The 57,671-nt window shown below is 61.0% G+C and carries 53 protein-coding genes and 1 tRNA gene (2 of these 54 running past the window's edge); 25 read left to right on the top strand and 29 right to left on the bottom strand.

The annotated features are described in order from the left end of the window. The 3 genes from SA339_00570 to gyrB form a co-directional block, all read right to left on the bottom strand. Positions 1 to 162: the start of an ATPase domain-containing protein gene (locus SA339_00570; GenBank protein MDW5561691.1), read on the bottom strand. It extends 567 nt beyond the left edge of the window; the window shows 162 of its 729 coding nt (coding positions 1-162); its start codon is at positions 160 to 162; its stop codon lies off the left edge, out of view. Positions 163 to 230: 68 nt separating this feature from the next. Next, the gene (gene gyrA, locus SA339_00565) at positions 231 to 2,783 is read right to left on the bottom strand and encodes a DNA gyrase subunit A (protein ID MDW5561690.1); all 2,553 of its coding nucleotides are present in this window, start codon (positions 2,781 to 2,783) and stop codon (positions 231 to 233) included. Positions 2,784 to 2,796: 13 nt separating this feature from the next. Beyond that, on the bottom strand, positions 2,797 to 6,003 hold the full coding sequence (gene gyrB, locus SA339_00560; protein MDW5561689.1) for a DNA topoisomerase (ATP-hydrolyzing) subunit B: 3,207 nt from the start codon (positions 6,001 to 6,003) through the stop codon (positions 2,797 to 2,799). A gap of 283 nt (positions 6,004 to 6,286) precedes the next feature. Between gyrB and thiC the strand changes: the two genes are divergently transcribed. Further along, positions 6,287 to 7,549, top strand: coding sequence for a phosphomethylpyrimidine synthase ThiC (gene thiC, locus SA339_00555; protein ID MDW5561688.1), 1,263 nt, complete (start codon positions 6,287 to 6,289; stop codon positions 7,547 to 7,549). Position 7,550: 1 nt separating this feature from the next. On the opposite strand, the gene SA339_00550 is transcribed toward thiC, so the two are convergent. Then, positions 7,551 to 7,653, bottom strand: a tRNA-Thr gene (locus SA339_00550). 99 nt (positions 7,654 to 7,752) lie between these two features. On the opposite strand from SA339_00550, the gene SA339_00545 reads away from it, so the two are divergent. Continuing rightward, positions 7,753 to 9,615, top strand: coding sequence for a DnaA/Hda family protein (locus SA339_00545; GenBank protein ID MDW5561687.1), 1,863 nt, complete (start codon positions 7,753 to 7,755; stop codon positions 9,613 to 9,615). Here SA339_00545 and SA339_00540 read toward each other — a convergent pair whose 3' ends face one another. Continuing rightward, positions 9,616 to 10,659, bottom strand: coding sequence for a zinc ribbon domain-containing protein (locus SA339_00540; GenBank protein ID MDW5561686.1), 1,044 nt, complete (start codon positions 10,657 to 10,659; stop codon positions 9,616 to 9,618). Between the two features lie 81 nt (positions 10,660 to 10,740). Beyond that, positions 10,741 to 11,541 (bottom strand): TIM barrel protein, encoded by an 801-nt coding sequence (locus SA339_00535; GenBank protein ID MDW5561685.1) that lies wholly within the window; start codon positions 11,539 to 11,541, stop codon positions 10,741 to 10,743. Between the two features lie 98 nt (positions 11,542 to 11,639). Between SA339_00535 and SA339_00530 the strand changes: the two genes are divergently transcribed. From SA339_00530 to SA339_00520, 3 genes are read left to right on the top strand one after another with little or no spacing between them, the layout of a single operon-like run. Beyond that, positions 11,640 to 12,122: an adenosine-specific kinase gene (locus SA339_00530; GenBank protein MDW5561684.1), complete on the top strand. Its 483-nt coding sequence runs from the start codon at positions 11,640 to 11,642 to the stop codon at positions 12,120 to 12,122. Further along, positions 12,067 to 12,891: a class I SAM-dependent methyltransferase gene (locus SA339_00525; GenBank protein MDW5561683.1), complete on the top strand. Its 825-nt coding sequence runs from the start codon at positions 12,067 to 12,069 to the stop codon at positions 12,889 to 12,891. Before SA339_00530 ends, SA339_00525 begins: the two co-directional genes overlap by 56 nt. Continuing rightward, entirely contained in the window at positions 12,888 to 13,733 is an 846-nt protein-coding gene (locus SA339_00520) for a DNA glycosylase (GenBank protein MDW5561682.1), read from the top strand. The genes SA339_00525 and SA339_00520 overlap by 4 nt, the downstream gene beginning before the upstream one ends. Here SA339_00520 and SA339_00515 read toward each other — a convergent pair. Together SA339_00515 and SA339_00510 are read right to left on the bottom strand one after the other, a co-directional pair. Then, the gene (locus SA339_00515) at positions 13,690 to 14,070 is read right to left on the bottom strand and encodes a helix-turn-helix domain-containing protein (GenBank protein MDW5561681.1); all 381 of its coding nucleotides are present in this window, start codon (positions 14,068 to 14,070) and stop codon (positions 13,690 to 13,692) included. The two genes, SA339_00520 and SA339_00515, sit on opposite strands and share 44 nt — an antisense overlap. A gap of 69 nt (positions 14,071 to 14,139) precedes the next feature. Then, complete coding sequence (locus tag SA339_00510) at positions 14,140 to 19,521, bottom strand: ATP-dependent helicase (protein MDW5561680.1); 5,382 nt, start codon at positions 19,519 to 19,521, stop codon at positions 14,140 to 14,142. A gap of 197 nt (positions 19,522 to 19,718) precedes the next feature. Here SA339_00510 and SA339_00505 point away from each other — a divergent pair, with 197 nt between their 5' ends. Then, complete coding sequence (locus SA339_00505) at positions 19,719 to 20,750, top strand: carboxypeptidase-like regulatory domain-containing protein (GenBank protein ID MDW5561679.1); 1,032 nt, start codon at positions 19,719 to 19,721, stop codon at positions 20,748 to 20,750. Here the strand turns inward: SA339_00505 and SA339_00500 are convergent. Together SA339_00500 and SA339_00495 are read right to left on the bottom strand one after the other, a co-directional pair. Beyond that, positions 20,739 to 21,329 carry a FumA C-terminus/TtdB family hydratase beta subunit gene (locus tag SA339_00500; GenBank protein MDW5561678.1) on the bottom strand — a complete coding sequence of 197 codons (591 nt, stop codon included), beginning with the start codon at positions 21,327 to 21,329 and terminating at the stop codon, positions 20,739 to 20,741. The two genes, SA339_00505 and SA339_00500, sit on opposite strands and share 12 nt — an antisense overlap. After that, positions 21,326 to 22,183 carry a fumarate hydratase gene (locus SA339_00495; protein MDW5561677.1) on the bottom strand — a complete coding sequence of 286 codons (858 nt, stop codon included), beginning with the start codon at positions 22,181 to 22,183 and terminating at the stop codon, positions 21,326 to 21,328. Before SA339_00495 ends, SA339_00500 begins: the two co-directional genes overlap by 4 nt. A gap of 142 nt (positions 22,184 to 22,325) precedes the next feature. Here SA339_00495 and SA339_00490 point away from each other — a divergent pair, with 142 nt between their 5' ends. From SA339_00490 to SA339_00470, 5 genes are all read left to right on the top strand, one after another. Beyond that, positions 22,326 to 23,261, top strand: a complete 936-nt coding sequence (locus tag SA339_00490) for an ABC transporter ATP-binding protein (GenBank protein MDW5561676.1) — start codon at positions 22,326 to 22,328, stop codon at positions 23,259 to 23,261. Positions 23,262 to 23,266: 5 nt separating this feature from the next. Continuing rightward, positions 23,267 to 24,124 carry an ABC transporter permease gene (locus SA339_00485; protein ID MDW5561675.1) on the top strand — a complete coding sequence of 286 codons (858 nt, stop codon included), beginning with the start codon at positions 23,267 to 23,269 and terminating at the stop codon, positions 24,122 to 24,124. Between the two features lie 68 nt (positions 24,125 to 24,192). Further along, entirely contained in the window at positions 24,193 to 25,140 is a 948-nt protein-coding gene (locus SA339_00480; GenBank protein MDW5561674.1) for an ABC transporter ATP-binding protein, read from the top strand. Then, positions 25,140 to 26,000 carry an ABC transporter permease gene (locus SA339_00475; GenBank protein MDW5561673.1) on the top strand — a complete coding sequence of 287 codons (861 nt, stop codon included), beginning with the start codon at positions 25,140 to 25,142 and terminating at the stop codon, positions 25,998 to 26,000. The genes SA339_00480 and SA339_00475 overlap by 1 nt, the downstream gene beginning before the upstream one ends. Then, a complete protein-coding gene (locus SA339_00470; GenBank protein MDW5561672.1) occupies positions 26,000 to 26,740 on the top strand; it encodes a molybdopterin-binding protein in 741 nt (246 codons plus the stop codon). The genes SA339_00475 and SA339_00470 overlap by 1 nt, the downstream gene beginning before the upstream one ends. On the opposite strand, the gene SA339_00465 is transcribed toward SA339_00470, so the two are convergent. The 4 genes from SA339_00465 to SA339_00450 form a co-directional block, all read right to left on the bottom strand. Further along, entirely contained in the window at positions 26,727 to 27,755 is a 1,029-nt protein-coding gene (locus SA339_00465) for an NMD3-related protein (GenBank protein ID MDW5561671.1), read from the bottom strand. The genes SA339_00470 and SA339_00465 overlap by 14 nt on opposite strands. Beyond that, positions 27,756 to 28,049, bottom strand: coding sequence for a DUF424 family protein (locus SA339_00460; GenBank protein ID MDW5561670.1), 294 nt, complete (start codon positions 28,047 to 28,049; stop codon positions 27,756 to 27,758). A 1-nt stretch (position 28,050) separates the two neighbouring features. Continuing rightward, complete coding sequence (locus SA339_00455; protein ID MDW5561669.1) at positions 28,051 to 32,325, bottom strand: LAGLIDADG family homing endonuclease; 4,275 nt, start codon at positions 32,323 to 32,325, stop codon at positions 28,051 to 28,053. A 161-nt stretch (positions 32,326 to 32,486) separates the two neighbouring features. Continuing rightward, positions 32,487 to 33,011 (bottom strand): DUF367 family protein, encoded by a 525-nt coding sequence (locus SA339_00450; GenBank protein MDW5561668.1) that lies wholly within the window; start codon positions 33,009 to 33,011, stop codon positions 32,487 to 32,489. A gap of 77 nt (positions 33,012 to 33,088) precedes the next feature. Between SA339_00450 and SA339_00445 the strand changes: the two genes are divergently transcribed. After that, entirely contained in the window at positions 33,089 to 34,327 is a 1,239-nt protein-coding gene (locus SA339_00445) for an SLC13 family permease (protein ID MDW5561667.1), read from the top strand. Here the strand turns inward: SA339_00445 and SA339_00440 are convergent. Further along, a complete protein-coding gene (locus SA339_00440; protein MDW5561666.1) occupies positions 34,298 to 34,786 on the bottom strand; it encodes an arsenate reductase ArsC in 489 nt (162 codons plus the stop codon). The genes SA339_00445 and SA339_00440 overlap by 30 nt on opposite strands. A 275-nt stretch (positions 34,787 to 35,061) precedes the next feature. Between SA339_00440 and SA339_00435 the strand changes: the two genes are divergently transcribed. Beyond that, on the top strand, positions 35,062 to 35,559 hold the full coding sequence (locus SA339_00435) for an RDD family protein (protein MDW5561665.1): 498 nt from the start codon (positions 35,062 to 35,064) through the stop codon (positions 35,557 to 35,559). A 1-nt stretch (position 35,560) separates the two neighbouring features. On the opposite strand, the gene SA339_00430 is transcribed toward SA339_00435, so the two are convergent. The 5 genes from SA339_00430 to SA339_00410 form a co-directional block, all read right to left on the bottom strand. After that, positions 35,561 to 36,349 (bottom strand): PHB depolymerase family esterase, encoded by a 789-nt coding sequence (locus SA339_00430; GenBank protein MDW5561664.1) that lies wholly within the window; start codon positions 36,347 to 36,349, stop codon positions 35,561 to 35,563. Positions 36,350 to 36,369: 20 nt separating this feature from the next. After that, positions 36,370 to 36,594, bottom strand: a complete 225-nt coding sequence (locus SA339_00425) for a hypothetical protein (protein ID MDW5561663.1) — start codon at positions 36,592 to 36,594, stop codon at positions 36,370 to 36,372. A 128-nt stretch (positions 36,595 to 36,722) separates the two neighbouring features. Continuing rightward, entirely contained in the window at positions 36,723 to 37,172 is a 450-nt protein-coding gene (locus SA339_00420; GenBank protein ID MDW5561662.1) for an archaellin/type IV pilin N-terminal domain-containing protein, read from the bottom strand. 141 nt (positions 37,173 to 37,313) lie between these two features. Further along, a complete protein-coding gene (locus tag SA339_00415) occupies positions 37,314 to 37,904 on the bottom strand; it encodes an ATPase domain-containing protein (protein ID MDW5561661.1) in 591 nt (196 codons plus the stop codon). Next, positions 37,901 to 38,686 (bottom strand): ATPase domain-containing protein, encoded by a 786-nt coding sequence (locus SA339_00410; protein MDW5561660.1) that lies wholly within the window; start codon positions 38,684 to 38,686, stop codon positions 37,901 to 37,903. The genes SA339_00415 and SA339_00410 overlap by 4 nt, the downstream gene beginning before the upstream one ends. An 80-nt stretch (positions 38,687 to 38,766) precedes the next feature. Between SA339_00410 and hxlA the strand changes: the two genes are divergently transcribed. Continuing rightward, the gene (gene hxlA / locus SA339_00405; protein MDW5561659.1) at positions 38,767 to 40,062 is read left to right on the top strand and encodes a 3-hexulose-6-phosphate synthase; all 1,296 of its coding nucleotides are present in this window, start codon (positions 38,767 to 38,769) and stop codon (positions 40,060 to 40,062) included. Further along, on the top strand, positions 40,044 to 40,727 hold the full coding sequence (locus SA339_00400) for a CpsB/CapC family capsule biosynthesis tyrosine phosphatase (protein MDW5561658.1): 684 nt from the start codon (positions 40,044 to 40,046) through the stop codon (positions 40,725 to 40,727). Before hxlA ends, SA339_00400 begins: the two co-directional genes overlap by 19 nt. Positions 40,728 to 40,740: 13 nt before the next feature. On the opposite strand, the gene SA339_00395 is transcribed toward SA339_00400, so the two are convergent. Continuing rightward, entirely contained in the window at positions 40,741 to 41,619 is an 879-nt protein-coding gene (locus SA339_00395; protein ID MDW5561657.1) for a zinc metalloprotease HtpX, read from the bottom strand. Positions 41,620 to 41,747: 128 nt separating this feature from the next. On the opposite strand from SA339_00395, the gene SA339_00390 reads away from it, so the two are divergent. Further along, on the top strand, positions 41,748 to 42,791 hold the full coding sequence (locus SA339_00390; protein ID MDW5561656.1) for a lysylphosphatidylglycerol synthase transmembrane domain-containing protein: 1,044 nt from the start codon (positions 41,748 to 41,750) through the stop codon (positions 42,789 to 42,791). Here SA339_00390 and SA339_00385 read toward each other — a convergent pair. Continuing rightward, positions 42,745 to 43,239 (bottom strand): hypothetical protein, encoded by a 495-nt coding sequence (locus SA339_00385; protein MDW5561655.1) that lies wholly within the window; start codon positions 43,237 to 43,239, stop codon positions 42,745 to 42,747. The genes SA339_00390 and SA339_00385 overlap by 47 nt on opposite strands. Before the next feature lie 85 nt (positions 43,240 to 43,324). Here SA339_00385 and SA339_00380 point away from each other — a divergent pair, with 85 nt between their 5' ends. Together SA339_00380 and SA339_00375 are read left to right on the top strand one after the other, a co-directional pair. Next, the gene (locus SA339_00380) at positions 43,325 to 44,542 is read left to right on the top strand and encodes a DNA primase small subunit PriS (protein MDW5561654.1); all 1,218 of its coding nucleotides are present in this window, start codon (positions 43,325 to 43,327) and stop codon (positions 44,540 to 44,542) included. 72 nt (positions 44,543 to 44,614) lie between these two features. After that, entirely contained in the window at positions 44,615 to 45,421 is an 807-nt protein-coding gene (locus SA339_00375) for a hypothetical protein (GenBank protein ID MDW5561653.1), read from the top strand. Here SA339_00375 and SA339_00370 read toward each other — a convergent pair. Beyond that, positions 45,412 to 46,236, bottom strand: a complete 825-nt coding sequence (locus SA339_00370; protein MDW5561652.1) for a radical SAM protein — start codon at positions 46,234 to 46,236, stop codon at positions 45,412 to 45,414. The two genes, SA339_00375 and SA339_00370, sit on opposite strands and share 10 nt — an antisense overlap. A 69-nt stretch (positions 46,237 to 46,305) precedes the next feature. On the opposite strand from SA339_00370, the gene rpl18a reads away from it, so the two are divergent. The 4 genes from rpl18a to SA339_00350 are packed head-to-tail and all read left to right on the top strand — an operon-like array spanning position 46,306 to position 48,648. Continuing rightward, on the top strand, positions 46,306 to 46,539 hold the full coding sequence (gene rpl18a, locus SA339_00365) for a 50S ribosomal protein L18Ae (protein MDW5561651.1): 234 nt from the start codon (positions 46,306 to 46,308) through the stop codon (positions 46,537 to 46,539). Further along, on the top strand, positions 46,536 to 46,958 hold the full coding sequence (gene pfdA / locus SA339_00360) for a prefoldin subunit alpha (GenBank protein ID MDW5561650.1): 423 nt from the start codon (positions 46,536 to 46,538) through the stop codon (positions 46,956 to 46,958). Before rpl18a ends, pfdA begins: the two co-directional genes overlap by 4 nt. Positions 46,959 to 46,970: 12 nt before the next feature. After that, positions 46,971 to 47,963, top strand: a complete 993-nt coding sequence (ftsY, locus tag SA339_00355) for a signal recognition particle-docking protein FtsY (GenBank protein MDW5561649.1) — start codon at positions 46,971 to 46,973, stop codon at positions 47,961 to 47,963. 40 nt (positions 47,964 to 48,003) lie between these two features. Continuing rightward, on the top strand, positions 48,004 to 48,648 hold the full coding sequence (locus SA339_00350; GenBank protein MDW5561648.1) for a dihydrofolate reductase family protein: 645 nt from the start codon (positions 48,004 to 48,006) through the stop codon (positions 48,646 to 48,648). Here the strand turns inward: SA339_00350 and SA339_00345 are convergent, their stop codons facing one another. From SA339_00345 to SA339_00330, 4 genes are all read right to left on the bottom strand, one after another. After that, the gene (locus SA339_00345; protein MDW5561647.1) at positions 48,649 to 49,905 is read right to left on the bottom strand and encodes a M20 family metallo-hydrolase; all 1,257 of its coding nucleotides are present in this window, start codon (positions 49,903 to 49,905) and stop codon (positions 48,649 to 48,651) included. 112 nt (positions 49,906 to 50,017) lie between these two features. Beyond that, on the bottom strand, positions 50,018 to 51,196 hold the full coding sequence (locus tag SA339_00340) for an acetyl-CoA C-acetyltransferase (protein MDW5561646.1): 1,179 nt from the start codon (positions 51,194 to 51,196) through the stop codon (positions 50,018 to 50,020). Between the two features lie 86 nt (positions 51,197 to 51,282). After that, complete coding sequence (locus SA339_00335; GenBank protein ID MDW5561645.1) at positions 51,283 to 52,590, bottom strand: tRNA(Ile)(2)-agmatinylcytidine synthase; 1,308 nt, start codon at positions 52,588 to 52,590, stop codon at positions 51,283 to 51,285. A 33-nt stretch (positions 52,591 to 52,623) separates the two neighbouring features. Beyond that, positions 52,624 to 53,019, bottom strand: a complete 396-nt coding sequence (locus SA339_00330) for a hypothetical protein (protein MDW5561644.1) — start codon at positions 53,017 to 53,019, stop codon at positions 52,624 to 52,626. Between the two features lie 53 nt (positions 53,020 to 53,072). On the opposite strand from SA339_00330, the gene SA339_00325 reads away from it, so the two are divergent. Further along, entirely contained in the window at positions 53,073 to 53,423 is a 351-nt protein-coding gene (locus SA339_00325; protein ID MDW5561643.1) for a DUF3198 domain-containing protein, read from the top strand. Positions 53,424 to 53,532: 109 nt separating this feature from the next. On the opposite strand, the gene hflX is transcribed toward SA339_00325, so the two are convergent. Beyond that, the gene (hflX, locus tag SA339_00320; protein MDW5561642.1) at positions 53,533 to 54,888 is read right to left on the bottom strand and encodes a GTPase HflX; all 1,356 of its coding nucleotides are present in this window, start codon (positions 54,886 to 54,888) and stop codon (positions 53,533 to 53,535) included. A gap of 352 nt (positions 54,889 to 55,240) precedes the next feature. Between hflX and SA339_00315 the strand changes: the two genes are divergently transcribed. Next, positions 55,241 to 56,476, top strand: a complete 1,236-nt coding sequence (locus SA339_00315) for an ORC1-type DNA replication protein (protein MDW5561641.1) — start codon at positions 55,241 to 55,243, stop codon at positions 56,474 to 56,476. A 19-nt stretch (positions 56,477 to 56,495) separates the two neighbouring features. On the opposite strand, the gene SA339_00310 is transcribed toward SA339_00315, so the two are convergent. Continuing rightward, entirely contained in the window at positions 56,496 to 57,374 is an 879-nt protein-coding gene (locus SA339_00310; GenBank protein MDW5561640.1) for a hypothetical protein, read from the bottom strand. A 112-nt stretch (positions 57,375 to 57,486) separates the two neighbouring features. On the opposite strand from SA339_00310, the gene SA339_00305 reads away from it, so the two are divergent. Continuing rightward, positions 57,487 to 57,671: the 5' end (the start) of a cytidine/deoxycytidylate deaminase family protein gene (locus SA339_00305; GenBank protein MDW5561639.1), read on the top strand. 289 nt of this gene lie beyond the right edge of the window; the window shows 185 of its 474 coding nt (coding positions 1-185); it begins with the start codon at positions 57,487 to 57,489; the stop codon falls past the right edge of the window.

Raw genomic sequence — 57,671 nt, 5'->3', positions numbered from 1 at the left:
CAGATAATTTGACATGACCGAATGACAGAAACTGGTCTTCATCGAACCGGGAGGGCCGGTGACCAGTATGACCTTGGGGGCATCGATGTCGGAACGGAATATCCGGTCGAGCCCCGGTATGGAATCCCTGAGCGTGGTTTTACCCCCGTCAAACAATTTCATTGTCGATTAAATAGTTATCTGCCTGAATAATAAAAATAATGACCGAGGCCCGTTAGGGCCAGCGGCCTCTATTGTTCGCCGTTCTCGCTGTTGTCGCCCGCAGGAAGTAGGTCGTCGCCCTCCTTGGCCTCAGTGTTGACGACGATCATCTCCTCCTTGGCCCCGACCAGACGGGCCACCGCAGTGATCTTGTCCCCGTTGGATAGGCCCATGATGGTCACGCCCTGGGTGGAGCGGCCCATGGTACGGATCTCCTCCGCCCGGGTGCGGATCACGTTCCCCTGGACGGTGGTGAGGATGATCTGGTCGTCGTCACTGATGGCGCTCACCGAGACCACGCCGCCGTTGCGATCGGTGGTCTTGATGGTAATGACCCCCTTCCCGCCGCGGTGGGTCTTGCGGTAGTCGGCCACCATCGATATCTTGCCGTAGCCGTTCTCGGTGATGCTGAGGAGCTTATCCTCCGGCCTCACCACGGCCATGGAGACCACCTCGTCGCCCTCGTCTGGCCGCATGCCGATGACCCCGATCGCCGGGCGACCCACCGAACGGACCTCCGAGGCGTCGAACCGGGCGGCCTGTCCGCTGCGGGTGGCGAGGACAACCTCATCGTCCGGCCGGACCATCTTGGTGTCGACGAGGGAATCGCCGTCCTGCAACCCGATGGCGATGATCCCGTTGGATCGAATGTTGCGGTACTCCCTGAGGGAGGTCCGCTTCACGATTCCGCTGCGGGTGGCGAAGATGAGGTCGAGGCCTTCGTCCACGCTGTCGATCGGCAGATTGTCCTCGACCCTCTCGTCTTCCTCCAGCTTGGGAAGCAGGTTGACGATCGGCTTCCCCTTGGAGTGCCGCCCGGCCACCGGGATGCGATAGGCCTTAAGCTGGAACACCCGGCCTTTGTTGGTGAAGAACATGATGTTGTTGTGGGTCATGGTAACAAAGAGATCGACCACCTGGTCGTCCTCCTTGGTCTCCATCCCCAGGAGGCCTTGCCCGCCGCGGTGCTGCTGCTTGTAGGTATCGAGCGGCAAGCGCTTGATGTAGTTGTCGTTGGAAATCATGACCACCATCTCTTCGTTAGGGATGAGGTCCTCGATGTCCAGTTCCCCGGTATCGATGACGATCTCAGTCTTGCGGTCGTCACTGTATGCTGCCCTGACCTCGGCCAGCTCATCCTTGATGATGGCCATGATCTTGGCTATGTCCGCGAGTATGCCCTGTAGCTCCTGGATGCGGGCCTCGATGGCCGCGTACTCGGCCTTGAGGTCCTCGATCTCCAGCCCGGTGAGGGCCCGCAGGCGCATCTCCAGGATGGCCTTGGCCTGGACGTCGTCCAGCTCGAAGCGGGCCATAAGCCCGTCGCGAGCTTCATCGGTCGTACGGGCCTCGCGGATGATGCGGATCGTCTCGTCGATGGCGTCCACCGCCCGTATCAGGCCCTGCAGGATGTGATCCCTGGCCTGGGCTTGCCTTAGTTCGTACTGCGTGCGTCGGGTGACGATCTCCTTGCGGTAGTCGATGTACGCCTGCAGCATCTCCCTGAGGGTCAGCACCTTGGGCTCGTTGTTGACCAAGGCGAGGTTTATGACACCGAAGGTCACCTCCATCTGGGTGTGAGCGAACAGCTGGTTGAGGACGATCTCTTCCATGGCGTCCTTGCGCAGCTCGATGACGATCCTCATGCCGTCCCGGTCGCTCTCGTCGCGGAGGTCGGTGATGCCTTCGATGCGCTTGTCCTTGACCAGTTCGGCGATGTTCTCCAGCAGGTTGGACTTGTTGACCTGGTAGGGGATCTGGGAGACGATGATGCGCCTCCGGCCCTCGTGTTCCTCCACGCTCGTCCGCGCCCTCACCTTGAGGCGCCCCTTGCCCGTCGAGTAGGCCTCGATGATGCCGTTCGTTCCGTAGATAATCCCGCCGGTGGGGAAGTCCGGCCCCTTGACGAAGGTCATGAGGTCCAGGCTGTCCGCCGACGGCTCGTCGATAAGATGGACCAGGGCATCGCACACCTCCCTGAGGTTGTGGGGAGGGATGTTGGTGGCCATGCCCACGGCGATGCCCGAGGAGCCGTTGACGATGAGGTTGGGGATCTTGGACGGCAGGACCTCCGGCTCCTTCAGCGAGCCGTCGAAATTATCCGTCCAGTTCACGGTCTCTTTCTCGAGATCTTGGAGCATCTCTTCGGCGATCTTCTCCAGGCGGCACTCGGTGTAACGCATGGCCGCCGCGCTGTCCCCGTCCACGCTGCCGAAGTTGCCGTGGCCGTCGACCAAGGTGTAGCGCAGTGAGAAGTCCTGAGCCATGCGGACCAGGGCATCGTAGACCGCGATGTCGCCGTGGGGGTGGTATTTACCCAGCGCGTCACCGACGATCCTGGCACACTTCTTGTGCGGTTTGTTGAAGGTGTTCCCCAAATCGTACATGGTGTACAATATCCGCCGATGTACCGGCTTGAGGCCATCGCGGACATCGGGTAGGGCGCGGCCCACGATCACGCTCATTGCGTAGTCGATGTACGACTTCTTCATCTCCTGCTCTATGGGCCGGTGGATCTCCCGTGGGTTTAGGGTGGGGTGCTCCTCCGGTCCGTTATTGGTTGTGTTGTTCTCGTCAGTCATCGTAAGCTCCCCCTCATATGTCCAGGTTCTCCACTTCCTTGGCGTGGGTGGTTATGAACTCCTTGCGGGGCTCCACCGCGTCGCCCATGAGTATGGTGAATAGCTCGTCCGCTCGGACGGCGTCCTCGATGGTGACCTTCTTCAGCAACCGGACCGAGGGGTCCATGGTCGTCTCCCATAGCTGGTGGGGGTTCATCTCTCCCAGGCCCTTGTACCTCTGGATGTTGGACCCCTTACCCAAGGTCTCAATGGCCGCGGCCCGCTCCCGCTCGTTGTAGGCGTAGATCTCCTTGTTCCCCCTGGCGACCTTGTACAGAGGGGGCATGGCCAGGTACACGTAGCCGTTGTCGATCAGCGGCCGCATGTAGCGGAAGAACAGCGTCAGCATGAGGGTCGAGATATGGGCGCCGTCGACATCGGCATCGGTCATGATGATGATCTTGTGGTAGCGCGTCTTGGCGATATCGAAGTCCTGTCCCACCCCGGCGCCGATGGCGGTGATCAGGTTCCTGATCTCCTGGTTCTTCAGGATCTTGTCCAAACGGGACTTCTCGACGTTCAGGATCTTACCCCTCAATGGCAGGATGGCCTGGAAAGCGCGGTTGCGGCCTTGTTTGGCACTGTTGTGCACGAAGACCCCCGATGCTAAAGCGAAGTTGTGCGTCCCGGGGACCTCAAGGTCGTAGACATCGACCATTTTTCCCTTCTTCTCGACTGACACGACCTTATGGTTAAAGTTGACGACCGCGCTGAGCATTTTCGGCTGATCCCCCTGGAAGTACCGTTCACAGAAACGATCGTATCTCAATAGCGTCCTGTCGTGGGCGTCCAATCTAAACTTACTATACGCTTCGACGTCTAGCTTGCCATCACTGCTTATGAACCTATTGAGGGCCGCCATAGTCTTCTGGTAGTATGTCTCATTGAGGGCATTCTTCCTCTTCTGCCTGAACTCTGGAGTCCATTGTGCCTTTGTAGTGTCACTCCGCCATGCCCTCAGGGATGGGTCGCTCCATTGATTTTGCGCCATGGCCGCGAGGATTTTTTTGGCATCTGGGTTATTGGAATAGTATGCCCTTGTTCTATTCGATTGCTTCGTTCTATTCTCCTCGACGGTCCAATATTCCTTCTGGGCCTTGGCAAGCCTCTCCGCATTTTGCACCCGGTAGTTCGAGTCGGATTCGAGGTATTTTCGCCATTGGGCAACCATATATGCCTTGTATGTCTCGTCACTCCACTGTGCCTTGGCGTGGGCGGACAATATCTGGCTTGTCTGAGGTTGCTTCATGCGGACGCTCATAAATGAGCGGAATTCGTCAGTCTGACGGACAGCTCTGCATTTGGCAATTGTCTCAGGCGTGTGGAGAGTCATACTCACATGAGCGCGATGTAACGCAAGATGCTCATCCTTCGTCAATCGAACTATGTTCGTAGGGTTGTTGTTCTTCTTGTCGAAATCGATATGATGACAGTGGGCCCCATCAGAGTCGGCATATGTCCCCTTCCACAGGTTGTACCAGTCTGAGACCATGTGGGTGAACAGCCAACCTTCCGAGCTTGGATCCCAGACCATTTCGTAGCCATCGATGGTGATCCCAGGCTCGTTCTTGTCAGACAATTTCCTGTACAGAGGCATCAGGGAGTCCCCACACCTCAGTTCGGAAGCTTGTCTGTAGCTTCCATCACGAAGCATGAAATGGTGATCGGGGGTACATTCGATACTCTCACCGTTATCAAGACTGACCTGGACCACCTCAGCATTTCTCTTAGTCACCCTTGCATTTATCGCCCGCTCAATCCCGATCTTGCCGTCCTTCCTGATGGTGTAACAGAAATGCTCTCTGCCCTTAGCCTGCTCGACCACCAGCTGCTCGAAACTTAGGTTCCGACCATCGGCCAAGGCGACCTTGGTGTCACCGGAGAAACATCCACCGGCCGAATCGCCCTCCACAATGAACAGTTCCGAACTTGCTGGATCCTTCTCCTGGCAATCGGCGAGCTTGCCGGGCAGTCCGCCGCCCTCGAGGAAGCCCTTGCGCCTGGTCAGCTCGCGCGCCTTCCTAGCCGCCTCCCGAGCTTGGTATGCGAGGATCGAGCGTCGGATGCACGCCTCGGCCACCTTGGGGTTCTCGTCGAGGAACTGGTTGAACTTTTCATAGACGCAGGAGTCGACGATGCCCTTGACCTCGCTGTTGCCCAGCTTGGTCTTGGTCTGCCCCTCGAACTGGGGCTCGGGAATCTTGACGCTGATGATAGCGGTCAATCCTTCGCGCACGTCGTCCCCGCTCAGGTTCTCGTCGCTGTCCTTGAGGAGCTTGTTCCGCTTGGCATAGTCGTTGATGCTCCTGGTCAAAGCAGAGCGGAAGCCCATGAGGTGCGTCCCGCCCTCGATGGTGTTGATGTTGTTGACGTAACTGAAAACGCTCTCGGAGAAGGCGTCGGTGTACTGCATGGCGACCTCGACCATGACGTCCTCGCGCTCGCAGGTCAGGTATATGGGCCGCTCATGCATGACCACCTTGTTCTTGTTCAGGTGGTCCACGAACTCGACGATGCCGCCCTCGGCGTGGAACACCTCCTCTCTCTCCTTGCCGGCCCGCAGGTCGCGGAAGGTTATACGCACCCCTTTGTTGAGGTAGGCGAGGTCCTGCAGGTGATGGGACAAGGTGTCGGCATCGAAGTTGAGGTCCTCGAATATCTCCCCGTCCGGCCGGAAGTGCTGCTGGGTGCCGGTCTCGGTGGTCTCTCCCACGACCTCCAGGGGATGGGTGAGCACCCCCCGCTCGCACCGCATCCTATGTATGTGTCCCTCCCTCATGACCGTGGTCTCGAGATACTGGGACAGGGCGTTGACGACCGAGAGCCCTACGCCGTGCAGGCCGCCCGACACCTTGTAGGACTTGCGGTCGAACTTGCCTCCGGCATGCAAGGTGGTCACGACCAGCTCCACCGCCGGGCGCCCGTACTTCTCGTGGATGCCGGTGGGTATGCCCCTCCCGTCATCGGACACGGTGACGCTACCATCGGCGTTGATGACGACGTCGATCTTCGTGCAGAAGCCGGCCATCACCTCGTCGATGCTGTTGTCCACTACCTCGTATACCAGATGATGAAGGCCCCGCGCGTCGGTGGAGCCGATGTACATGCCTGGGCGCTTCCTGACCGCCTGCAGTCCCTCAAGGACCTGGATCTTGTCCGCACCGTAGTTGCTATCTTCCATTGAATCGTCCCTCGAAGTTCGGTTATCAACGGTCAGCGGATGGGCTGAACCGGGTCGATTTTATAAGGTAGAATCTGTGCATCCCTTCCCCTATTTCGACACCTTTGGTAAAGGGCTCTATCTATTAATACCCTTCTAGGTGCATCTGGCTATATAAGTAAAACCCCCCTCTGCGAGCCCCTCCGAACAAGGGTTTTCGCGATGATTTTTTTAGACACGCCTAAACACTCCATCCCGAGGCAAGAGTCTTTTAGGAAGACGGTCTTAGTCGGTCGCGATCGAGATGGCCGTGGCTAGCGAACCGTACGGAGACAGGATCAGGGAGATTGCTCGCAAGGAAGGAGTCAGCGAGGACGTTCTGGTTAGAAGGTTCAGGGAGGGGAGGGTCGTGATACCCTGCAATCCCGTACACTCTCCACGGCCCTGCGGCATCGGGGAGGGGCTCTCGGTCAAGGTCAACGTGAACCTCGGCACCTCGAGGGACCGGGTCGAGGTCGAGGAGGAGATGGAGAAGCTGCGCATCTCCCTCGACTACGGCGCGGACGCGATCATGGACCTCAGCACTGGCGGGGACATCGACGCCATCCGCCGGCAGATCATCGCCTCTTCCCCCGTCCCCGTCGGCACCGTGCCCATCTACCAGACCGGGCTCAGGATGGCACGTAAGGGAGCACTGGTGGACATGGACGAGGACGATATCTTCAACGGCATCGTCCAGCATGCCAAGGACGGGGTGGACTTCATGACCGTTCACTGCGGCATCACCAAGGAGGCTGTGGAGCGCCTGAGGCGCAGCCCCCGGGTCACCGACGTGGTCTCCCGCGGCGGCTCCTTCCTGGTGGCGTGGATCCTGCACAACGGGAAGGAGAACCCCCTGTACGAGAACTTCGACTACCTGCTGGAGCTGGCGAGGGAGCACGAGTTCGTGCTGTCTCTGGGCGACGGTTTCCGCCCGGGATGCGTTAACGACGCCACTGACGGGCCCCAGGTGCAGGAGCTGCTCAATCTCGGCGAGCTCGTACGTCGGTCCCGCCAGGGCGGGGTGCAGGCGATGGTCGAGGGGCCCGGCCATGTCCCTCTGGACCAGGTGGAGGCGAACGTCCGCCTGCAGAAGAGCGTGTGCGAGGGTGCGCCGTTCTATGTGCTCGGCCCACTGGTTACCGACATCGCACCGGGGTACGACCACATCACCGCGGCCATAGGGGGCGCGCTGGCCGCCTACCACGGGGCGGACTTCCTGTGCTATGTGACCCCCGCCGAGCATCTTTCCCTGCCGACCCCCCAGGACGTCAAGGAAGGTCTCATCGCCTCCAAGATTGCAGCCCATGCCGCGGACATCGCCCGGGGACGAGGGAAGGATAGGGACCTGCGCATGTCCCAGGCCCGCAAGGCCCTGGATTGGGACGGCATGTACCGGGAGGCGATCGACGAGAGGAAGGCCCGGGAGTACCGGGCCAGAGGCATCACCGAGGGGAGCGAGGGATGCTCGATGTGCGGCGACGTGTGCGCCATCAAGATCGTGAAGGAGTATCTCAAGAAGGGGTGAATGGAGCCACTGAGGGGTTTCGAACCCCCGACCTACAGTTTACGAAACTGTCGCTCTTTCGCGGTCCCCGGACTGGCCGGGGACTGCCGCTGAGCTACAGTGGCATGATGATTTCCATCAAGCCATTCCCTGATTTAAGTGTTTTTGTCAGGCCTTCAGGCATCATTATGCTGGAACGGAGCCATGACATAAACGCTTTAAGCGTGCCGCGTGATGATGCGCTGGTCAGCGTGCTGCTCGAGCTCGGGGTCCCGCAGGGATTGGTCGTCTCCCGCTGGAAGGGAGGCGATAACGTCTTGGAAACAGCTGTGGAGAGCGCCCGCTTGGTCTCCTTGAACGGCTACATCAAGATCGTACTGGGATCGGACGGGGAGCGGTCGGAATCGCTCCTTTCGATCAGCGCAGGGGCACCGTCACTGTGCCTGTATGTTTTCCGTCCGGTGGGCTTGGACGAGCTGTGGTTCCTGGGGGAGAAGGCGGCGGAGTATCTGTGGTACGATGCCATCAACTCCGAGGCATCGATCTCCCTGCACTCGGAAGTGAATCTCAGAGATTTCGAGCAGTTGTTCCCGGGTGCCAAAGTGCGCCGGGTGGAAGCCCCCCGTCACGTGCTATCGCCGGAGAAGCTGAGAGCGGACAAGGTGCACCGGGCGGAGGCGGAGAACACTGGGGAGCACCTGCTGGGCATCGCCGGGCTGGGAAATCCAGCGGGCGACAAGAAGGTCGAGAGACAGGCCCAGGGCGTGTACGACCTCATCCTCCATTACCAGAAGATGCGCTCCGACACCGCGGGCCTCGGACTGTGTGAGGACTGTGGCGGCCCCATTGACCTGCTGGGCTACTGCCCCCGTTGCGCCACCCGCGAGGAGGAAGCTCCGTCCATACCGCGCATGGACCCCCGAGAGACCTTCGGCAACTTCGTCGGGGGACCGGGGTCCCGCTTCGCCGAGGCCGCCGCCCGGGCCGTAGCCGCTGAGCCAGGGCGGCGGTACAACCCCCTGGTCATCCACTCCCGCCCTGGCATGGGCAAGAGCCACCTGTTGCAGGCGGTGGGGCACGAGATCAAGAGGCTCCGGAGGGAGCTCAACATCACCTACCTGCCGCTGGATTCGGTGGACATCGGGTCGAGCGAGAGCGTGTGGACCTCCCTCCATCAGGAGCTGGAGATGGCCGATACGCTGCTGATCGACGACCTCCAGTTCTTATCTGGAAAGGACCGGTTTCAGGAGGAGATCATGCGCGCCATCAACCGGATGGTCACCGCGGGGAAGCAGGTGGTGGTCACCGCGGACCGCCTGCCCCGACGGGTCCCCCTGCTCATGGACCGCCTGGCCTCGCGGCTGGAGTCCGGGCTGGTGGTGGACATCGGGCCACTGGACCAGGCCACCCGGCTCGAGATCCTGCGGAGGGTGGCGTCGAGGGGGGGCTCAGTGGTGCCCGACGATGTCCTTCAGATGGTGGCGGAGTCCTGTCCGGACAGCGTCAGCCAGTTGGAGGGGGGGATGAACCGCGTGCTGGCCTTCGCCTCGCTGATGGGCTCGGAGGTCACCGCGGACCTGACCCGGGAGGTGCTGGGCCCCGGGGACCTTACTCCCATCGGGGAGATCGAGGTCCGGCTGAGCCGTTCCTACTTCGTCGAGGAGGCCCGCCCGGAGCGCGCCTACGATCTGGTCGGAAGGCAGGTCGACCGGGGAGCCCGGGCGCTGATCTTCAGCCGCAACAACCCGGGCACAGTGAGCGATCGTCTCGGCGGCCGGAAGGCGGAAATCTACTGGCTCACAGAGCACGAGTCTAGAGGGTCGCGGACGGTGACCCCCTCGCTGGAAAAGCTGATGATGCTGGCGGAGGATCACATCCATCGGGAGGGACAGTCGGTGGTGCTGCTGGACGACCTCCACTACCTGATAAGCAACGCCGGCTTTGAGGGAGTCATCCGCTTCATCCGCTCACTGGTGGATGAGGTATCGGAGCGCCAATCGGTCTTCATGGTCTCGGTGAGCCCGGAGAGCCTTAAGGTCCAGGAGCGATCCGTGCTGGAGAGGGAGATGGAGCCGATACGGCCGTGATCAGAGCTTTCTCTCCTCTTCCCGGAACTCGGTCAGGCGCTCCAGCGTTTCCTCGTACCGCGTCCTCTTCATCGCCACGCCGGCGTCCTTGAGGGTCTTGATTATCGAGCTTACATCCTTGCCCTTGGCCTTCAGTTCGAGCAGGGCCTGTTTCGCCTTCCGCAGCTCGACGTTGAGCATTTCCGGCAGGACCTTGTTCAGCTCCTCCCTTCCCTTTCGGGAGAGGATGCCCATGGTCGTCCAGTCGCCGTTCTCGCCAGCTTCCCTGGCCTCGTTCAGGAGCTTGCGCGGCTCCCTCACGTCCAAGTAGAAGACCTCGGCGTTGATGATGAGTTTCTCCAGCCCCTCGTACATCTCATGTGCTTCCACGTACTTCCCGGTCAGCTTCTCCGCGTTGCGCTTGGCCATTCGGATGCTTTCCAGCGCTCCGGGGAGGTCCCTGGCCGCCTGCCGCTCCTTGATGTCGGAGACGGCCTTCTCGATGGACTGGTGGTCCGAGCTCATCCTACGGGCGACGTCAGCGAGGTTCTCCAGGTACATTATGTCCCGCTCCAGACGGTCGGCGATGGAGCGTTCCAGCATCTCCCGGCACTCCCTCATGGTGCGGACCGCGGGGTCTATCTCCCGGCGCTTGCCCATGGCCACCGCCTTGTCGATGAGCCGGCGGGAAGCGGTGGTGTCGATAGAGTGTTCCTTAGCCAGGGCGATCATGGGGCCAACCTCGGAGACGAGAGCGGAGAATTCTTCCTTGAGCTTCTGGTCCAGGTCCTCCTGGTGCTTGTCCTCAGGAGCGGGTGGCTGTTCCTCGACCTCCGCGACGGGAGCCTCAGGGGCCATGGCCCCTCCACATAGCGGGCAGGTCCGGCTCTCAAGGGGGACCATTGCGTGGCATGACGGACATTCGGACTCGGTGACCTCTTCTATGACGAACTCCACGCCGCATTTCGGACAGCGGTCCACCTCGCCCTGGATATGAGTGCCGCATTCCGGGCAATCGAACTCAAAATCGGTTTCCTCGTTACTGCTGTCGGCGGCTTGTGCCACACCGGTCACCTCTGGGTCTATCGAATGAAAAATATATGTTCGGATATATACTTGTCGTCCTGGCATCGAAAGCTGAGAACATCACTGGTCCAGCATCTTCCTCATGACGGCGGCGTCCCCTGACGGGTCGGGGCTCTCGCAGATGATCGTAACGTCCCTTCCCGACCTCGGGAGGACCCTGCAGAGGAGCGCGAAATCAGGATCCTTCTTTTCCAGCAGAAGGTGCCGCTTCTCCCCCTTGGCAGTATACTCGATGCAGCTGAAGTGGCAGTGCAACCGTCCATCGAAGAGATCCATAGCACTGTCCAGCACAATGCGGAAGTCATCCTCGGTGCGCAGGCAGCCCTGGCCCCGGGCGTGGATGTGGGCGAAATCCAGAACAGGTTCGACCCCCTCCACCTCAGCCATGACCTCGCCGATCTCCTCGATGGTGCCCCAGCTCCCAACCTTTCCCATGGTCTCGAGGCCGATGATCGGGGACAACCCCTCGTCCTCGGCGACCTGGCGGACCCGGTTCAGGCCGTCCACTACCGCCCGGGTGGCGACGGAGGGTGGTCGGTCCATGTAGGAGGCGGCATGGACCACTACGATCCGCCCGCCCATAGCGTCCACGGATCGAAGGGAGGATAGCAGCCACTCCTCGCTCTTCTGACGGTTCGCCTCCTCGGAGTTGAAGTTGATGTAGTATGGAGCATGGGCACTCAGCGCGATCCCCAGCTCCCTGGCCCGGGGAGCGATCTCCCGCGCCTTCTCCACGCTGAGGTTGACGCTGCGGCCGAACTGAACCTCCAGGGCGTCCAGCCCCAGCTTGCGGACATTCTCCAGCGCCTGGAGGGCACCCTTGCTGCCTGGCGGATATCCGGCCGGACCTACGAACAACATGCCCAGAGCAAGGGCGTGCGGAGTAAAAAACGTTCCACCGTCGGACCATGATGGCAAGGCTATTTATCGCTGGAAAGGGCTCATTGTCCTGGGAGTGCATGAGGACGGAGGCAGTGGAGCTGAGGAAACCCGAGGACGCCAACATCATCGTCGGGCAGTCCCATTTCATCAAGACCGCCGAGGACGTCTACGAGGCGATGGTCAACGCCGTACCGGGCATCCGGTTCGGGGTGGCGTTCTGCGAGGCCTCGGGGGACCGGCTCATCAGGGTAGAGGGGAACGACGAGGCGCTCAAGGCTGCAGCGGTGGACAATGCCCAGCGCATCGGCGCCGGTCACTCCTTCGTCATCGTGCTCACCCAGGCCTACCCCATCAACGTCCTGAGAAGCATCAAGGAGGTGCCTGAGGTGTGCACTATCTTCTGCGCCACGGCCAATCCCGCGGAAGTGCTGGTGGTCGAGACGGACCGGGGACGGGGAATAGTCGGGGTGGTGGACGGACAGACCCCCAAGGGAGTGGAGACCGATGAGGACGCCAAGAAAAGGAAGGAACTCCTCCGACGCTTCGGATATAAGCGCTGACACGGAGAATCTGGACCTGTACGAGGGCTCGGCCCGGTACTACGATATCTGGCATGAGGACTATAAGGACGACATCCGCTTCTTCCTTGATCTCGCCGAGAGGACCGGCGGTCCGGTGCTGGAGTGCATGAGTGGGACCGGGCGGGTGCTTATCCCCTTCGCCGAGGCCGGTTATGACATCACCGGCGTCGACCGCAGCCCGGCCATGCTGGACGTCTGCGCCACCAAGGTTTCGTTCCTCGACCCCAAGGAGGAGGCGCGGGTGGCCATGGTGCAGGCGGACATCAGGGAGATGGCGCTGGGACGCAAGTTCAAGCTCATCGTCATCCCATACAGCTCGTTCCTGCACCTCCTGGACACCAAGGACCAGGAGAATGCCCTGCTCCGCATCCATGACCACCTCGACGAGGATGGCCTGTTCTCCTTCGCGGTCTTCTCGCCCCGCCTGGACCGGCCTGAGCAGGTCCTCCGGCATCGTGGGACGAAGCTGACCCATCAGGGAGAGGTCATCTCCTGGTTCGAGTCTCAGATCTTCGATCAGCCTAGCCAGAGGACCACGGTCACATACTTCTACGACATCTCGCGGCAGGATAAACCCCTGCGCCGGGTGACCTCGGTGTTCACACTCAGGTACCTGTTCCACCGCGAGGCGTTGGAGCTCATGGACCGCTGTGGTTTCCAGGTGACGGAGGTCTACGGCGACTACAACGGGGGGCCGTTCAAGGCCACCAGCGAGCTGATGGTGTTCGTGGCCCGGAAGAAACAATGAGGGTGCCGCTGTTCCACCTAGGGTACACCCTGGACAGCGGCCAGGTGTTCCGATGGTCCAGAGATGGGGAGTGGTGGCAGGGCGTCGTAGGAGACCGCTCCCTCCGCCTGCGTCAGAAAGGGAACGAGCTCCTGGCCGAGGGAGAATACGACGATACCTTCCTGCGCCGATACTTCCGGCTGGACGACGACCTCGAGATGATCTACGAGGACATTTCCAGGGACGAGTGCATCGCCGCGGTCATCGACCGCTTCCGAGGGATGAGACTGATCCGTCAGGACGTCTGGGAGTGCTCCGCCTCGTACCTCCTGGCCTCGTACGCCAACGTCCCGCGAATCAAGATGATGATCGAGTCGGTGTGCCGGACCCACGGTCGACGGCTCGCTGATGGCAGGTTCGCCTTCCCCACTCCTGAAGAGCTGGCGGAGGGTGGTGACATCACTGCCTGCCGCCTCGGCTACCGCGCCGAATGGTTGCGGTGCTATGCTGTCTCGGTGCGGGACGGGGAGTTCGACCTCGAGCGCCTGAGGTCTCTAGACTACGTTGAGGCGGTAAGGTACCTCAAGACGGTCAAGGGCATTGGGGACAAGGTAGCCGATTGCATTGCCCTGTTCTCCCTGGATCACCTGCAGGCCTGCCCGGTGGACGTCAGGATCGCCCGGGCCATGCGAGAACGCTACGGCGTGTCCGGTAGCTACAGGAAGGTGAGCGAGAACGCCCGCCGGCATTTCGGTCGCTTCGCCGGCTACGCCCAGGAGTATCTTTACATCGCTGAGGACCGGGCCAACAAGAAGACCGCTAATATTGACCGCAGTCCGGGCACACACACGCCGGCGCCTTGACCCCGGTGTGGGTCTCGTAAACCTTGACCAGCATCCCGCTGCGCTTGACCATCTCGCACACCCGGCAGGTCTCGGTGACGATATCCGACCCGTCGATGATGCGCTGCGCGGCCCTGCTGATCTCGGCCTTGAACTCGTCGTACCGACCGCTATTCTCCAACTCCTTGTTGGTGCCACGTTTGGACTTCAAGTACTGGGATATGGCGGCGTCAGTGACCCCGAAGCGACGGGCGACCTCGGCCTGAGTGAGCTTGTGCTTCTCCACCAGCTCTCTGGCCAGCTCTCGCCGTATCGATGGGAGAACGTACCACACGATAAGCTCGCAGGGGATCTTCATCAGCCCGAAAATGGTTTAACGATATTTAAATCTTAACGATGATTAGGCTGCCGGGAGAGTGGACCGGCCTCACACCTCTCCCGGATGGGTCTTCTCGTAGAACGCCTGAACCTCCCAATCGGGCACGGTGTCCTCGTCATCCTCGACCCTGATGGTCAGCCCGAGGGAGTGCAGATGACGGGTGAGGATGGCGCGGGCCTCGGAGCTGCCCTTGTACTCATGCAGGACGATGTCGGTGGCCTTCACCCTCCCACGGAACGAACCGATCATTCTCGGCCCATCCAGGATAACCGAGTAGTAGCTACCGCCCAGGTTCTGGCGGATCCACTCCGCGAGGTAGGTATGGAGCCCGTCCTCAGGGCCGAGTACGAACTGTTCGGTCGAGCGGACCTTGCCTATCCGGTCGAGGTCCTCCTTGAGCATCCAGTATACGCTCTCGTCACCGTCGACGAGGAAACCCTTGACGAGGAAACCTTCCCTCTCCAGCTCGGCCAAGGCGCTGCGCAGCTCCTTCATCGGCATCTCGTAACGAATATACCGGGCGAGGTTCTCCGCGGTGAACAGCCCGAAGTTGCGGAAGGAGTGACGGAGGATCTCCAGCATGGCGTCGTGAGGGGGCATGTCGATCTCCGGCACCAGACGCAGGCGCTTGTTCTGGTCGGTGTAGATGACCGTTCCGTTGACCAGCGCCTTGAGCGCGTCCTGCGTCTCCTTGCGTCCGAGCACCGAGTGGTCGAACAACTGATTGCGGGACATCGGTCTACCGTCCTCGATGGCGCGGACCAGCGACCGCATCTCCTCGGTGATCTCCCGGTTCTTGGCCCGGCGGCACAGGGAGGCGTGCTCCAGGCTGCAGTATGTGACGTAGTCGGGTATCGCCTGCACCTTGACCAGGAAGCCCATCTCGTACATCTTCTTCAGCGGTATGCGGTTCTTGCACCTCAGGGCTGCGGCGGCATCGGAGCGGAGGCCGCCGACGACCTTGATCGCCTCCACCACGTTGGGGAAGCGCCTCTTCTGATCAATGCGCTGCTTCCACAGCACGTATGACAGGGCGTCCCCCCGGGAGTGATGGTCGGGGACCATACGGCCCTTGACGAACATGTCCCCCATGCGGAGATAACCGTGCGCCGCGAGCACTTCGGCATGCTCTGCCGGTAAATTCTCGGGCGAGGCGCCCAGGACCTCCCGCAGGCGCACGATGTCGTAGCCCATCATCGAGTAGAACTCCATGAACCGCTCCATCGCCTCCAGGGCCCGGGGCAGCAGCGCGGGGTCCTCGAGGTCCAGTTCCCGGATCTCAATGCACCCGCTCATGTTCCACTTCTCCGCCCCCCCGACCAGGCGGCCGTCGGCCACGATGGGGAAGATCCAGCGATCGCCGTAGCGGGCGGCGATGGCCGCCCACATCGCCTGCACTCCGGGATCGTGGAGCGACACTATGCGCATCACCTGCTCGGAGCGCGGCGCGTTTCCCAGGGCCGGCAGCTCGTCCTTAAAGAGGTACATCTCCTCCCTGCCCTCGCCCACAGTAATAGTCTCCACTTCCATCTCCGAGAGCATGCCGGCAACCTGAGCGATTGGAAACTGGGTAGCGGTGGTAATGGTGTATATCGACACCGGGCCGTACGCCCGGACGAAGCGTTCCACGATCTCGCGGCGCGCGTCGCCCTGGTGCTCCGGGGCGTCATAGGCCTGGTAAATGTTCTCGGACGACCACTCCTCCCGCTCCTCGAATCGGCGGACAATCATCATGTTGCGGTCCAGGCGGTCGATGCTCTCCTTGATTTCATCCTTGGTGCGGCCGGCCAGGGCTGAGGTTATCTGGCGCATGGACATGCCGTCGTCGCTCGATCGAATGACGCCCAGCACCCTCTCGTCCAGTGGCTTGAGGGGGCCATTGCGGTACGCTGCCACATAGGCCGGGGCGTCCTGGGCCCGCACGTATCGCACACGCCCGCGTACGAATCGCCCGAGGAGCAGCCGGCCATCGCGGCGCATCTGCTCCCAATCCTTGAGCTTGAAGCCCTCCACGCGGTGGAAGGCGTCCAGGGGCATGCCTATGTCCCCGAAGTTGTCGAACAACTCGTCCAGCGAAACGAAGGAACGGTCCTGCTTGGAGCGGCGGTACCCCTCCACCGTGCGGTGATCATAGGCGTTGAGGTTGTTGGTCTTCAGCCTGAGGTAGTCGCGCTTGAGCATATACTGTTCATGCTCTGATACCAGGTAGCGACCGCGGGCGATCAGGCCTTCCTGCACCAGGTCGTCGAGGGCCCGGCGCACCTCATCGACGTCCAGGCCGAACACGAAGGCAGTCTCCTCGGCGGTCGACGGCGCATAGCATTCCAGATAGCGCACCAGGACCTCGTCCATGGCATCCTGACGCGGCCTGGCCTCCACCTCTCGGGCCTGGTACAACCATTTCCCGTCGCGATGGCCGACCCTGCCCACTCGTCCGATTGCCTCTAGCTTCCTCAGCGCCTGGTGGACCTTGTCCCCCGGTGTTTCCAGCGCGGCCGCCAGCTCCTGGGGGCTCTTCGCCTCGCCGGTCTCGGCCAGCACTTTCTCCTCCAGCTCTCCCAGCCGGCGGTCCTTGGCCAGGACCGCGTGGTATGCCGGGAGGTCCTCGGAGGCGACGAAGTAGGCGTCGTCGATGTACACGGAGGCGATTGCGCCCTCGTGGACCAGTTCCGCGGACCAGGAGTCCACCGATTCACGGGAGGCGATAGTGTAGGGATACACGCTCCTCCCCTTCTCCTTCAACACCCTGATGGGGCCGGCCCGGCGGATGAGCGCCAAGAGATCGTCCTTGGAGTTGACGAACCCGATGCGCTGCCTGAAGTACGGCAGCACGCGGTCCTCGGTGAACTCGAACTCCGAGAGATCGGAGCCCATGACCTTGGACAGCACCCTGCGGTGAAGCTCGCGGAGCAGCGCCCCGCGATCCTCCATGAGCACCATGTCCGATATGCCCGCCAGTATGGCGTTGTGGGCGAAGGGGGAGGGTGTGGAGGTGTAATCAATGGCGCGGACCTTGATCTCCCCGCTCTCGACGGACCGGAGGACCGCCTGGGCGTTCTTGATGTCCATTACATCCTCCATGATCTCGCGATAGGTCTCATCGATCACCGGCACGCCGTCCATGTTGCCGAGCGTCTCCAGCAGGTAGGTCGACCGCACCTGCTGCCGGCCCACCGAAACCTCACGGCCCTTATAGTTGCGGAGGATCATGAAACTCCTGGACGCGGTGTGACGGAACCTCTGCTTGAACAACTCGGAATCCTTGACCGCCCTCATGAGCACGTCCTCGAGGCTCGCGGAGCTGAGGATCCTCTCCAGGCCCCTGATCTCGATGGGCTTGGGCGACGATACCATGAAAGTGTCGTCGGTCACCGATACCGAGACGTTGCTCCCCAGGCGCTGGGTCATCATGAAGGCGTACGCGCGGGACAGTGCGTCGTTGACCCGACGTCCGAAGGGGAAGTGGAAGATGATGTTGTGGTTGCCGCTGAGGTCGATGTACCCCTCGATCGCCAGCTCGTGGTCGTTGGGGATGAAGTCACAGGCTGCCTTCTGCTCTCGGAAGTACGACAGGATCGACCTGGCGGAGCCTCGGTCGATGCCGAAAGAGCATAGCCAGGCGATGATGTCATCATCATTCTGATCCAGCCTCTCCATCAGTTCCCGGCGGAAGGTGGCGATGTTCATCGAGAGATCGAAGGAGCGCGGCAGCATCTCCCCGCTCCAGGTCGGCACGGTCGGCTTCCGACCGGAAGCTTCCCGAACGAAGGCCTTCATGCCCTTGGTCCTCACGTACTCGTAAGATTTACCGCCGAGAACGAAGACGTCGCGGGGCGACAGCCGCTCGACGAACTTCTCCGTAAGGTCGCCGATGAGCCCGCCCTTCTCGGTGAATACCTTATAGTTTGCCTCCTCGGGAATCGTTCCGAGGTTGAGGAAGTAGATCATCCGCGATCCGGCCCGCCGGCCGAAGCGGCGCTCCTCCTCGTCGTACCACAGCTTTGGATACACACCCTCGAAGGCGTCCTTGCTTCCTAGGTACTTCAGCACCTCGAGGAACTGCTTCTCCCCGAGGTTCCGGAAGCAGTACGAGCGGCGTACGACCTCGAGCGCCTTGCTGACGTCCCAGCGCTGTTCCAGAGACATGCCCACGAGGCTTTGCGAAAGCACGTCCAGGCAGTTCTCGGAGATGGACACGCGGTCAATGTGCTTGTGGTGCGCCGCACGGCACAGCACCGCGCATTCCACCAGGTCGTCCTTGTCGAACACCAGCATTCGGCCCTTGGAGGTCAGCCCATGGCCGTGGCCGCTCCGGCCGATCCTCTGCAGCCCTTTGGCCACCGATTTCGGGGACCCGATCTGCACCACTAGGTCCACGAACCCGATGTCGATGCCCAGTTCCAGGGAGGTCGAGGACACCACGCACTTCAGCTCTCCCTTTTTCAGCCGCTCCTCGACGTCCAGCCTGATCTCCTTGGCCAGCGAACCATGGTGGGCCTCGATGCTCTCCAGCCCACGCTCCTTGAGCTTGTAGACCACGTGCTCGGTACCCGACCGGGTGTTGGTGAACACGATGGTGGTGCGATGCTCCTGGATCATCTCGTACAGCTGATCATACATCTTGGAGTTGACGATCTCGTAGGGCAGGGCGGTCATATCGTCGGTCGGGCACTCTACCCGGATGTCGAGGTCCCGCTGGCGGATGATCTCCACCACGTTGACGTCCCTCGGCTTCCCGTCCTGGTACCCCACCAGGTACTCGGCGACGTCCTGTATGGGGGCCAGAGTGGCGGACAGGCCGACCCGCACGAACCGGCGGGGGCACATCTCCTGCAGCCTCTCAAGGGTCAGGGACAGGAACACCCCACGCTTGGAGTCGCATACCTCATGGATCTCATCCAGGATGACGTACTCGACCTGGGACAGCTTCTCTCGGAACTTGGGGGCGGCCAGGACCAGGGCCAGCGATTCTGGAGTAGTAATGAGAATGTGGGGCGGCTTCCGCAGCATCTTCTGCCTCTCGCTCTGGGAGGTATCCCCGGTGCGTACCCCGACCCGGATCTCGGGGAACACCTCGCCCTCCCGCTCGGCGACCTCCCTCATCTCCCGCAGCGGCTCCTCGAGGTTGCGGTTGATATCGTTGGCCAGCGCCTTGAGCGGGGAGATGTAGACAGCATACACGCGGTCCTCCAGCATCCCCTCCTTGGAGTACTTGAATAGCTCGTTGATGATGGAAGTGAATGCCGTCAGCGTCTTCCCCGACCCCGTGGGCGAGGACACCAGAACGCTCTGACGGTCGTGGATAAGGGGAATGGCATAGGACTGGGGCTCGGTGAAGTCCTTGAACTTCCCGTTGAACCACTTGGCGATGAGGGGATCCAGGAGAGACACGACCTCATCCTTCTTGTAACGTCTAGTTACCTTGTGCATCCGTTAGGCTCCCTTTGAAATCATGCTCGATTCCCCATACTCGTATTATATGGTTTCGGGAAGAGGTTCGAAAGTACCTTCCCCTGACAAGACACCCATGCGGAATCCGGTTTTAACCCCCGAACGACTGCCAGGCACTTCTCGATCCGCATCTCCAGCCGAAAAAAGTTATTAGCGAGGAGGGCGTTCGCGAAAATATGAGATGGCCCGCCCTGGTCCTAGCGTTCATGCTCGTGAGCATCGCGCTCCTGGCAGGGTCCGCACAGGCGGCGGACACCTTAACCATCTCCGGAAAGGTCACCAACATCAGCGGCGTCGCCCTGTCGGGGGTCACGATCACCATACGCAACCTCACCAGCGACGATACGCACATCGTGACCACCGACACCAGCGGCCGCTTCAGTCACTCTACCGCCCCTGGTAATTACTCGGTCACGGCCACCTACAACGGCTATCGGGCCAATGTCACCTACGCGGGCGTCGACCGGACGAGCGCCAACATCGACTTCACTATGTACGAGGTGCTGGGGACGGTCACTGGCCAGGTCACCGACGGCAACACCACTCTGGCGGGGGTGCTGGTCACCTTGACCGGGGTCAACGCCTCCTTCTCCACGGTGTCCTCCGCCCCCCTGGGTACTTACCGGATCGATAATGTCACCCCGGGCACCTACATGGTCTCCGCGTCCAAGGAAGGCTACAACACCTCGTACCACAGCGAGCTGGTGACGCTGGTCAAGGGAAGCGTGGAGGAGGTCTCCTTCACCCTGGCGGAGACGACGGTACAGTACGCCAAGCTTAGCGGGCGGGTGACCTTCAACGGTGACCCGCTGGAAGGGGTAAAGGTGGTCCTTACCCCGGAGGAGGGCGCGGACCTCGTGACGGTCACCGACGCGGGCGGCAATTACTCCTTCAGCCAGGTGTCTCCGGGCGACTACATAATGTACCTGAGCAAGGACGGATATGTCACTAGCGAGAAGAAGATCACCATGGAGCCGCTGAAGGGGCTGGCGGCGGACTTCTCGATGAAGCGCAACACCCTGCCCGGCAACTCCGGTTTCGTTCTGGACTACGACCTGTCGCACTCGATGATGATCTTGGGGCTGGGGCTGGCGCTCATGTTGACGCTGGCTTCGCTGATACTAAGGCAGCGCATCAAGTCCAACCCCGACCTTCTGGCGAAGGAAGAGGAGGAGAAGCCCGGAACCAAGGAGAAGTCAGAGCCCTAGGTCCCTCTTCTTTCGGGCCAGATTCCTCTCCGCCTCCTCATTGACGGAGTCGTATAGCGAGTTGCCGTGGGCGTCCATGGCCACCACCAGGGGCCCCAGGTCCCTCGTTTCTACCACCCATAGCGCCTCCGGCATGCCCAGATCCAGCCATTCCACGCGCTCCACCCGACGGATACCCCGGGCGGCGAGGACCGCTGCCCCACCAGTGAAGGCGAGGTAGACGCACCCGTGCTCCCGCATCGCCTCCAGGGTGGGCTTCGACATCCCCCCCTTGCCGATGATGGCCCGTACCCCGAACTCGTGAATGAACTGCGGCTCCAGAGAGTTCATACGGGCCGAGGTGGTGGGCCCGGCGGCGAGGATCTCCCAGCCATCGTCCTTTTTCCGGGCGATGGGGCCGCAGTGGTACAGAACCCCCCCGCTCATGTTGAATGGTATCACTTTCCCCTGCTCCCTCATCTCCAGGGCGCGGAGATGGACCTCGTCCCTGCCTATATGCACGGTGCCGTCGATCAGCACCTCCTGTCCCAGGTGGAGCGACCGTACATCGATCTCGGACAATGGCGTCCTCAGGTTCATGGCATCCTCTCCGTCCTGCCGTCCGGGAATACCCTCATCGACGTCCTCCGGGCGGCCCAGCACTGGAGGTTCACCGCCACCGGCAGCGAGGCGGTATGGCAGAAGGCCATCCCGCATCTCACCCCCAGCACGGTTGTGCGACCCCCCAGCCCCATCGGACCGACGCCCATATCGTTGAGCGCACCCGTGAGCTCTCGCTCCAGCGCATCGAGCTGCGCATCCTTGTTGGCGACATCCAACGGGCGGAGCAAAGCCTCCTTGGCCAGCTCGGCGGCCTGGTCCGCGGTGCCTCCAATGCCCACCCCCACGATGGTGGGGGGGCAGGGGCGACCACCGGCCCGGACCACGGTGTCCAGCACAAAGGCCTTGACCCCCTTGAGGCCCTGCGCCGGGGTGAGCATGGCGAGGGCGGACATGTTCTCCGACCCTGCACCCTTGGGCATGACCGTGATGTCGGTGTGCATGTCGCCAGTGGGATGATACACTATGCGCGGCGATCCGGAGCCGAGATTGTCACCAGGGTTCCGCCGGGTCAGGGGATGCACCGCGTTCGGCCTAAGCGGGATCTCCGCGGTCGCCCTGGCCAATCCTCGACGGATTCCATTCTCCAGGCCCGGGAACATCGCCCCGGAGACGAAGAACACCGGGACGCCGGTGTCCTGGCACAAGGGGACGGAGCGCTGCCTCGCCTCCTCGACGTTGTTCAGGATGGTCCGCAGCTGCACCCGGGCGATATCACTGGTCTCCTTCCTCTCGGCCGCGCGTAGCGCGGCCTCGACGTCCGCCGGGAGGGTGGTGACCGCCTCTCTCAGCATGCTCACCACCGCTCCTTCCACCACGCTCTCGAGGTCCATCAGGCGCCATATCCTCCGCCGGCTATATCACTTGTACGCCGGGAGCATTGAACGTCCTGGATATCCTCATTGTAAAAATATCTCCACGAATGATTAATATCCATGAAGGCCGGTGCACGACCTAGTTCCCGGATGGGATACAATGACCGAACCTATCGTCATCAACAAGCTGACCAAGGATTTCGGGGGCTTCATGGCCGTGGACGATCTAAGCCTGACCGTCCCCCGAAGGTCGTTCATGGGCTTCCTCGGCCCCAACGGGGCGGGGAAGACCACCAGCATAAAGATATTGACCAACATGCTGTCCGCCACTTCCGGTGAGGCGTACCTCAACGGCGTGGACGTGACCAAGGACCCCAAGACCGCCCTGGCCGGCGTCGGTGCGGTGGTGGAGACCCCGGAGTTCTACCCGTACCTGACCCCCCGGGAGACGCTCGCCTACCTGGGCGAGCTCCGAGGGATGAGCAAGGAGGAGATCGATCGGCGGAGCAAGGAGGTCCTGGAGACGGTCAAGATGACCGAGTGGGCGGACAAGCGCATCGGCAAGTTCTCCAAGGGCATGAAGCAGCGCATCGCCATCGCTCAAGCGATCCTGCACGAGCCGCCGGTGATCATCCTTGACGAGCCGACCTCCGGCCTGGACCCCCGGGGCATGGTCGAGGTCCGGGAGATCCTCATGGAGCTGAAGAAAGCCGACTACACGGTGTTCATGTCCTCGCACCTGCTCAACGAGGTGCAGGAGGTGTGCACCGACGTCGCGCTGATCAATCGTGGAAAGCTGCTCAGGTCCGGCTCGGTCGCCGATCTGGTCGGACAGACCACGGTCCGCAGGATCGAGGTGCACACGCTGCAGAAGGTCTCTGGAGAGCTGCTCAACAAGGTGTCCAAGCTTGATGGAATCGCCGAGATTAGGGCGGCTGGGGAGAACCAGTTCATGTTCTCGTTGAACGGCGGGAACGAGGCGCAGAGCAAGACCCTCACCGATCTGCAGGCGCTCGGTCTGAGCGTAGTATCGTACAAGGAATCGGGCCTGGCGCTGGAAACGCTATACATGTCCCTTATCAAGGAGTCGAGGTGAGCAAGATGGAAGCTAACGCCAATGCGACGAGGAACGGCTCGAGGGCCCTGCCCTCGGACCTCCAGCAGGTGGGGGTCGTAGCCAAGTACGATATCCTCAAGTACCTGCGCAGCCGCCGGTTGCTGGGTATCCTGATCATCGAGGTCCTGGTGCTGGCGATCATCACCGTCCTGATCGGCACAAGCGACCACAAGTATACCGTGGACGGGGTCATCAGTGAGTATGTTGGATTCGTCAGCATATTGATAATACTGGGGGCCACGTTATTCGGCGGGGATGCCATCGTCTCTGAATACCAGGGCCGTACCGGTTTCCTGCTGTTCCCTAACCCGGTGAAGAAGAGCAGCATCCTGGGCGGCAAGCTCGCCTCCTCGGTGGCAGCGATGAGCCTTCTGCTCGTCATCTACTACGTGGTCGCCATCGTGTGTGGCCTCGTGCTCGGCAGTGGAGGCATGTCTACAAGGGTCTTTGCATCGCTCGGTCTTGCGCTGCTATACGGAATTTCGGCGATAGCGGTAGCATTCCTGATCAGCTCGATCATGAAGGGGTCGACCGGCTCGCTGATCCTTACTTTCGCCCTCTTCTTCCTGATCTTCGACATCATCACCTCGTTGATCGGGACGCTGGGCGGAATCAAGCCGTGGTTCATGATCGACTTTGCCGGAAGCACCCTGAGCACTGTGATGAGCGATCCTTATCCGGTGGACACCATTAGTTCGATCCCCGTAGGGGATGGGACGACGTTCTCGATGCATGTATTCTACCCCGAGATCTACCTGTCCATAGCCGTGATGGTCGTCTACGCCGCGGCATCGATCGGCCTGGCGTACCTGTTCTTCCGCCGCCGGGAGATGGCGGCGTAAAACCCCTTCCACCCTCTTTTCTCATTTTCAGCAACATTCATAGCCCTAGCGCTCAAAAGAGTAGCGTCATGCCCCCTGGCGCGGCCCAGCCGATCGTCATCCGAGACTTAACCAAGCAATTTAGCGGGTTTTTGGCGGTCGATTCCCTGAGCCTGATGGTGGAGCGCAACACCTTCCTCGGCTTTCTTGGGCCGAACGGCGCGGGGAAGACAACGGCCATCAAGATCCTCACCAACCTCCTGGACGCGTCCTCCGGTGAGGCGTACCTCAACGGCGTGGACGTGACCAAGGACCCCAAGACCGCCCTGGCCGGCGTCGGTGCGGTGGTGGAGACCCCGGAGTTCTACCCGTACCTGACCCCGACGCAGACGCTCATGTACCTGGGGCGGCTGAGAGGCATGCCTCGGGAGAAGATCATCGAGCGCAGTGGGGAGCTGCTTCACCTGGTTCTGCTGACAGAGTGGGCGGACAAGCGCATCGGCAAGTTCTCCAAGGGCATGAAGCAGCGGTTGGCGCTAGCCCAGGCGCTGCTCCACCGCCCCCACGTCCTGATCCTTGACGAGCCGACTTCCGGCCTGGACCCCCGGGGCATGGTCGAGGTCCGTAACATACTGAAGGAGCTGAAGAAGGAAAACTACACGGTGTTCATGTCCTCGCACCTGCTCAACGAGGTGCAGGAGGTGTGCGACCATGTCGCCATCATCGACCACGGGAAGCTGTTGGCCAGCGGGGAGGTTTCCGAACTCCTGAGGGACGAGGGGTGCCGGATGCTGGAGGTTCGGTTCCCGCGGCCTGCGGATGACGCCGCACTGAGGCGAATCGGTCAGCTGAGCGGAGTGGTGGAGGTCGAGCGCCTCTCCCCGGAGGTGGTGATGGTCAAGCTCAAGGGCCGTGAGGAGGAACAGGCCGACCTGCTCGACGACATCCGGGAGCTAGGGCTGAAGGTATCGTCGTTCACCGAGTCCGGTAACCCACTGGAGGCATTGTACATGTCACTGATCAAGGAGTCGAGATGATGAACGAGGTGTTCGACCGCCCGCCCTCGGATGGCCAGCAGGTCATGACCGTGACCTACTACGAGCTGTATAAGTACGTGCGTAGCGCACGCATGGTGGGAATCCTCGCCCTGGCCGCACTTATCGTCGCCCTCATCCTTGTCATCCCTCCTGCGCTGGGTCAGGAGTACCCCAAGGACCCCGCCTACTTCGCACAACGGTTCTTCCTTTGGTCCAGCGTGCTAATTGTGGTCGGGGCCACCCTGTTCGCCGGTGACTCGCTGGCGTCAGAGTTCCAGAGCCGCACCGGCTACCTGATGTTTCCCAACCCGGTGAAGCGGTGGGTGTACTTTACCGGAAAGCTCCTGGCCTCGCTGATAACCATGTTCCTTGTCCTCTCGGTGTTTTACATCGTGGTCTCGCTCCTCACTATCGGGCATTCCCAGACCTTCTCCGACCTCACCTATAGGTCGTTCGGGCTTTCCCTGTTGTACATCGTGGCCGCGGTGGGAGTGGGGTACCTGGTCAGCGCCGTCATGAAGGGAGCGACGGGGGCCCTGGTGTTCACCTTCGCCATCCTCTTCCTGATCTTTCCCATCCTCGACGGGGTGCTGTCGTTCGCCGGGGCCAAGCCGGCTTTCTCGGTGACCTTCTCCGCCCAGGCCATCTCCTACATCATGCAGACCCCCTACCCCACAGATCAGCAGCTGACCTTGCCTACAGGGGGCGCCTTCGGCGGCGGGGGCGCCGCCGGAAGCACCGTCGAAGTGTGGAACTACTACCCGGACGTGGGCACCGCCGCCCTGGTCATGATCATCTACGCCGTCATCACCATCGCCGCGGCGCTAGTTATTTTCCAGAGAAGAGATATGGCGGCGTGATGAGGACCGGCATTCTGCACATCGGCGACGAGCTGTTGACCGGGGAGATCGACCCCTACCCCAGGGAGATGATCGAGATGATACGCCGCAAGGGCGCGAGGCTCAACCTACTGGAGGTGCTGGCCGACCGCGAGGACGATATCATCAAGGGGTTCGAGCACGCCCGCGAGCTGGGGGTGAACATCCTTGTGGTCACCGGCGGACTGGGACCGACGCTGGATGACATCACAAGGGAAGCCCTGGCCCGCTACCTGGGGGTCGAACTGGTGGTCGACGCGGGGGCGGAGAAGGCGTTGGCCGAGGGCCTGACCCTTATGCACTGCCGACCGATCATGATGAACGACGCCTTGCGCCGGATGGCCAGGGTGCCAACGGGAGCCAAGCCGCTGAAGAATATCACCGGACAGGCGTGCGGGGTAGAAGCGGTGAAGGGCGAGATGACCATCTTCCTGCTCCCCGGCTTCCCTGATGAGATGGTGCCCATGTTCCGCGAGCATATCCTGCCCCGTATCGAGGGCAACGGGGAGATCGACCTGGATGTCAAGGTGAGCCGGGGGGAGTCGCTCCTCGAGCCGCTGTTCGAGCTGATCGTGGCGGAGTTCCCGGTGCAACTCGCTTCGCTGCCCAGCAAGACGGACGGCACCCGGGTCATCATCAAGGGCCGGAGGAAGGACGCGGAGGCTGCCATGGCCCGCTTCCAGTCAATGGTGGCGGAGATGGACGAGGCTAGTTGCCGATGAAGTACAGCTCGCCCTCGTAGGGGAACACCTTCACCGTGTCGCCCTTGCGCTCGAAACCGCGGGGGTGCTTGATCTCCACCGTCTTGTAAGTGACGGGGTGCATGATCTGGTATTCCCGCTCGGTCTCGGTCAGCACCACGGCGTCCACCACGTCCTTGGAGGTGCCGACGACTCGCACCTCCCTCAGGTCCTGGTTCATGGCTGTCAGGAGCTCGTTGCTCTTGAGGTCGCGGAGCTTGGCGGACTGTGGACCGGTGCTGTGCACCATGTACAGGCGGCCGTTGATGAGCACGATGTCCCGCACCCGGTACGGCGGCAGGCGCACGAGGTAGGTGACGCGATAGATGTCATGGCCGTCCTTCTGCCCCTGCAGGCTGGACGATTCTTTGTACTCCGCTCCGTAGGTGGACACGAGATCTCGGGACAAGGCCTTGCCCAGGGCGATGGTGCTGGCGTAGATGTCATAGCCGCCATGGGCTTGAGTGACCTTGGCCACGAAGGCGTCCCGACTGTCCTTGGCCAAGCCCTCGACGAACGCCAGGGCGCGGTTGAGCACCGTTTCTCGCTCCTCGTCGGAGAATCGCTTGTCCGACGGCCGGATCTGCACAATGGACTCGAAGTAGTTACCCTGGATCTTGTTGCACTTGGGGCAGACGTTGCGACGGACGCGCACGGTGGTCTCCAGGCTCTCTTCGATCTCGAGGTCCTCGTGGCACAGGTGGGCGATCATCCTCACCTGATAGTGCTTGGCGTCCATCTTCTCCACCCCCATCTCCAGCTCGGCTATGCGGGCGTCCTGCCGGAGCACGATGTTGTCGGCGGCATAATCCTTCACCGCCTCCTCCTCCACATCGTAGTGCTTCCACTTTTTGTCAAGTAAATACTCCTCGCAGTGCGCGCAGATATTGAGATCCAGGAACTCCGGCACCGAGGTGAAATGGTTGGCCTGGAGGAAGCATTCGGGGCACAGGGCGCCGTAGGTTCGCCCTTCTCGGCCGCATTTGACGCAGAACATCTACATCTTCGCCAGCTGGGCATGGGGGACCCCAGCGATCCTTAGGATGCAGTCCTCGTGCACGTAACCGTGGCGGAGCGCCACGTTGATGGTTTCCTCTCCCACCAGGTTGGCGACGGTGCACATCGATAGGCGGTTCAGGAGCATTTCCTCGCTGGCATCCTCGCCCTCATAGAACTCCCGGCACACCTCCAGCTTGATGCCCTCCTCCCGGTACGTGTTTCCCAGGAGGTCCTTGTCTGCCGCGGCCAGGCAGAACTCCTTGCCGTGGCGGTGCATGTGTAGCGTGATCATTTCATCCCTCCGATGCCAGGCGGTAGTGGCCCGGCGACGGTGAATATATCTCTCCGTTCTGGGCCAGGCGCTTGAGCAGCGTCTTGGCCCGGTCTTCCGTGATGCCCTCGGCCATGGCCGACTTGTAGATCTCCTCGGCCGGCACGCCCTTCTTGAACTCCGCGTTCTTCGCCAGCCCGGACACGAGCTTCTTCAGGATGCCGATCTGCTCCCGCTGAGAGTGGGATGTTCCGGTGGCGATTATGTCGAAGTCCAGCTTGTCCCCTTCTCCGGCGATGCGGCGGAGGTAGTACTCGACGATGCGCACGGCGCGCTGGGCGTCATCCGCCTCCACCAGCGTGGATAGACGGGCCCGGGCGCTCGCCTCGGACAAGCGAACGAACGCTTCCAGCTGACGGGCGGTGATGGGCACCGAGGCGCCCTCTCCCTCGCCCTGCTTCCTGATCTTCAGGTAGTACTGTGAGATGATGGCCATGGCCTCATCGGATAAGATAGGATTTATCTTTTTAGAATACGCGACGTACTTGCGGAAGAAGTCGCGGTCCAGCGCTGGCAGCATGGCCGTCGTATCGCTCATGATCTTCTCCGCATCGACGCCTTGGACCGCGGCCGGGTCCTCATACTTGAGTATCTGACCCCTGCGGTGCGATCTCAGGATGTGCTGAGTGATGCTGGCATCACGGTCCGCGGATGGCTTGTCGGTCATGGCGAAGATGAGGTCAAACCTCGAGAGCAGCGCCGGGGGCATATTGATCTGCTCGGCGATATACTGATGCTCCTGGAACCGACCGTACTTGGGGTTCGCGGCCCCCAGAAGGGAGCATCGGCACTGTAAGGTCGCTGTGATGCCGGCCTTGGCCACCGAAACGGTGTTGCCGCACCACACGGGTTTGCCATTGCGACGGACGTAGAGAACATGGTTGGGGACCTCGACGCAGTATATCCTTCCAGAGTACTGGACCTTAAAAATATTCTTGCGGCTTGGTGAGGTGTTGATCATTGGCTCATTCATGTTTCGACGGTACCCGTCAATAAGCGACACCACATAGTGAGGGACAGCATATTCGATCTTTCGACCATTAAGCCTGCTTGAGTATCGTCCAGGCAGGACCACTTTAATATTGGCGGAAATTCCGATCTTGAGAGCTAGCTCTTGGACGCCATCTGCTAGCTTCTTCGATGATGTCCCATATTCGCGATGACCGGTGGTTTTTCGATGATAGCCGTCTCCAAGCATCAGGGCTTCGAACAGAATCAGCAATTGCCTGGAAGATAGCTGGAGGTACTCCCTTGGGATGTACTTTTCGTGGCACTTGCCCAGAGGTGCTAGATAATTGGCAAGCTGCTTGTCCGAGATAGCGAAGTTGTGGCCGTCATAGCTTGCCTTATAGCCAAGCCTCTCGATGCATTTGCCGATCTTCTCCACCTTGTTGGGGTCCTTGGTCTGTGTGATATGAACACGATGAGGAATGCCGTTGGCCTTCTGGACACTTCCTTCAGAAATGAAATAGCCAAGGAACTCCAACCAATCATCCATCTCGAATTGCTTGCTAGAGATGCGAGGAACCCTTGCTTGGTTCCCATACTTCTCAACCCGTGGTAGGTCAAACATCTCTTTCTCTTCGCCGTTCCATGTGGCATTCCTTCTGAACTTCATCTTCTTACCAATGGGAAGGCCGTCCATCCTCTGAAGCCTGAAAGGATGCCATTCATCGGCACGCTTGTTAATAGAGACATACATGTTATGATTGGGAGTGACGGCCAGATTGACCTGTCTCCCTTCAATATAGTACATCTCGCCCTCGTACTCAGCATCTACATACTGAGTAGGTTGAACAAAGACAAGCTCCCCCTCCGAGGAGAGTGAAGCTACCAGGTCATCCTTCTCGACATCCTTGAAATATTTCCATCCATTGCTTGTCAATATCTCTGTTTGTTCATCATAACATTGCGATTCCATAGCCTCATGCATGCTGGAGCGGTCCTGGTCGGTCATCTTGTCCATTTCGTCGACGCATGCAGCTCCTTTATCGGCGAGGACCAGCGCCCCGGCCTCCAGCGTCCACCGGCCCTCGCCGAAGTCGTCCTTGACCGCGGCGGCAGTGTTGTGCACCACGAACCCGTTGGCCACGAAGCTGTGCGTTCCGCTGACGGTGAGATCGTACACGTGCGAAGGGAGCGAGTCGGTGACTTCCCTGACCTCCTCGACGGTGCTCCATCGGAAATTGCCGGTGGAGGCATCACGAACCAGGACCTTCTCGCCTATTTCGACCTCAGAGGCTTCCCTCCACCCATCGTGGGAGGACTCTGGCATGCACCATAACTTAGTTTCCGGAGTCAGCGTCAGACGCCTTCCTGAGGATTCTCTAATCTCCACAAGAAATGGAGGGGTCTTTATGCGCCAAACCGTTTCCACCGTCTTGAGGACCTGGCGACGGTCGGACACGGTGGCGACGTTACTTACCTCGGTCACCGCATCGCGCCACTGCCCCGGTCGTGCCTCCACCGGGGCGCTCATTCTTTTCTCGACGAACTCACCGATGGGTACCTCGTCGCCGTCGACCTCTATGCACGTATCCGGAGCCACGCACAGGCCGGCCGCGGACGATGACTTGCCGGACGCATATATGCCACGCGGGGCCAGGCGGGACATGTATCGCAGCATCTGGCTATTATGCGACACGATGCCGTTGGCGATGTAGTTGTGGGAGTGCTCGACCTCCAGGTCGTACACCCATTCCTCTGGCGGAAAAATCTCCTCTTTGGAGGCGATGGGGTCGAGGTCGAACCCGCAGTCGAAGCCGAAGTTATCGGCATTCCACTGCTTGAACAGTCCCGTTGAGACGGCGATGGGGCGGCCGACGTTGAGGCAGCACGCTTCCACTGGCCGGATGCGGGGACCGTTCTGGACGAACAGCGGGTGGGTCGGCGTTACGATGAGGGTGCGGCCCTTCTCCGTGGTGATGCGCAGCATCTTCTCCGGAGCGGTTCGCTTCCACACCCGGACGCATCTCCCGCCCTCCATGCGGCCGCGCATCGAGAACGTTAGCACATCGAGGTCCGCGGCGGCGGTGACACCGTCGTCGATCTTCTCCGCCTCGCTCTTCGCAAGGATGTCTTCGACGACGTCCCGGATCTTCCGCGTCGAGCCGTCAGGCATGCCTATGTCGGTGTCCCCGACGCAGCACTTGGCGACACCGGGGTCACCAATCAGCAGGATATGGATATCCCCCCTGATGCGCGTCCCGTCGTCCAGCTTCTTCGGCACCCCTCCGAATAGCTGCAGGGCGAGCGATTCCTTCTCTACGTCATAGCCGTAGATGGTCGGCGATATCGAAGCCACGATCTTCTTGAACACGTCGGGGGAGTGGGCCACCTCGATGATCTGCTTCTCGTCCTCCTCGGATATCTGGATCTCCTCGTACTCGTGCCTCTGGGACTCCGCGGCGATGATGTCCAGGTTGATGTCGAACAATGTGGACTTGGCGGGCTGGCCCTTCTGAACCGACCGTAGAATGCCGTTCAGGGTGATGCGGTCCCCGGGGGCCACCGAGCCGGCGGCGTCGTCCTCCAGGTAGCCAGTAAGCCTCTCCGGCTGAGCGCCTCCCCGCAGGCCCTCCGGGCTCTCCTGGACCTCGACCTTCTGTGTGTCGACGAAGCGCGACTCCTCGGTGAGGAGCTTGAACTTTGTGCTTCCCGCCGATCGTCCGCACCCGTCCTGCTCCTTGTAGCACTCCATTGGCTCCTTGAAGAACAGGCCCTCCTGGGCCTCCCGGATCACGTGCCCGCAGCGCAGGCATTGAAACAGCGCGTCGGTGATCTTCGGTCGCACCTCGGTGGCCTTGCGGACCAGGCCTTCGACGGAGACAAGCTTTCCTACGTGCTTGGCCCTCAATTCCCTGATCTCCACCCGGGAATCCCGGGGCAGGGCGAGGATGCGCAGGTTCACGCCCGCCCGGCGCATGTCCTGATGCATGAGGTTCTTTATTGCCTGCTTCCCTGCCAGCAGGTACAGGTCAGGATGTTCCAGCAGGCCGGCGGCCAGGTCGGCATCGAAGCGATCCAGGTCGTCGTACTGGACGTTGACGCTGCGAACCTCTGGGTACAGGTCGGCGACCTCGCGGACCTTCTGCATGTACTCGGTACCCTGGAAGAACGCCTCCCACTTGGAGATCACGCTAACGTCCACTCCCGGGCGGAGCTTTTCGTCCCTGGGCTCCTCGCCGGTCGCGCCGTTCATCACTGTATCGTACCCTTCATCTTCCTGGCCCGCCAAACGCTCACCTGTCCCTTCCTCGCTGACGCAGGGGCCGTCTATCCCCCGGAGAATATATAGCCTTGTCCTTGACCCCGAGGAGCTCGCTGGCCTTGGTTCTGCGCACTACATGTGGCTGACGCCGACTTCGCTTATCAACGTATCCCCGGGCGGATCGGGCGTCACTCCCCGCGTTCCGGCGGCACGTATTCCATCTGGATACGCACGACCTCGCCACTGGTCTCCACCTCGGAGTACCGATCCAACGGTTCCTGGTTGAGCTTGATGAACTGCTCGCCCCAACTGAACTTGGACAGCGCCTCGAGCGCCTGGTCCTTGAACCCCATGATGTAAAGCGACGCGGCCAGCGCTTCAACGCTCGACAGCTTGCATGGTTTGCCCCAGTTGACAGGGTTGGCCGCCAGCATGTAGGGGAGCGAGCGTTGCCGCACATCGTTCCTCAGCTTGGGAAAGGTCTCTATCTGGTTCCAGGACATGTCCATGACCAGCAATCCATGCTTCTCCGCGGCCCCCCGGTCCTCCCTGGAGATCGCCTTCTGCGAATAGGGGGTGAGGGCCACCGCCCCATAGGGTATGCGCTTCAGGGAGGCGATCTCCTGCGCTAGGTGGAACCTCACCAGCTTCTTCCCGGTGCATTTCTTGGGATCGCACTGGTCCTCGTCATAGACATAGAGGCGCACGGCCATCGAACACCTCTAGGCGCTCGTAGGATATAGAACCCACCGGGGCACCTCTTTATGCCTCTCCGCGCTTCACCGTCGGGATGGAGCTCAGCATACCGGTCGTCGTCCTGTTCCTGGTGTTCGGCCTCATCGCCGTCAGGCAGGTAGGCCGGTTCCGCCTTAAGATATGGCAAATCATGTTCGGTGGGGCCCTCGTCGTCCTTCTGACGCTCCAGATCTCGCTGCCCGCTGCGCTGGAGGCGGTCGACCTCGACGTCATGCTCTTCCTGCTGGGCATGTTCATCGTGGGCGAGGCCCTGTACCGCAGCGGATACCTGTTCTTCCTGGGGCAGAGGATATTTCGCCATGCCCGAAGCGTGGACCACATGGTCCTCCTGCTGCTATTCTGCGTCGGCCTGCTATCGGCGTTCCTCATGAACGACACTCTGGCCATCATCGGCACCCCGCTGGTGCTGCACTATGCGAGCAAGCAGAGAGTCTCGCCGAAACTCCTCCTGCTGGCCCTGGCCTTCGCGGTGACCACCGGCAGCGCGATGAGCCCCATAGGCAATCCACAGAACCTGCTCATAGCGTTGAACGGTGGGATCACCGATCCGTTCGTGGCGTTCTTCTCCCGGCTGCTCCTTCCCACGATCATCAACCTCCTGTTGGCTTATGTCCTCCTGCGGCTGTTCTACCGCGAAGAGTTCCACCCCCGCACCCTGGAGTTCGACGGGGAGGTCATAAAGGACGTGAAGCTGGCGAACCTGTGTAAGGTGAGCCTGGTGATCGTCGCCATCCTGGTAGCGGTGAAGATCGCCCTCGTCGCCGTCCGGCCGGATATCGATTTTCGCCTCACCTACATCGCCTTGGCCGCGGCCGCTCCCATAGTCCTCGGCTCCTCGAGGCGGACAGAGATCGTAAAAGGCATCGATTGGCCCACGCTGGTCTTCTTCGCCTCGATGTTCGTGCTCATGGCCTCGGTATGGGAAACCGGCTTCTTCCAGGAACTCCTGGGCGGAGCTCATTCGCTGACCTCGTTGCCCATGGTCCTGGGGGTCAGCGTCGTTCTGAGCCAGTTCATCTCCAACGTGCCCTTCGTAGCGCTATACATGCCGCTGCTGGCCCAGGCCGGCGGGGGGCCGACAGAAATGGTCGCCCTGGCCGCGGGGAGCACAATCGCCGGGAACCTGCTCATCCTCGGGGCGGCCAGCAACGTCATCATCATCCAGAACGCGGAGAAGGAGGGCGAAACGCTGACCTTCTGGGAGTTCGCCCGGGTGGGCATCCCTCTGACGATCCTGAATTGCCTAACCTTCCTTCTCCTTCTCCAGTTCTAGCAGGGTCGTCCGAGGACCGAAGAACCGCACTACCCAGTCGACTATCTGATCCCGCACCCGGCGCATCGCGTCCAGCTGGTCCTCGCCCTCTGCGGGGTTATGGGGGTTGTCGAAGCGGGCGTGGACCTGCTCCGGAGCCGGAATGTATGGGCAGAACTGCCTTGCTTCATAACACGTGGTGACCACGTAGTCGAATTCCATGCGGTCGCGGATGAACTCGTCCACGCTCTTGGTCCGCTTCCCAGATATGTCCAGTCCTATCTCGTGCATCGCCTTAACGGCTAGAGGGTCCACCTGGGGCGACGGCTCGGTGCCGGCGGAGAACGCCTCGAACCGGGAGCCATAGCGCGCGTTCAGGATGGCCTCGGCCATCTGCGACCGGGCGGAGTTGTGGCAGCATACGAAGAGGACGCGCCTGAGCGGCCCCGGGGAATCCATGTCCTGTCCTACCATCTTCATCCTCTCCTCGACCTAGCGAGAACCGGTTATCTAAAGAAGGCGCCTAAATACCGAGCGATATGTTTATTCGTAAGAAGAATGTGGAAGTATCGCACCAATGACGAGCCTTTCGGACTGACCTGGTGATGAATGATGGGCGACCCGAGGTGCACATTTGTACATTATTCGATATGTCCGTTGATGTTCGGAGCCCGTGACCAGGGTTGAATATTATTTCGAAATTTTAAAGAAAAACCTTATTCTGTCCGATGTTCTATCCCTCGCCGGGATAAGGGATGCACACAGGTTTCGATATACTGGAAAGCAGCAGTGCTCTCCGGCGCCATTGGCTGCGCCGGTTCGTGGCCGGGTTCGTGGACATCACGCTGATCTTCGTGCCAATCTACTTCGCGCTCCATTACTGGAACGTGACCAACACGACCGTCGTCGCCGGGCTCAGCGCCGGCATGGGGTGGTTCCTGTACGCCGGGTTCATGGAGGGCCGCTTCGGCCGCACCGTCGGAAAGGCCTTGGTGCGCCAGAAGGTCGTCTCCATGGGCGAGCGGCGAACCTACCGGCAGACCTTCATTCGGTCGATACCGAAGCTGTTCTGGTACATCTTCCTCCCGTTCGACGTCGCGGTGGGGCTAGCTACCGAGGGAGACCCGCGCAAACGGTGGTCAGACACCCTCGCTCGAACGCTGGTCATCGCCTACTATCCGACGGTCCCCCGCAGCCGGAAGGTCCCCCAGGCCAGGCCTCGCATGCAGCGGAAGGACGATTTCGACCTCTGAGCTATCGCCGGAGGGCGCGGAAGAAGTTACAGATCATAGCTGACGCGTCCAGGGTGTGGGGATCCCGCTCGCCGTGCATGTGGACGCGGCCGCCAGGCCAGACGTGGCCGGCATCCTTGACCTTGCAGTAGATGACCTCGGCACCCAGCGAGCAGGGGGCGTATCTCGACACCTCGACCCCATCTCTGTCCTCTGTTATCGGCCCTTCACTGCATCCGTTATGACGGGCCCAGTATTCGACCGTCTGGGCGACCGGAATCAAGCGTCTGGACTCCCGGCCGTCCAGCGGCACGAGGCGGTCCTCGGTCCCGTGGATGATTAGGATCGGGAGCGGGCCCTTAGGCCTCATTTCCACGACCGAGCGCCCGAGAGTGGCGGCCACCGGAGCGATGGCGGCGATCTTGTCGGAGAGCTCGATCCCGACGAGATGCGCGAGCATGCCGCCGTTGGAGAAGCCGGTAACGAGGACGTCGCTCACACGGAAGCGATCGACCATGGTATCGATGAGCGAGGACAGAAAGCCGACGTCATCAGCGTTGGCGGCCAGGGCGTCCTTGCAGCAGAACCGGGCGTTCCAGGAGCGCATCCCATCCTCTGACACTTTGGTGCCCTCGGGATAGGCGACGATGGTCTCCCGCTCGGAGATGCCGGAGAAACCGGTCATGGCCTCCATCAGATTGGGGTTGCTGCCCAGGGGATGCAGGGCGATGATGAGCGGCCTTCCGACCGGGTTCGGGGGGAGGTGCAGGAGGTAGCTGCGTTCCGTCCCGTTGACGTCTAGCTTTTCCACGATTGGATGATGGCAAGGGGCTATTTTTCAACTTCTTCCTTGATCCACCACACCCAGCCCCCCCGCTCGGTGGATACTGCTCCCTTGATTAGGCCCTTGCGGCGCATGACGTTTAGGGTGCGGGCGAGGTCATCGGGACAGGCGGCACCCTCGCTTTTTAACAATGCTTCCAACTCGATAGTGGTGAGCCTGCGGCCATACAGTGTTTTAATGATCAGTTCGTGGCGCTTGGAACCAGTCTCCACAGCCTTACAACTATGAGGTCAGATAAAAACTTGGACTAGGAAATGTTGATAAAAACTGCATTAAATTGTATCTTTGACGCAGCATTCGATATGAAATTAAAAAAGATAAAAGGGATTGAGTAAGGTGTTTAAATCGCTAGGCTAGCGATAGACTGGGTAGTGTCACCGTTGACCCAGAGGAGGGTCAGAGTGCTCGAGGGGTTGTTCGCGCCCTTGGTAACAGTGAAGTAATCACTGGTTGTGGCCTTTCCATCCCCACCAAGATCGACGTACTTCACAGTTATCAGAGATGCCCCGGAACCAACGGTTGCATCGCTAGCGTTAAGGGTTACAGCAGTCCCATCTCCGACCTTGATCTTCAGGTTCGTGTATTCAGTTGCAGGGCTGATAGTCAGCACCACCTGGTTGCTGGAATTCTTGGTCAAGGACGCAGTCGGGGCGGTAGGAGTTCCGCTTCCTCCGAATCCCATGACCATTACGTACAAGACCGCAGCCAGAACCACGGTGATCGCGACCATGAGGATGGTAGCGATCACGGGGGATACACCAGAGCGGTTCTTCCACATCTTCTTCATCATTTTTAGTCCTCCATTGGTAGTAGGGTTAGCCTACTTAAGCCTTGAAGTTTTACCTCGGATTATAAAGATTTGTACGTCATTATTCTACTGGGATAACGACTTTCTAAATAGATAATAATCAAAATAATTAATCATATAATATTATGGTTCTCCCAAATTTATCACCCGGTCGCAGACCAAGGTGAGCATCTCGTGGACGTCCGGGCGAAGCTGTTCCTGCATCGAGAGGATGACGGGGTACGCCTCCTTGGCGCTCAGACAGGATATGAGGACGTGCAGGAACTCTGACAGCATCTTGGCGTCGTTGTGTATGGCGAGCGAGTTGATCGAATCCACGACCACCAGCTTGGGGCCCTCCTTGAGCTTGCGGTTCAGGTAGTCGACCTTGAGGACGACGTTTTCCAGCACGGTCGGGCTCTCCACGTAGATGATCGAAGTTGACCCGCGTTCCAAGGGCTCCATAATCATCTGCGATATGGTGTCGACGAAGGAGATGCCCGATGGGTCGATCTCCAGCGCTTCCAGCGTTCCCTGGATCGTCTTCGCCGGCACCGCCGAGGTGATGTAGATGCACTGCATCCCCTTCTCATGGGCGAAGTTGTCGACCAGGCCACGCAACACATCGAAATAGGAGCTCATGGGGAACTCCAGTGCTACCGCGACCGACGGCCCGACCTCGCCGATCTTCCTCGCTACATCGACGCAGATATCATCGCAGATGTCCTTGCTCATGCTCCACCCCTCAGCATCGGCGTGATGAGCACGCCACAGTCCGTAATGTCGATTACATATTTGGCACGGGAGTGGCTGGTCGCCTTCATCTTGAGAACCTGCAGCGTGCGCAGCAAATCGGAGCGCCGCTCGTAGTTGCCGAGGACGACCACGCCGTCGACGATGACACTCTCGATGCTAGTGCTCGGGTTAGCGTCGGTCACCAGGATGCCAGTGCAGTCGTTATCATACATCGCCTCGGAGATAGATAGCAGGAGATCCCTCGACGGGGTCTCGTCCTTGACGCCGTAGAAGATGGTATGGTAGGTATCGATGACCAGCCGGCGCACCTTGTTCTCGGCGATGTAGCTGGCGATGCTCTCCCCCAGCCTGGTGAGCTGTTCTCTTACCTCATGGCTGCCGTATGCAGGGCCGCCGCCCGAGAGCTCGCTTATCTCCTTGATCTCCAGCATGCCGCTTTTCACCAGCGAGGGATCGTAGAAATCAAACTCGGGTACCGAGGCCACCAGTTTGGCCGGCCGTTCCACGGTGGTGAGGATAAGGCTCTTCTCGCCCATGGCTGCGCCGCGGAACGCGAACTCCAGGGCCAGGGAGGTCTTACCCACACCGGGGACACCGGTCACCAGAACTAGGCTTCCCCGTGGGAAGCCACCCCCTAGAATGGAGTCTAATCCCTCGATGCCGGTGACGCACCTCTCCTTCAGCCCGGACGAGCTCATCGCCCCGCCAAAGCCCTCCCGGACTAAAGAACTTACCTGGTCGTTGGTACAGAGTGATATCATAGCCTGGACCGACATCCCGATTATCGGCCGGGAAAACGGAGCGCACAAGAGTTAAGTGGGTTTAACGCGTCCCCATGCCCATGAGACCGGTCTTGCAGGTCGCACTGGACCTTATGCACCTGAAGCGAGCCCTGGAGATCGCGAGCGAGGCCGTGAGCGGCGGTGCGGATTGGATCGAGGCGGGGACCCCGCTCATCAAGTCGGAGGGCTCGGACACCCTCCGCGAGCTCAAGAAAAATTTCCCTGGTCACATAATCGTCGCCGACATGAAGACCATGGACGTAGGCGGCTTCGAGGTCGAGATAGCGGCCAAGGCCGGTGCCGACGTGGTCAGTGTCATGGGCCTCGCCGATGACGGGACGATCCATGAGGCGGTGCTGTCCGCCCGGCAGTACGGGGCGGGGGTCATGGTCGACCTGATCGGCGTGGCGGACAAGGCCGATCGAGCCAGGCGGGCCGAGGAGCTGGGAGCTTCGTATGTCTGTCTCCACGTCGGCATCGACGAGCAGATGAAGGGCGGGGCCGCACCGGTGGAGACCGTCAGGGAGGTTGCCAGGAACGTTTCCATACCCATCGCCGTGGCCGGCGGGATTACCTCGGAGACCGCGCCGGACCTGATGGCGGCGGGAGCGTCCATAATCATCGTGGGCGGAGCCATCATCAAGGACCGCGACGTCACTGGGGCGACGCGGAGGATGAAGGAGGCTATGGCCTCGGGGCGGGCCATCGCCACCGAGATGTCCAAGAAGTACGGGGAGAACGAGCTGTTCGTCGCTCTCTCAAAGGCATCCACGTGCAACATCGCCGACGCCATGCACAAGGCCGGGGTGATGATCGGGATCCATCCGCGCATCGCACATGGCACCAAGATCGTAGGGCGGGCATTGACCGTCCAGACAGCCAAGGGCGACTGGTGCAAGCCGGTGGAGGCCATCGACCATGCCCAGGAGGGCGATGTCCTGGTCATCGACGTCGGGGGCAGTGAGATCGCGGTGTTCGGCGAGCTGGCGGCGTGGAGCTGCCGGATGAAAGGCGTCACCGGCGTGGTCATCGACGGGGCGATACGGGACATGGACGCCATCTACGAGATGGGGTTCCCGGCCTTCTCCAAACATGTCGCCCCCAATGCCGGAGAGCCCAAGGGGTTCGGAGGCATCGGCCTGGAGATCGTATGCGGACAGCAATTGGTACGGACCGGCGACTGGATCGTAGGGGATGAAAGCGGGGTCATTGTAATCCCTCAGGAGCGCGCAGTGGAGATTGCCAACCGCGCGGTGGACGTCGCCGAGCGGGAGAACCGGATCAGGGAGGAGATCAAGCGCGGCGGCACCCTCTCCAAGGTCCAGGAGCTGGAGAAATGGGAGCAAATTCGCTGATCAATCTGCATACGCACACCAAGTTCTCCGATGGAGACTTCACCCCGGAGCAGATCATCCTTACCGCGGAAGCTAACCACCTGACGCACATCGGCATCAGCGACCATCTGATGACCAAGAAATGCAACTCCCTGTATGCCAACCAGTTGGAGAACTACATCGAGGTCATCCGCGAACTGCAGAGCGACTACCCCAAGGTCGCGGTGCTGGTGGGGGTGGAGATCGACACCGCTCCCCAGCGTTGCGATCTGGAATCCCTGCCGATCGACCTCCTCAACCAGCTCGACTACGTGCTCTTCGAATATGTGGAAATGGAGGAAGGGACCGAGCTGGACGATCTAGAGCCTCTGCTCTCCCAGATCAACGTTCCCTGCGGTCTCGCCCACAACGACATCGAGCGCAACTTCGGCCCCTGGCCCCCCGATTCTGTGGCCGAGCATATAGCCTCTCACGGAGTGTTCGTAGAGATCAATACCGCCTGGCCCTACAAGCGGGACGGGATGATGTATTGGGAGAGGGCTGAGAGGTACTATCGGGAGTTCCACGACAAGGTGCTGGTGTCGGTGGGCACCGACGTGCACCACTCCCTAGCCGAGGTCTACAACCTGGACAAGGCCTACCAGTTCCTGAGGAGGACGAACCTCCTGGGCGATTTGGTCGTATAAAAAGGAAGAGGTTTTACCGGCGGATGCCGCTGGCAAGGTCCTCGAGGCGCTTTATGCGCTCCTCGATGGGCGGGTGGGTGGAGAACAGCTTCACCAGGCCGCTGGCGGAGAATGGGTTCACTATGAACAGCGACGAGGAGGTCGGGCTACCCATGTTCATCGGTCTGGCCTTATTGCCCGTCTCCAGCTTGCGAAGCGCGTTGGCCAAAGCCATGGGTCGGCCGATCATCATGGCCCCCTCGTAGTCCGCCAGATATTCCCGGCTGCGGGACACCGCCAGCTGGACGAGCATGGCGGCGATGGGCGCGGTGATGGCCACGATCAAGGCGATGATGAAGTTGCCGTTGTCGCGGTCCCCTCCGCCGAACATGCTGCCCCACAGGAAGGAGCGGGCGGCGAAGGAGATGGCGCCAGCCAGGGTGGCCGCGACGGTCATGACCAGCATGTCCCGGTCCTTGACGTGGGCCATCTCGTGGGCCAGCACCCCGGTTAGCTCGTCGTCGTTGAGCAGCTGAAGGATACCCTCGGTAGCGGCCACGGTGGCGTGCTGCGGGTTGCGGCCGGTGGCGAAGGCGTTGGGATTCATGGTCGGCACGATGGCCACCTGGGGCATCGGCAGCCCGGCGGTGGAGGATACCTGCCTGACGATGCGGTACAGCCGGGGAGCTTCCGCCTCGTTGACGATCCTTGCCCGGTAGGACGCCAGGACGATCTTCGAGGAGAAGAAGTATGAAATAAAGTTCATGAGCCCGGCGATGACCAGGAATACAATCGCTCCGGCGACCCAGTTGCCGAAGAAGTAGATCCCCACCACCCAGCCGATGGCCACGAAAATAGCCGTCAGAACACTGAACATCATGAGGACCCGAAGGTTAGCTGATACAGCTCCCATCTATGTCACCTATTGAATCTTCACCATTTGTATAGCTCTATTTAGGCTTGTCGAAGCGGTTCGCAACCCCTTCTGGCGCCGCCACGGCATGACTGGCCTTATGACCTAGTGGTTTCCAAGCACCTACCATGAGGTGGAAACGCGGACCGGGAAGTGGGTACGCCATCGTCCTCATCTTCAGCGGGGCGCTGATCGCCGGCCTGGTGGTGCAGGCGGGGCCATGGCAGCTCGCCGACCGCCTGGCCGGCGCCGACCTCGTCCTGGTGACCGCAGCCGTACTGCTCTACCTCCTATCTATCGCGGTGAGGGCGCTGCGATGGCATGTGCTGCTGAGGAGCGCCCGGCACCGGGTCAGGGGAAGAGTGGTGCTGTCCCAATACGCCGTGGGGCAGGCGATCAACGATCTTACGCCTATCAAGGTGGCGGGGGAGGGCGCCCGCATCTGGGGAGTGCACCGCGCTGAGGGGGTGCCCATCGGAACCGGCCTGGCCACGGTGGTGGCGGAGAAGGTGATGGACCTCGTCCTGGTTACCGCGGTGCTGGTGGCCTCAGTGGCAGTGCTGTACCTCTCCACCCCCACCGGATCATGGTGGCCTCTGGCGGCGGTCTGCGGACTGGTGGCGGGGGCCAATCTCGCCGTCATCGTGGTCCTTCGCCGACCGGACATCGTGGAGTGGGGCGGGAGGATCAGCAACCGAGTGGCCCGACGGTTCAGGGGGGGCCGCTACGCCGACGAGGTCGGGGAGAAGGTGGAGCGGACCATCGACTCGTTCGATCAGGCTCGGCGGGGCGGGAGAGGCTCCGATCGCCGATGGATGTTCCTGGCCGCGGCTCTCACCATCCCGGTTTGGGCGCTGGAGTTCTCCCGCCTTGCCCTCATCATGGCCGCCCTGGGGGTCCTGGCATCCCTGCCTGCGGTGGTGGTCGCCTCCTCTCTGGCCATGACCTTTCAGGTCTTCCTGCCAGGCGGTAGCGGCAACATCACGGTGATCGCCGACATCTTCGCCAGGACGGGGGTCACCCTGACCACAGCCACCGCGGCCGGCCTTCTGTCGGTCGCTACCTCCATCTGGATCTCGGTGCCCATCGCCCTGGTGGCGCTGGCGGTGGCCAGCCGCCGGAGGCTCAACGAGCCAGCGAGCGGAGCATCGGGCCCGCGAGACGGTAGTTGATCCCATCATCGGTCCGGTGGACGGTGATCAGGCCGGCGCCGACCAGCTCTCGCAGCACCATCTCCAGCTCGTCCTCGCCGAGGTCGAGGGCGTCCAGCAGGTCATCGAACCCCATGTCCTTCCGGCGCAGCAGGTGTATCGCCTCGTCGGCCTTGGCCTCGAGGAGGACGCCCTCGAGCACGACCCCCCGCGGTTCCGGTTCGAGGGCGACCTCCGTTTCCTCAGCCGCTTCCCCCCGGGACCGCCCGGCGGCGATGGTGTAGCGGACGCCACTGCCCCGCAACGCCTCGTGAAGCCGGTCGATTTTCCGGTTCAGCTCCTCCTCGGTGGCCGCCTCCAGAACGAGGTACGCCCCGTCCCGGGAAAGCCCCATGCCCTGGATCCTCCGGTCCACGGTGGAAGGCGGGGGACCGTCCGAGGAATACTCCAGTAAAATGTGGGCTATCATGCTGGACATCTCTCTAGCGTATGGTATTAGAGCTTTGCTAGGGAGGCTGGCAATTACAAATAGCTTTACGACCTTCCTTACGCCGATGGGCCCGGACCAGGAGTTCATGAGGGGGTGGTTCCAGAGGTACTACTCAAGCCGGCCCCCGCGGCCCCCGGAAAGGATGGATCGCCGGGAGTTCGGCTTCATGTTCTTTGACCGGGACTTCGTCCAGCGCCACCTCGGGTTCGAGGGGGCGGGGGAGCTGCACTCCTTCCTGCAGGGCCAGGTCCCGTCCCACGCCTACTACTCGTCCGCATACTACCAGTTTCCTGGGGCGCCCACCATGGAAGAGAAGAAGTGGATGGGCGCGGACCTCATCTTCGACCTGGACGCCGACCACGTCAAGGGGGCCGAGAGCATGACCTACCGAGACATGCTGGCCCGCATCAAGGTGGAGCTTCTCCGCCTCATCGACGATTTCCTCATGGGGGACCTCGGGTTCGACGCCTCCCACCTCCGCATCGTGTTCTCCGGCGGCCGCGGGTATCACATCCATGTCATGGACGCCAGGCTGACCGGACTGCGCAGCCACGAGCGCCGGGAGATCGTGGACTACATCGCAGGCACCGACCTCAACCTTGAGTGGGTGTTCCCTGAGCGGACCACCGCCTCCCGGGAGATCCGGGGCATCGTGCAGGAGAGCAAGGTACGGTCCATGCCCCCGCCCTCCTCCGGAGGATGGCGGCGGAGAATGCGCCATGGGATGCAGTGGCTGGTGGAGGAGATGCGCTCCCGTGACCTTCCCGACCTTCGGGCCCGCCTTCCGGTCCTGTCCGGGGCCTCGGACGCCATCATAGAAGGGATGCTGAAGGATCTGTATACTAAGAGCGGGGCGAGGGACGGGGCGGACCGCATGCTCTCCGGGAACGCCCTTTCCAGCTTCTCCGATCGCCGCCACCTTGACCTTTTCCTCAAGCTCATGAACGAGGAGGTAAGGCCTCGCTTCAGCGCGGAGATCGACGAGCCGGTCACCAGCGACATCAAGCGTCTGATCCGGCTGCCGTGGTCGCTACACGGGAAGACCGGGCTCAGGGTCACCCCGATGGACCGCGAGGAGCTGGACCAGTTCGACCCGCTGCGGGACGCGGTGCCCTCGCTGTACCCCGACCGGCCGGTAGAGGTTTTCGTGCGCAAGCCCACGGTGGTAGAGATCAGAGACCAGCGGTTCGAGGTGGAGGGCCTCTGCGAGGTCCCCACCTACGCCGCGATTTTCATGATCGGCCGTCGCATAGCCACCCTGGACATCCCGCCGGACGGCTGAGCGTGGATATCCAGATGGAGCATCGAGGTGCAAAGATATTTATCTGCAAAGAAAAATTTCAATCCGGTTCCTATGGACTTGAGCAATGCATTGGAGAACGGGGTACGCCTGGCCCAGGTTCGCAACGCCAAGAGGAACCTCATGATCGTACAGGTGGTCATCGTGCTGGCCGCCGTCATCGTCCTCACTTACATGGGCGGTGACATTCAGCTTAAGCCGTTCTACTTCAACATCGGTTCGATCCTGTACTTCATGATCCTCATCGCCCTGGTCATCGGGGTGGAGGGCTTCTTCTTCACCTACCTCGAGCAGTGGTACACCAAGAGCTTCAGCGCCAAGTCCTACATGCTCAAGCGGTCCATCCGCCGGAGCCTGATAGTCATCGCTATCGCTGCAGTGGCGATGTTTCTCGTCCTCACCCCGTTCATCGCCAACGGCATCGCCAACGCCACCAGCGAGTCCGGGAAGACCATGACCGTGGCCACCTTCGACAACCGCGACGAGCTGGGCCTGACCGCCGTGGACACCATACACGTGGTCAGCGGCTCCCCGGCCGAGGTCATCGTGGTCTCCGCCGCCAACTACGAGCAGTACGCCGGCAGCATGGAGGCACTTCGCCAGCATGCCGTCCTCACCGCCGACGACACCTCGCCCGGTCTGGATCTGACCTTCCCCGATTCGCCGTTCGGGATGTACTATATCGTGGTGAACAGCGACCAGTCGGTGGAGGTGTCCTACACCGTGCACCGCACCTTATCCCCCACCTTCGTGGCCTTCATCTCCATGTTCAGCCTTCTGTTCATCGGGATCTACGCTGCCTGGGTCCTAATGGCGATGAAGATCCGGAGCCGGTTCACCAAGAGCTCGGTCTACCGGTGAAGGGCACAGCAGGCCTGGACCTCTGCCGCCTCCACGCCGGCCGCACGGGCCCATGCCACGGTGGCGGACGCGGGGTTGACCACGCCGGCCGCCCCAGCCTTTATGATCTCGATCTCCGCGTCCGCCCGGCCGCGGGGGCGCATGCAGCCCAGGAGCACCGGCGCGTCGATCCTTCTCACCGCCTGCCGAACGAAGCGGAGCAGGCGGTCGGTGGGGACGGCGCTACCGTCGCTGAACCCCGGCGGAGCCATCAGGCCCAGCACCACCAGGGCCTCGATGCGCACCGATGATAGGAGGTCCAGAGTATCCTCCTCCCCCCGCTCCGACTGTAGGCCGACGCATACATGGGGCACCACGGTGCCCGGGGATAGGAGCTCCAGCGTTCGGCGGTAGTCCTGCGGAGAGGCGTCCAGGTGCAATCGGCCGGCGATGACCTGGCGGTCCTGCAGGACGTCCACCGAGAACGCGTCCGCCCCCGATGCCAGCAGCGCCCGGGCTGCCTCGGCGTCCACCAGCCCAGGATGGAGGTTGACCGTAAGGGAGGTCCCCTCCTTGATTTGACGGACCGCTCCCAGGAAGGGGCCGAGGGGCACCCGGCCCCGGGCATCGCATCCCCCGCTCAACAGGAACCCGGTGCCTCCGGAGGCCTCTAGGGACGAGACCTCGTGCAGCAGCTGCTCGGAGGTGAGGACCGCCCTCATCCCCGAGAGATAGCGGCCCCGGCAATGCTCACACTGCAGTTCGCACCGCCCCCCGGTTACCGAAAAGGCGGGGTACTTTTTTCCTGGACGGTAGAAACGCAGCGGAACGACCACGCTACTGCTACGCCCTCCGACACCAAAAGGTTTATTGGAGGGAGTACATTCCAAGGGGCGAGGATTTATATGAAGGCCTATCGCGCTACTGGTGAGTTCAAGACCGGCAAGTTCAGCTGGCAGAAATTCAGCATCGAGGTCGCCGCTGAGAACGAGGCCGGCGTCACCGAGCAGATCTACTCCAACTTGGGAAGCCGCCACCGGCTCAACCGCTCCCAGATCAAGATCAATGAGATAAAGGGCATCCAGGGCGAGGAAATCGTCAACCACGCGGTGAAGTACCTCGCTGAGGGGCATCAATGAACGAGGCGGAGCTGCGCCAGGCGATGTCCACCCTGGAGATCTTCCGCGCCCAGCTCGAGAGCATCAACCAGAACCAGCAGATGGTCCAGATCTCCTTGGAGGAACTGGGGCGGGCCAAGGAAACGCTCGTCCAGTACCAGAAGGCCAAGGAGGGGGACGAGGTCTTGGTGCCCATCGGAGGTAACTCCTTCGTGTTCGCCAAGGTCGCCACCAACGCCAAAGCCATCGTGGGAGTGGGAACCGGGGTGTCCGTGGAGAAGTCCATGGACGACGCCATTAAGACCATGGACGAACGGGCCACCGAGCTGATGGACTCGATGAAGAAGCTGGCCGACCGCCGGATGGTCATCGAGGAGCAGGCCGCCACTCTTTCCCAGGCGGTCGATCAGGAACTCCAGGCGTTGCAGCGCGGTCCTTAGGCGGGTGAGCGGTTGTTCGAGTCGCTGAAGAAGAAGCTCTCCGCCCTGCGGGGCAAAGCGACCGAGGAACCACAACAGGAGCCTCAACCGCAAGCTCCAGCCGTAGCCAAGGAGCAACCGCAGACGCCGCGGGCCGCCGCGGCCGCGGTCGGGGACTCCGGCCGTAAGATCGACGAGAAGGAGGTCGATGAGCTGCTGTGGGAGCTGGAGCTCGGGCTACTGGAATCGGATGTCGCCCTCCCGGTCATCGAGGAGATCAAGAACGGCGTCCGCGAGGGACTGGTCGGTAAGCGCGTCGACCGCAAGTTCACCCTGGACCAGGTGGTAGAGGCCGCCCTCAAGAACGCCATCGAGTCGGTCCTGAAGAAGAGCGAGTTCGACTTCGACGGCTACGTGCGGTCGCACGAGAAGCCGGTCGTCATCATGTTCGTGGGCATCAATGGCACCGGTAAGACCACCGCCATCGCCAAACTGTCCAATCGCCTTCAGAAGATGGGGCTTACCACCGTTCTCTCGGCCTCCGACACCTTCCGGGCGGGGGCTATCGAGCAACTCAACGTCCACGCAGAGCGGCTTGGTACCAAGATCATCAAGCACCAGTCCGGCGGGGACCCCGCAGCGGTGGCTTACGACGCCGTCGATCACGCCAAGGCCAAGCGCCGGGACGTGGTGCTAGTGGACACCGCTGGACGGATGCAGACCAACGCCAACCTGATGGACGAGATGAAGAAGATCAAGCGGGTCGTACGCCCCCATCTGATGATCTTCGTCGGCGATTCCCTGGCCGGGAATGACGCCATCGAGCAGGCCATAGCCTTCGATAAGGCGGTGGGGATCGATGCCGTCATCCTGACCAAGATCGACACCGACGCCAAGGGCGGCGCCGCGCTCTCGATCGCCAACGCCATCGGCAAGCCCATCGCCTTCCTTTCGACCGGACAGGAGTACGAGGACATCATCAAGTTTGACAGCAAGTGGATGCTGGACCGCCTTTTCTCTGACTGATCTCTTTTTATTTTCCCTTTGGTTCTTCTCAGGGAAGAACATGCTGCCTTACTTGGTCATTCACAACGCCGTCAGCGTGGACGGCCGGATGGATCGTTTGGATGTCGACATGGAGCTCTACTATTCGCTGATCTCCACATGGAAGGAGGACCTCACGCTGTGCGGCTCGGAGACCATGATGCGATCCGGAATCGAAATGTGGGAACATGACGGGTCCACCGACCCGTCACGGCCCCTCCTGGCAGTGGTCGACTCCCGCGGCCGTTTCCGAAGCTGGGGCAGGGCTGTTCCGTCGATGTACTGGCGGGCGGGGGTGGCGCTATGCTCGGAGCTCACGCCCCGAGAACACCTCGAGTACCTGAGGAAGGAGGGGGTGGAGGTGATGGTCGCCGGGAGGGACAAGGTGGACCTCCGGGCGGCGCTGGAGATGCTGTCCGAGAAGCACGCGGTCAAGGTGATCAGAGTGGACAGCGGAGGCACTCTTAACGGGGTCCTGCTCCAGGCGGGGCTGGTGAGCGAGGTGAGCGTCATGGTCCAGCCGCAACTGATTGGAGGCGCCTCCCCCAGCTCCCTGTTCCAAGTACCCGACCTACCTCCGGGGGAGAGGGGCCTGAAGGCCGAGCTCATCTCCTCCCGCGAGCTCAAGGGGGGCGCGGTGTGGCTGCGCTACCGGGTGCTGAGGTGATCAGTACTCGATGTGCGTTTCCTTGAACTGCCCGGGATAGCACAGGTTGGCCAGCAGCACCGAGAAGACCTTGGCATCATTAACCAGATTGTCGACCCGGGTGTACTCGTCGACCTGGTGGGCCATCTCGTCCAGCGTTTCCCAGACATAGGCGTCCAAACCTTCCTGGCGGAACCAGTTGGCGCAGGTCTGACCGCCGATCCCGATCGTCCTGGGCTGGACGCCCAGCACGTGGCGCACCGCCTTACTCAGGGCCCTGGCCCCCTCGCCGTCGACGCGCGAGGCCTTGCCGGCAGGATCGACCCGGATTGCCTCGACCTCGATCGCCGCCCCGGTCCTCCGCTCGAACACCCTGCCGATCTCCTTGGCCGCCCGGATGCACTCGTCAGGGTCGTACTGCGGCAGAAGACGGATGTCGAAGAAGGTGATGTCCTCGCCCGGTACGGTGTTGATGTTCTCCACATTGGCAAGCTTCTTGGTGGGCTCGAAAGTGGAGCCCGAGGGATTGAACAGACGGTCCTCGGCCGGAAAGTGGCCGGCCAGCTGGTCCGCAAGGAACAGGATCAACTCAGAGCCGACCCTCAGGGCGTTAAGGCCCTTTTTGGGAGTGGACGCGTGTACCTGCTTGCCCTTGACCGTGATCTTGAGCCAGATGATCGACTTCTCCGCCACCTCGATCACCGAGCCGTCCGCCTCCCCGGCGTCGGGCACGTAGAACAGGTCGTCCTTTCCGAAGAGGCCCTGGCGTATTAGGTACTTGATGCCGAAGTCCGAACCGGCCTCCTCGTCGGCGACGACCGCGATTCCCAGGGTGCACTCCGGCTGAAGGCCGGAATTTAGTAGGGCGCGGGCCGCGAAGAGCGAAGAGATTACTGCCTGACCGTTGTCCTCCGACCCCCGGCCGAACAACTTGCCGTCCACCACCGTGCCGTCGAAGGGGGGATAGGTCCACGCCTTCTCATCTCCCGGGGACACGGTGTCCATGTGGGAGACGATCCATACCGTGCGGTCCGTCTTTCCCTTCTTCTTGGCGAGGACGCTTGGACGCACCCCCGGCGCCACCCGGGGGTCCGGCGCATTGTAGGTCTCGACGTCCTCGAACCCAATGTGATGCAGCAGGTCGTGAATGAAGCGGGCACGTTCGACCTCCCCCTGCCCCCCGTTCTCCGGTCCCATGGCTGGGATCCTGAGCATTTCGGTCATCTGCCTGATCATGTCGTCGCGGTCGTTGTCCACCGATCTCAGCAGCTCGTCCATCGTAGGCAGGGTCTCACCGAATGGGAATGGACGATGCCACATAAAGTCTATCGCCGAACCGGTCAGCGGGAGAAAAAGTAAACCCCCGCTAAGGCGGGGGAAGGGATTGTGATCATTCCCGGCGGATAATCATCGACACCGCGTTCCCGCCACCCAGGCACAGGGTTGCCAGGCCGGTGCGGGCACCGCGGTCGTGCATCGCGTAGATCAGAGTGGTCAGCACCCTGGTGCCGGAGCAACCGATGGGATGGCCGAGAGCAACCGCGCCGCCGTTCACGTTGAAGCGATCGTCAGGCACCTTGAGGGCCCGCTTGACCGCAACCGAGGCGGTGGCGAAAGCCTCGTTGTGCTCGAACAGATCGATGTCCTCGATGCCCATTTTGTTGCGCTCCAGCAGGGTGCGGGTGGCGGAGATCGGCGCCTCCATGATCCACTCCGGCCTGGTGCCCCCGGTGCAGTAGTCGACGATGGTGGCGAGCGGTTTTATTCCCCGAGCCTCGGCGTACTCCCTGGAGGTCACCACCACGGCGGCCGCGCCGTCGCTGATCTGCGATGCGTTGCCGGCGGTGACGACGCCGCCCTCCTTGAACGCCGGCTTGAGCTTCGCCAGGGCGTCTATGGATATGTCCGGGCGGACCCCCTCGTCCTGGCGGAACTCGATCTCCTCCTTCTTGACCTTCATCTTGATCGGCACGATCTCCTTGTCGAAGCGGCCCGCTTTCTGGGCAGCAGTGGCCTTGACGTGACTCTGGTAGGACAGTTCATCGGCCTCCTGCCTCGTGACGTTGTGGCGCTCTGCCACCAGCTCGGCGGTATTGCCCATGTGCTGGTCGGTGGGGGCGTCCCACAGGCCATCACGAACCAGGTGGTCGACGATCTTGTTATCCCCGAGCCGATAGCCGAAGCGGCCCTCCATGAGAAGGTAGGGGGCGGCGCTCATGTTCTCCATACCTCCGGCCACGACCACGTCGTTCTCCCCGGCCCGTACGGAGGAAGCGGCCAGCATGACCGTCTTCAGCCCCGAGCCGCATATCTTGTTGATGTTCAGGGAGCCTATCTCCACCGGCAGTCCGGCCTTCAATGCCGCCTGTCGGGCGGGGTTCTGGCCGACCCCGGCTGAGAGAACAATGCCCATCATGCACTCCTGCACGTCCTTGGGCTCCAGCGTGGCCCTCTTGACCGCCTCGGCAATGGCCACGGCCCCCAGCTGGGGGACTGGAAAGTTCTTCAACGAGCCTCCAAACTTGCCGACCGCGGTACGGGCGGCACTGATGATGACCGCTTCCTTCAAATGATCATGCTCCTGCTGTATCCTGGGAGCTGCACTCCCATCCGTAGCGGCCAGGGAATTGGCGTATAAAAAAACTGCCGGTCATTCTATACGACGATGGTCGATTGCACGCCCATACGCTTCAGCGGCTTCGACAAATGGCGACGGGTGCACACCGGCGGCTCGTACCATCCCGGGCCGATCTGACGCACCTCTTCCTGCATAGTCGCTTCCAGCCCCTTCGTGCCGCACTCCCGGCAGCGGTAACCCTGCCCCTGCCCCGCCGACTTGGTCCGGCGGCCGCACGCCGGGCAGGGGGGGTTTGAGAGCTTCACCATCGACCGCGCCAACGATAGGACGTTGAGCTTCTCGATGTTGAGAGTACGGGGAGCTTCGCGCAGCTCTCCCATGACCTGGACCCGGTCCCCCGGTCGCAGCTGGCGCACGATGGCCCGGAAGCCCTTGGAGGGTTCGTAGGCGGCGCAGTCGACGTCGCCGTCCCGGGTGCTAAGAGCGAAAATCACATGGCCGCCAGGTATGGTGGCCGGCATTGTTGCCACATTCCCCTCCACCAGGTACGAGGAGTTTGGCACCAAGCGGTCCCACGCGGTGATTATGTGGTCGTCGGTCCCCTGGTTGGTTATGAACATCAGCCACCGGTCCACCGGCTCGGAGGCTACCGAGGACGCCGCCTTGACGAGGTCGAGGGGAGAGTCGCCCCGGATGCCGTAGAGGACGGGACAGGTGGTGTGGGGCACGATGGCCGGACGGCCAGCGACATGCTCGTAATTGTTGAAGGTAGAGGGGAACCGCCGGTCCAGGAGGGCGATGTCCTCCGGGGAGACCTCCCGAGGACGCCCCCACCGTTCCCTCTCCCGATACGCCAGTACCTCGTAGGTACGGTCCATCGGCCTCCACGCCGCGGCCGCCGCGGCGCCTATCAGCCCGCGACCGGAGTTGATCTCGAAGGTTCGCGCCCCCACCCCTCGCAGCGCGGCTAGCGCCTCCTCTTTGTCGATGATCCGCCGCACCGCATGCCGATATAGCTCCCCCTCGGGGGCCTCGGCGGTGACAACCAGGCCGGGATCGGAGTCGTCCCTCTGCGACCATCTCTCCACCACCGGCCAGCATCTGGCCATTATTTCATCGGGATCAGGGTCCTCCTGGGAACGGGCGTAGCAGAGAACGTCCTTGCCATCCATATGACCGCACAGCCGCGGCTGCCCGATCCCCCGGCCCACCCTGATGCATATGGCCCCGTTCCCCCTGGTCTTCCAGGGGACCGCTGGGTTGAGCCGGACCAGTCTCGGCAGCCCGATGAGATCGTGGTCGGAAAGGGCCCGTACCAGTTCCGTGGCGAGGAACGTGGTGCACATCCAGGTGGACGAGTCAGTGTCGTCGGCGGCGATGAACATGGGCCTTCAGGCCACCGAAGGGGCGGGGGGATATCAATCCTTTCCGGTCGGAGGCAGCGAGATCTCCTGAACAAAGAGGAAAGAGGGGTCATCGGAGGAGCGCATCACCGTGATCGTCACCGTCGACCCGCGGTCCAGGGGAGTGGACAATAGATGAGCTGGGCAGAAGGCCCTTGCCTCGCCGCCCACCCCATCGGCGAGCTCGAGGAGGTACCCTCCGGTACATATCCGGCATTCCAAGACCACCAACGTCATGGTCGCAGCGTCCGCGTCCAGGTCTCGGAGCTGGGGCATCTCGACAGGATTGAAGTCGGAGAGGGCCATGAGCGCGGCAATGGAAACAGAGGCCACCATAAGCAGGACGAGGGGGCTAGCGTGGGGAGCGCGCACGCTCGGACCAACGAACTGGAAGGTCTCGAAGATTTTCATTGCATCTAAGTTATGAGGATAATCTTGAATAGGCCATCGCAGATTTGGCCTCCATGTCTAAGCCATACACCGTGCAGCATGCCCGGGCCATCTCCCTGGCCATCCTCGGGGCGGGCGCGGTCTTGATGATCGTGGGATTGCTTGATCTCCTGGGCGATTATTTCCGCGATATCGGTGCCTGGGGCTACTGGCTCATCGGGATCGGGGCGGTCATGACGCTCGTCGGCGTCATCTGGTTCGTGACCTATCGCTTAAATGTGCGCAAGTTCAACAAGCTCATCGATGAGAAGAGCAAAGCCGTCTTCGTGAAGCAGCTCGACGACGTTGAATACCTTGCGTGGAAGCTTCCTGTGAATTATGAGGAGCGCCTCGCGGTCAAGAAGAAAAATTTTGGGGTCAAATAAGGGGGCAAGAGGGGGACCCCTCTATTTCCACTGGAACTAATCGAGCGGTACCGGGTCTGTTATCAGGTCTGCTCACTCAGGCCGCCGATGTTCCTTTCCAGTGAATGTCTCAGACCGACTGGCCACCAAGTGAGACGATTTTATTGACTATGTTGGCGTGGTCCTTCTCCTGACAGAAAAGGTGCACTTCCACTTCTTGATCATATTTCACTTGCACTACTTCGGTGCGCGAGTGCAGCCACGAGAGGAAGGGCTCCACCCCCTCCCCATGTGGAAGCCGGAAGCGCATCTCTACCGGGTACTGGAAGGTGGAAGAGATGACGTCGTGCAGGATCTTGATCCCGTTCCCGGTACGGACTGAGGTTGCCAGTATGTCTCTGGCCGGTAATATTTCCGCGGCTAGGGCCCTCTTCTTGGGAAGCTCGTCAGCGCAATCCAGCTTATTGAGAACAATGATGATCGAAGATGCGTCCACCTCCGGGAAAAGTATGTCCCGGGAGGTCTCGATCTTCCGTCTGACCTCGTCCACTGAATCGGACGCGTCTATCACCAGGATGACCAAATCGGCAAAATAGACCTCGTCGATGGTACTCTTGAAGGATTCGATGAGGAAATGAGGGAGGTTTCCCAGGAAGCCTATGGTGTCAGTGATGAGGATTGGTTTGTTCTCTCCTTCGAGACGTCCGGTGGTCGTGGCCAGTGTCGAGAACAGACGATCCTCTACCAGGACCTTCTCTGAGGTCAGGGCATTGAGAAGGGATGATTTGCCGGCGTTAGTGTAACCGGCAATGGCGACGGTGCTGAACCCTCTCTTGCGTCGCTGCTGCCTCCTGAGACTGTGGTTGACGTCGAGCTTCTGAAGCTCACCGTCAATGCGGCTGAGCTGGCGCCTGATAAGCTCATAATACGCATCGGTCTCGTAAGCGCCGCCGCCGAGGAAGCCAGGGTGCTCGCCGGCCTTGGCATTGTGGATCCATTCACGGAGGAGGGGTATCTCGTAGATCAGCTTGGCTCTCAGAACCTGGAGCTGGGACTCCCTGGATGATGCTCTGGTGGAGAATATATTGAGTACGAGACGGATGCGGTCGACGCATTCCACTCCCAGTTCACTCTCCAGTAAGTAATGTTGGGAAGGTTTGAGCTCCCCATTGAACAATAGAACGGGAACGGAACGCTTAGCGAGGGTTTCTTTGACCTCTTCCAATTTTCCTTTCCCCACGAATGTCTTGCTATTGGGATGGTTTCGTTTTTGAATTATCTCGAAGAGCACATCGTATCCGGCAGAACGGGCAAGTTCCTCGAGCTCCGGTAGATCCTCGTCCAAGGTTACGATTCCAACCGGAATTTCATTCCCTCTAGAATCTTCTTTTTTCAACTTTTTTCCTTCCTTTTCTTTACTATATATAACGTAAGTATATTGTCCTTCTCTACTCTCTCTTTTTTTAAAATTTCCTTCGTCTCTCATTCTCTGTTTCATTTCCATTTTTCGTCCACGCCCATCGACACTTTTTTTTCTGCACCCGCACTTGCACCGGTCACCCTTCGACCATTCTCAACAAAAATCATCGCGCACGTCCAGTATGATTTTTAACCACCCCTTCCGATGGGACGGGTGCACTAATGTTATCTCCAATGGAAATGAAGGGGTGGGGGTCCTCTTGCCGCTCTGTCCAAAAATAGCCTGTTACGGGCTGGACGCATTCACTAGAAAAACTAAATTATACCCCTCCTATATTTGACCAATGATAAGGCCCCGACCGCTTTCCAATGGAAATTAAGGGGTCGGCCGGAACCTTTTTCAAAACGGGGGAAAACACCTGGACGAAAGCATATTCCAACCGTATCTAAACTCGAAGAAGATATTCCAGCGCAATCGTGAGATCCTCCGTCCATCCTACATTCCGGACGAGCTTCCCCATCGCAAGGAACAGATCAACCAGCTTGCTTCCATTTTGGTGACCGCGTTGCGGGGCGACCGCCCCTCCAATGTGCTCATATTTGGCAAGACCGGGACGGGAAAGACTGCCTCAGTGAAGTATCTCGGAAAGGAAATCCAGAAAGCCGATTCCCAGTTCAACCGGGTGACCTATCTCTACATGAACTGTGAGGTCGTGGATACCCAATATGGTGTCCTGCAGAACATCGGTAACATGTTCATCGGCGATTTCAACGAGCGAATCCCCTTCACCGGGTGGAGCACCGAACGGGTGTACAACATCCTGCGAGAGAAGATCGACGAGACCAACCGCGTAGTGATTTTAGTGCTCGATGAGATCGACAAGCTGGTATACAAATCCGGGGACGACGTGCTCTACCACTTGTCTAGGATCAATGACGATCTTCAGCGGGCCAAGGTATCGCTCATCGGCATCTCCAACGACCTGAAGTTCACCGAATTTTTGGACCCCAGGGTCAAGAGCCGCCTCGGTGAGGAAAAGATGGTCTTTCCTCCCTACAACGCCGAGCAGCTCCGGGACATTCTCAACCAACGCTCCGATTTGGCCTTCTTCAGCGGGGTCGTCGATCCTGGCGTGGCGCCGCTGTGCTCGGCCCTCGCGGCGCAGGAGCATGGGGATGCCAGACGCGCGCTTGACCTACTGCGGGTGGCGGCCGAGATCGCCGAACGCAACGGCGACGACAAGGTCACCGAGGCCCACGTCTACAAGGCCAAGAACAAGATCGAACTGGATTGTGTAACCGAAGCCATCCGTACGCTTCCTACCCAGTCAAAGCTGGTCCTCATGAGCATCCTCCTTAACGAGGAGCGGGGGGACGGCAGGCTTACCACCGGGGACGTCTACGAGACCTACCGGGAGCTTAGCCAGATGGTTGGGGTCACCGTCCTAACACAGCGCCGTGTCACCGACCTCATTTCTGAGCTGGACATGTTGGGGATCATACACGCCCGGGTCAAATCGTTCGGTCGGGGCGGGCGGACCAAGGAGATCGAGTCCTCGGTACCGAGGGTGGAGACTAAGAAGATCCTCGAGGACGATGAGATCCTGCAGGCCATCAAGAACTACCGGCCCAAGAACCAGACCACCCTGATCTAGGCGGGCCCGTCTTTCCCGGTCACTTCCCCCGCTTCGACCTTTTCTTCATCACCGCGGCGATCACGTCCACGGCGATGGGGATGGTGATGATGAGGGCCAGGGACATGATGAGGTTGACCTTACTGTTCTCCGGCGTATAGGAGGGCGCGGTGCCGGTGGCGTACAGCTTGAGGAGGCCGAACCACGGCAGCTCACCCCGGGCCTTACCTACGATCCAATCGTCCTTTATTGGCTCTTTCACCGCACTTATCCACTTCTGGTCGTACTTGCCGATGACTGTGCCATTGGGGCCGATGTAGAAGTTATTGTCGCCCATGGTGACGAGGCCGCCATGCACCTCTCCGGAATACCCGGGTGAGGTCATGTAGTCGAGCATTGCTCCCAGGTCGATGGTCACGGTGGCGTTGGCATACCCGATGCCGTACAATTCCACGGTGTCTTTGAGGTTCCACCACTCTTGAGCCTCCCCGGGCACCGACCACATCGAGGCCGGCACCTTGGCCAGATCGGGGATGTCGAACCCCCCACCGGTCGAGTTGTAGACGAGCTCGCAGATGGCCCGGTGGATGATGGGTTTGCTCATTCCCGCCTTGTAATAGATGACCACGTCACCTGGCTCACCGTAAGTGGAGTGGCCGGTGACCATTCCCTCGAGGTAGGTGACCACGTCATCTGTGGACCCAACGCTCTTGACCACCACGATGTCCCCGGTGTCAATCACCCCGATCGAGCTGGTATCGGCATGCTGCATGCTCTTCGACTCGATGACCACCATGGGGGGCCATACCCCGCTGTAGGCGAAGATGCCGCCCACGATAATGATGAAGACCACCGGGGCGATGATGAACGGCTTGAGCCTCGACCACCAATACCTAGGACCTCTCTGGGTGGATGGCACGAGGTCACACATGCAGAAGACACTATAATAGTCTTAGGAACCGGATCGCATCTGGCGTCCTTTGCGTTAGAGGAAGAGCAAGTTAGATATGTCAGGGTGGAAATGGCCGACCATGGACCGGCCGGACAATGACACCTATTTCATGCGAATGGCTGAACTGGTGGCCACCCGATCGACCTGCCTGAGACGCAAAGTCGGGGCAGTGGTGGTCAAGGAGAAGAGGGTCCTCACCACCGGTTACAACGGCGCGCCCAAGGGGCTAAGGCATTGTGCGGAGGTCGGATGTGTCCGGTTGCA

Origin of the sequence: Methanomassiliicoccus sp., from assembly GCA_033485155.1 — an archaeon.
In the GTDB taxonomy this organism is placed as follows: Archaea; Thermoplasmatota; Thermoplasmata; order Methanomassiliicoccales; family Methanomassiliicoccaceae; genus UBA6.
Note: the sequence above shows the minus strand (reverse complement) of the source record. Positions and strands in the feature narration are given on the sequence as shown.

Bases quoted from the DNA above. Each gene is read 5' to 3' on its own strand.
- gyrA (MDW5561690.1), bottom strand. From the start codon at position 2,783: ATGACTGACGAGAACAACACAACCAATAACGGACCGGAGGAGCACCCC.
- gyrB (MDW5561689.1), bottom strand. From the start codon at position 6,003: ATGGAAGATAGCAACTACGGTGCGGACAAGATCCAGGTCCTTGAGGGA.
- thiC (MDW5561688.1), top strand. From the start codon at position 6,287: ATGGCCGTGGCTAGCGAACCGTACGGAGACAGGATCAGGGAGATTGCT.
- SA339_00535 (MDW5561685.1), bottom strand. From the start codon at position 11,541: ATGTTGTTCGTAGGTCCGGCCGGATATCCGCCAGGCAGCAAGGGTGCC.
- SA339_00530 (MDW5561684.1), top strand. From the start codon at position 11,640: ATGAGGACGGAGGCAGTGGAGCTGAGGAAACCCGAGGACGCCAACATC.
- SA339_00525 (MDW5561683.1), top strand. From the start codon at position 12,067: ATGAGGACGCCAAGAAAAGGAAGGAACTCCTCCGACGCTTCGGATATA.
- SA339_00520 (MDW5561682.1), top strand. From the start codon at position 12,888: ATGAGGGTGCCGCTGTTCCACCTAGGGTACACCCTGGACAGCGGCCAG.
- SA339_00515 (MDW5561681.1), bottom strand. From the start codon at position 14,070: ATGAAGATCCCCTGCGAGCTTATCGTGTGGTACGTTCTCCCATCGATA.
- SA339_00510 (MDW5561680.1), bottom strand. From the start codon at position 19,521: ATGCACAAGGTAACTAGACGTTACAAGAAGGATGAGGTCGTGTCTCTC.
- SA339_00505 (MDW5561679.1), top strand. From the start codon at position 19,719: ATGAGATGGCCCGCCCTGGTCCTAGCGTTCATGCTCGTGAGCATCGCG.
- SA339_00500 (MDW5561678.1), bottom strand. From the start codon at position 21,329: ATGAACCTGAGGACGCCATTGTCCGAGATCGATGTACGGTCGCTCCAC.
- SA339_00495 (MDW5561677.1), bottom strand. From the start codon at position 22,183: ATGGACCTCGAGAGCGTGGTGGAAGGAGCGGTGGTGAGCATGCTGAGA.
- SA339_00490 (MDW5561676.1), top strand. From the start codon at position 22,326: ATGACCGAACCTATCGTCATCAACAAGCTGACCAAGGATTTCGGGGGC.
- SA339_00485 (MDW5561675.1), top strand. From the start codon at position 23,267: ATGGAAGCTAACGCCAATGCGACGAGGAACGGCTCGAGGGCCCTGCCC.
- SA339_00480 (MDW5561674.1), top strand. From the start codon at position 24,193: ATGCCCCCTGGCGCGGCCCAGCCGATCGTCATCCGAGACTTAACCAAG.
- SA339_00475 (MDW5561673.1), top strand. From the start codon at position 25,140: ATGAACGAGGTGTTCGACCGCCCGCCCTCGGATGGCCAGCAGGTCATG.
- SA339_00470 (MDW5561672.1), top strand. From the start codon at position 26,000: ATGAGGACCGGCATTCTGCACATCGGCGACGAGCTGTTGACCGGGGAG.
- SA339_00465 (MDW5561671.1), bottom strand. From the start codon at position 27,755: ATGTTCTGCGTCAAATGCGGCCGAGAAGGGCGAACCTACGGCGCCCTG.
- SA339_00460 (MDW5561670.1), bottom strand. From the start codon at position 28,049: ATGATCACGCTACACATGCACCGCCACGGCAAGGAGTTCTGCCTGGCC.
- SA339_00450 (MDW5561668.1), bottom strand. From the start codon at position 33,011: ATGGCCGTGCGCCTCTATGTCTATGACGAGGACCAGTGCGATCCCAAG.
- SA339_00445 (MDW5561667.1), top strand. From the start codon at position 33,089: ATGGAGCTCAGCATACCGGTCGTCGTCCTGTTCCTGGTGTTCGGCCTC.
- SA339_00440 (MDW5561666.1), bottom strand. From the start codon at position 34,786: ATGAAGATGGTAGGACAGGACATGGATTCCCCGGGGCCGCTCAGGCGC.
- SA339_00435 (MDW5561665.1), top strand. From the start codon at position 35,062: ATGCACACAGGTTTCGATATACTGGAAAGCAGCAGTGCTCTCCGGCGC.
- SA339_00420 (MDW5561662.1), bottom strand. From the start codon at position 37,172: ATGATGAAGAAGATGTGGAAGAACCGCTCTGGTGTATCCCCCGTGATC.
- SA339_00415 (MDW5561661.1), bottom strand. From the start codon at position 37,904: ATGAGCAAGGACATCTGCGATGATATCTGCGTCGATGTAGCGAGGAAG.
- SA339_00410 (MDW5561660.1), bottom strand. From the start codon at position 38,686: ATGATATCACTCTGTACCAACGACCAGGTAAGTTCTTTAGTCCGGGAG.
- hxlA (MDW5561659.1), top strand. From the start codon at position 38,767: ATGAGACCGGTCTTGCAGGTCGCACTGGACCTTATGCACCTGAAGCGA.
- SA339_00400 (MDW5561658.1), top strand. From the start codon at position 40,044: ATGGGAGCAAATTCGCTGATCAATCTGCATACGCACACCAAGTTCTCC.
- SA339_00395 (MDW5561657.1), bottom strand. From the start codon at position 41,619: ATGGGAGCTGTATCAGCTAACCTTCGGGTCCTCATGATGTTCAGTGTT.
- SA339_00390 (MDW5561656.1), top strand. From the start codon at position 41,748: ATGAGGTGGAAACGCGGACCGGGAAGTGGGTACGCCATCGTCCTCATC.
- SA339_00385 (MDW5561655.1), bottom strand. From the start codon at position 43,239: ATGATAGCCCACATTTTACTGGAGTATTCCTCGGACGGTCCCCCGCCT.
- SA339_00380 (MDW5561654.1), top strand. From the start codon at position 43,325: ATGGGCCCGGACCAGGAGTTCATGAGGGGGTGGTTCCAGAGGTACTAC.
- SA339_00375 (MDW5561653.1), top strand. From the start codon at position 44,615: ATGGACTTGAGCAATGCATTGGAGAACGGGGTACGCCTGGCCCAGGTT.
- rpl18a (MDW5561651.1), top strand. From the start codon at position 46,306: ATGAAGGCCTATCGCGCTACTGGTGAGTTCAAGACCGGCAAGTTCAGC.
- pfdA (MDW5561650.1), top strand. From the start codon at position 46,536: ATGAACGAGGCGGAGCTGCGCCAGGCGATGTCCACCCTGGAGATCTTC.
- SA339_00350 (MDW5561648.1), top strand. From the start codon at position 48,004: ATGCTGCCTTACTTGGTCATTCACAACGCCGTCAGCGTGGACGGCCGG.
- SA339_00345 (MDW5561647.1), bottom strand. From the start codon at position 49,905: ATGGACGAGCTGCTGAGATCGGTGGACAACGACCGCGACGACATGATC.
- SA339_00335 (MDW5561645.1), bottom strand. From the start codon at position 52,590: ATGTTCATCGCCGCCGACGACACTGACTCGTCCACCTGGATGTGCACC.
- SA339_00330 (MDW5561644.1), bottom strand. From the start codon at position 53,019: ATGAAAATCTTCGAGACCTTCCAGTTCGTTGGTCCGAGCGTGCGCGCT.
- SA339_00325 (MDW5561643.1), top strand. From the start codon at position 53,073: ATGTCTAAGCCATACACCGTGCAGCATGCCCGGGCCATCTCCCTGGCC.
- hflX (MDW5561642.1), bottom strand. From the start codon at position 54,888: ATGAGAGACGAAGGAAATTTTAAAAAAAGAGAGAGTAGAGAAGGACAA.